Raw genomic sequence first — 57,671 nt, 5'->3', positions numbered from 1 at the left:
CTCCCAATTTGTCGCTTCCCGGCTCCTCCGTTGACATATACCAATTCTATTTCAGGGTGATAGTGCCACGCAGTGTTTGAATTTGACTTGTTTTCATCAAATTTCTGATAAGAATAGGAGTGACCAAAGTTGGGTTCGATCGACTCAAAAGTGGGCTTCTGTTTCATTGAATTTGTAGGTTTCATTATTCAAAGTTACTTTGTTGAAATTTGTCTTATATATACAAAATTACCTCAAATATGTTCAAAATTACCTTTTTAAGATTTTTTTAAGTTTAGTAAGGGTAAAATAGCACACAAATTTGAAAATGGAGTAGTGGTGGGCCAGAGATTGTTGAAGTAGTTTTGGGGTGTTGATTAAGAATAACCCTAAAATTAAAAAACATGAAAAAGGTAGTAAGATCAATCGCAGTAGTGGCCCTAATGTTTGTTGCAGCAACAGGCTTGGCCAAAGAACCAAAACTTAGTGTGAATCCTTCACAGGAAAAAAGCCTAAATTTTGAGATGGACACCACATCAGAAGAAACGTTTGTACGAGTCGTTGATATGAACGGCGTAATTATATATAAAGAAAAGGTAGAAACGGTGAACAGCTATTCAAAAAAGTTCAATTTGAAAAATCTTCCAGAAGGTAGCTATTTCTTAGAAGTAGAAGACGCTTTGAAAGAAACCACTTTTGAATTTACAGTTGACGATTCAACGATAAGAATCGACAAACGAAAAGAAAACGCGAAGCCTGTTTTTAGAAAAAAGGAGGGAAAGGTTTACCTAAATCTTCTGAATCTAGAAAAAGAAGTGGTAAAAATCAAAGTTTTAGATAGCGAAAACCGCATTGTCTTCCAGGAAACTATTGCAGATGAAATGTTAGTTGAGAAAGTATTCAATTTTGAAGATGCTTTTGAAGATAACTATGTAGTTGTTGTTCAAAACAAAAAAGATACCTATTACGAAGATATCACTGTAAAATAAAGTTGATTTAAGTTGGTTTATATTTTGCCTCCAAAGCTTATCCTTTGGGGGTTTTTTTGTTAAAATCGCAAATACCAATACGCCCAAAACATCAATAAGAATTGCAGCGGAATTCGAGCTACCAATACCCATTTAGCGATACCCATGGAAGCTTTTTTATTGAATAGCATATGAAAGTGGGCTGGTAAAAAAAAGGTTAGCATAGCAATAACTATGTAAATCGCCATGTTTTTCGTGGCCGTAAAGCATAGCGCGATACCAATAATAATTTCCGCAATACCACTTATAATTACCAACAATTTATGGCCCGGCAGATATCCTGGTAAAATTCGCATATACATTTTGGGACGAACAAAATGCATAATACCGGCGATTACGTAAGTCAAAGCCATTAGGTACAAGTGCCATGGATATTTCACGAACTAAAGGAATTTTTTATACCGTTCTTTTTTGTATTCAGGTACCGATTCGTTGCTCATAAAAAGCTGAAGTGTTGCCTTTGACTTTTCTTTTGCATACATCAATTCGTAAAACTGTTGAACGGTAAGCGTGTTTTTCGATTGTTGCTCAAGTGCTACCGGATCTCCTTTTTGAACTTCACCTTCTTCTAAAATTCGCACGTAAGTACCCGGGTGCTTACGCTCTATGAATTGTCGCAGTATCTCCTGAGTGCCAAAGCGCACCCCTAATTTATAGCAAGGCTCCCTAGGTTGAGAGATCTGAACCAAAGCCGTTCCAATGCGATATACGTCACCAATTCGTATTTGCGATTCATCTAAACCTGCAACGGTTAGGTTTTCTCCGAACATGCCCCAATCCCATTCCAAATCAGGATAAAGTGCTTTCCAATAGTCGTATTGATCTGCGCTAAATAAATAACAAGCTTTGTTAAGCCCTGCGTGATGCACGCGATCAATAACGGTATCTTTTGAAACATCGGTCTTTCCTAGAAATAATGCTTCTACAACAGGATATTTAAAAATACCCGTCAGTTCCGAGTTGCCACTCCATACAATACGAGTTGGAACTCCAATATTGGTTGAGATAATTTGCATTCTCTAAAGATAAAAAAACCACCGCGGAAAAAAGCGGTGGTTTATGTAATAACTTACCATTTGATGGAAAGTTATTGGGGGAATTTCAACAAATTCTTTTAGACCTTAGCTGAAATTATGACAGTCATATGTAAGGTTAAGTAAATATGTATACACTAATTAGATGTGGCAAAATTGTATTTAACACCGTACTACTACTTTCTATTTTTACGATTTTCGTATAATGCATATCCTGTTACCAGGAGTAGTATCGGTAGTATCAGAAGGTCATATCTGACGATTTGAGACAAAAGGGATTCGGTCATTATTTGAATCTGGAGTTCCCATAAGATAAAAATGGTCCAAATCCCTACTAACAAAATCCAAAAAAATCTATCACCAACTTCCATCTTCTCTTTTTTGGTACACAAATATCTCAATAATAGCATAGACTGCCCTAATAAAACGGACACGTAAACGTCCTGATTTCGGAATTTAATACGACTTTTAAGATTTTTTGGATATTTACAATCTCTTATCAGGAATCAGAACTAATCGGTATACTAAAGAAAGTGATTGATACCCAAGTTTGGTTAAGCTGCGTTCTTCTCTTTGAATTTTGTCGGGGTAGTTCGTGTTACTTTTTTAAAAGCTGCATAAAAGGCACTTTTGCTATGAAAGCCAACTTCGTAACCAATTCCCTCAATACTTAAAGTAATATGTGGTTCTTTAAGTAAATCGATAGCTTTTTCAATGCGAAATTGATTTACATAACTATTAAAGTTTTGATGCTGCACTGTGTTAATAGCCTTGGAAATTTGTTTGGTGTGTACTTGCAAGGCCTGTGCCACATCAACTATGGTTAACTCGCTCTTTGCAAAACTTTCTGAGGTTTTCATGTGCTGGTCGATCCGTTGAAAAAGGGCGATCAGATTTCCATCTTGTGGTTTTAATGACGAGAGCTTTTCTTCTCTTCTTTGAATGCTGTAATAGCCATTTTCAGAAAGAATAGATAGCACATTACGCTGTATTAAACCGTAAAAGAATATCCAATATACCGTAACAAAATCAATGGTTAAAATATAGATTTTTGAAAATAAATTTTCAGGTGTAAGATAGTATTGAAAGAAATATACAGCATATGCTGCCAAACTAAAAATCAAAAAATAACGGGCCCAAGTAAGATCCTTTAAAGTTGTTCTTGAAAAATGATTATTTACCGCAGTTTTATGGCGATGAATCAGTCTGAGGTTCCAGAAGGCAATACACCAACTATAGCATATTCCCAAAATTAAATAGGTCTTGTACCATAGGCTTTGGTCTATGTTTAGTTTGATTTCGTAAGGTTGGAAAAAGATAAATAAATTTACAAAAAGTGCTATGACCCCTGGATATAGTACCCAATAGGGTGTTTTCTGATCTGAAAACATGGAAACCCGGTAGGTATAGATAAAAAAAAGCGGATAGATTAACCAAAAGAAATTAAATGGAAGGCGAAACAATTGTGGGTAGAACTCGAATACATTTAATTGGAGCAGGGTGAAATGTACCTTAGCTAGTGAAAAGAGCAACACAAGCAGTCCGAGGAACAAAGTACTTCTATATTTTCTTTTACTTAAAAAAATGAGAAGTACACCTAAAAAGATACCCTGCAAAAAGCTCACCAAATGCAAGACAGAGAATATGTTGTAATCCAATTCCATTTTCCTCAAAAATCAATATAAGCTACGAATTAATAAGAGAAATCAGATCTTTGGAACGTTAAATTCTTCTATTTTGGTCAATGCGGTTATTACTATAAATTCGATTTTATTCCGAATGCAGCTGGCTTATGCTCAATAACAATAAATTTCAATAAAGTCTCACCGATATTTTCAAAGTCACATATGATTTCGTTCTCTTCGTATAGCCATATGGGGGTATCACCTTTTTTAAGTCGTATAAGGTCTATTTCACCATTCGACTTTCTTGAAATTGCCAATCCGTTTGTCATACAGGTCAGACTATAGTTGCTTTTGCGCCTTCCAAAGGGGATACGTTCTTTAGGTAGCAAGCTAAGATCCCAAAGCCTGATACTATCATTTTCAAAAAGAAAGTTGCCCAAAGTGTTCACAAAAATTCCTTTTTTAAGCTCATTGATTTTTTCGTCTTCCCAAGTATTAAAATTTGTTTTTTCGTTGATCTCTGTTATATCCATAATATACTTGTAATCAGGTTAATATTTTATATAAGGAGAACTTTTCAAATGTTTGGTCAATCTTGGCACAAAGGTTTGCTAAATATCAAAATAGCGAGAGAAATTTGACATAGGAGGAGTACGGATTTCGTAAATCAGAACCCTATTTAACTACGAAAACGATGTAGTCTGTCTTATTTAAACAAGTTCAAATTGCGCAAACATGATCATTTCATAAATTGACAGAAATACGCCAATGCTGCAAAAGTAAAAGTGTATTGCAGTATGAACTTTGCCATAGGTTGAGAATTTAGCTTTCGAGCAAAAAAGAAAATGATTTTTTACAAAAGAAGTATACTATAGAAAACAGGCAACTTAATGAGCCTAGGGCACAAGTATTTCTTTGTATTTAATCGGTGTAGTACCGGTCACTTTTTTAAAGGCTGCATAGAATGCACTTTTACTATTAAAACCTACTTCAGTTCCTATGCCCTCCACACTGTATTTATTTTGGTCTGAACTTTTTAGAAACTCAATTGCCTTTTTAATTCGAAATTGATTGATATAGGTATTGAAGTTTTGTTTTCTGGCGGAGTTGATAGCAGTGGAAAGACGCCTAGGGTGAATTTTTAAGGTTTCCGATAAATCGATGATCGTAAGATTAGATGCGACATATGCCTTTGAAGTGATAACATGTTCATCAATTTGGTCAGCGAGCCTCTGCATGGCCATATCGGAAGCACCCGTTGTGCTAGCTTGGTGTGTCAGTTTTATATTTAAACCAATATCTGCATGTTGATTGTTTAAAACAGCAATGACGTTGCGCTGCGAAATACCGTGGAAAACGGTCCAATAAATGGTGAATAAATCAAAAGTGGAAAAGAGTATTTTAAAGTAAATATTGGTTGGTGCTATATAATATAAAATATGTATCAGCAACGAACTTACTAAACTATATATGAGAAAAATGCGAGCCCAATGTAATTCCTTTGCTTCAATTTGAGAAAAAGAATTTGATACCTCCGTTCGGTGCTGGTATAGCAACTTTAAATTCCAGAGGGCTATAATCCATGAATAGTAAATACCAATATAGGTAAAGAAAAAATCGTGCAAAGGATCGGCACTGATCGTCAGCTTAGTTGCAAAGGGCAGGAAAAAGATATATACCTGAATCAGTACGACCATAATTCCTGGCAGAAGTGTCCAGTAGGGGGGTCTGCGATTCGCAAAAACAGAAACCTGATGTGTATATATCAAGAAGAGGGGAAAAATCAACCATGAAAAATTGAAGGGTAGTAACAGCAATTCGGAATAATCGCCTTGTAAAACTAAGCTCCTGCTGATATAATGAACCAATTTCAAAGAGAAGAACAAGACAAATAGGCCTAGAAAAAAACAACTTTTGCGCTTGCTTTTGTTTAAAACCATTAGTAGAACACCGAAAACAACCCCTTGAACTAGGGCTATGGCGTCTAAGAAGATTTGAAAATCAACCAGCATTCAATTAGCGCATTAAATTAATAACTATTGTAAATTAGCTGGGGGAATTTTAGAGACCCTTTTTAGTCAGAAAGAAACATAAGCAGGTATTACGTTTTTTTCCTTTTAACAAAACAGTAGGTAGTTTGTGAAATTAAATAGAATATGAGGTGTCATGATACAAGGTATCCAAAATATCCGATTTAACTTTTATTTTTTGTAGAAAATTCTTTCTAAATGAGTAGGTTGTAGAAAATATAAAACCCTAGTATGTTACCAATGTAACTTACTAGGGCCACTATAAAAGCTTTGGTATTCTTAGTCTTCTTTCTCCATCTTTTTGGTTAAAAAGAAACCTGATAACAGACCAATTCCTGCCATAAAGAAAATAGTACCGGGGTAGGCTACGCCTTCGTAAACACCCATATTCTCTAAAATAGCTCCAATAAAAATGGCTATACCCACACCAATTAACAACAGAGCCAAATTAAGAAGAAGAATTTTTCCTATTGATGGGCCTTTGCTTTTTTTGGCGTTAAAAAAAATAGTTGCTTCAGCACCCTTTTCTATAAGTGCCATTCGCTCCTTATTTCTAGTTGTGAAATAAAGATAGACGATTGCGAAAACGAATAAGAAAAAGCTGATGGGTATTAATATTGCCTCTGCCATGTGATTGTTTTTTAATTGATTAATAAACTCATTTGGTCAGTTTGACGCCAATTTTCTAAAAGAGGTTACACGAATTTTGATTTTTGTGAAAATTCGTGTAACCAGAATTGTAATTTGCACGTCATATGTGGTAGAATGAGCCAAAAAGAAGACCAACACTATATTGATGCCATTATCAATGGCGATACCAGAGCATTTTCTGTTTTGGTTGAAAGGTATAAGCATATGGTCTTTACTTTGGCGGCAAAAGTTTTAAAAAATCACGAGGAGGCCGAAGAAGTTGCACAAGATGTTTTTATTAAGGCATACACGGCCTTAGCAAGTTTCAAGGGTGAATCAAAGTTTTCAACCTGGTTGTATAAAATTGCGTATTATCGCAGCTTAGATTACCTAAAGAAACACAAACGAACTGTAAACACGGGTTCGATTGATTCCGATACGGAGTACCATTTAACCAGCATGGAAGATGCTTTAGATGGGCTTGAGGACAAAGAACGAAAACAAACCATTAAAGCTGCTATTAATGAATTGCCCCATGATGATGCGGTAGTGATAACGCTTCACTATTTTGAAGAGCTGTCTTTAAAGGAAATAGCTGATATAATGAATATAGAGCCAAATACGGTTAAAGTGCGCTTATTTAGAAGTAGGAAGCGCTTAGCGGTATTGCTCAAAAATAAATTAGAACCGGAAATTCTGGCTAACTATGGAAGAAAATAAAGAATTAGACGATTTTATCAGAAAGTCGATTAAAGAAGCGGGCTTGGAAAAACCCGCTGTCGATTTTACAGATGCCGTTTTGTCAAAGATTAGGGTTGCCAATCAAAATGATAGTCTTTTGGTTGCCAAACCTTTATTATCCAAGACTACTTGGTTTTTAACCTTTGCGGCAGTAGCGGCTATCTTCGGTTATGTGCTTTTTAGTGACTCAACTACTGAGAGTACTTGGTTGGCGGCCGTAAAGTTAAATAAATTGACATCCTTCAATCTCTCACTAAATTTTCCGGAATTGTCATTTTCAGCCGCATTTATTTATGGTTCTATTGCGATTGCGCTATTTGTGTGGCTGCAGGTTTTCATATTAAAGCAAAGATTAGATAAAAGATATGTGGCCAGCTAATGCTGCAGTCAGCATACGAAGGTTTTAAAATTGCTTAGGTGTGATGCATTGGAAGACCTAAAGCTTCGTTTTTTTATAAGTGATTTTGTTTGCGATCAATGTGGCTTACCCATCACCTTAATTGTTAGAAAAACCTGATTTTAGGTATTTTTTATGGTGATCGCTGCAAAAAAATATGCTTACTTTTAGGGGATGGCCTTACTGACTTTTCTTCTTTTCACAGGTTTCGTAGCCTTTTACGCCACTTGGAATTTACGCCGTGATAAACTGAATTCCCGCGACGGTTATTTCTTAGGTGGAAGGTCATTAACCGGAATTGTGATCGCCGGATCGATGCTGCTGACCAATATTTCAACAGAACATCTGGTGGGCATGAATGGTTCATCCTATAGGAATGGAGCTATCATTGTTGCCTGGGAGGTTACTTCTGCTTTGGCCTTGGTAATAGCAGCGCTGTATTTTGTTCCTCGATACTTGAAAATGGGATTGACGACCATTCCCGAATTTCTAGAAAAACGTTTTGACGGGCTCACCAGAACCTTGGTTGCCTTATTGCTAATTATCTCGTTTGTGGCGACTTTGCTTCCCATAGTTTTGTACACTGGCGCTTTGAACATCGAAGCCATTTTCGAAATCTCTGATCTGTTGCATATAACGCAAAAGGAAGGAATTTGGGTTACGATACTCACTGTGGGGGTTATTGGAGCGGTTTACGCAATTTTTGGTGGCCTAAAAATGGTAGCCTATACAGACACGATAAATGGCTTCGGTCTACTAGTGGCCGGATTGCTGGTTCCTATATTGGCGTTGCTGAGTATAGGAGACGGCAATCCTTGGCAGGGTTTGCAAACAGTCTTTGAAGATAGTCCTGAGAAATTTAATGTGATTAGCAGAGAATCGGGAGTAGGGGAAGGGTCGCGTTCTGCCATTCTACCTTTCGAGGTTTTGTTCACCGGATTGATGGTCAATCAAATCTATTTCTGGACCATGCATCAGTCGATTATTCAAAGGGTTTTAGGAGCAGTGAATTTAAAGGAAGCCCAAAAGGGGTTGCTGTTTACCGGCTTATTGAAAATACTTGTTCCGCTGATTATTGTCTTACCGGGCCTTATTGGTTTTTACTATTTTGGGGAAAGTCTTTATGATAATCCTGACAGCGTATATCCGCTTTTGGTTAAGAAAGTGTTGCCACTTTGGTTAACAGGTTTCTTTGTTGCTGTGATGATGGGAGCCATTTTAAGTACATTTAACAGTGCCCTGAATAGCGCGGCCACGGTATTTAGTTTGGGTATTTTTAAAAGATACATTTCGAAGGATGCTGGGGAAAGGAAGTTAGTTAAAATAGGCAAATTGACCTCAGCTGTTCTTGCCGTTTTTGCCATTGGCATTGCCCCTTTTGTAGCGAACGCACCTGACGGTTTGTATCAACTTTTGCAACAACTCAATGGTATCTTTTTCATTCCAATTGCAAGCGTGGTTATTGCGGGTTTTCTTTTCCCCAGAGTATCAGCGGCTGGGGCCAAAGTGGGGTTGGTTTTCGGTCTGTTTTTCTATGTAATTATGTACTATGTACTTGAAGTGAATTTGCACTTTGTGCATATTTGGGGTATCGAATTTGTATTAAATATGCTGATTATGCATCTGGCTTCATTCCTATTGCCGAAAGGCGAACCCTTTATAATGCAAGATGCTGGTGTTCTGAATCTTACACCCTGGAAATATGCGAAACCCTTTAGTCTTTTCTTGGTGATAATTACGGTAATTTTGTACCTTGTATTAGGGAATGTTTAATTTCAATATTTTTTCCCTACTGGTTAATCCATAGCTATATTAAGAAATGCCTATTTAATATTTCAACCTTATCAACACAGCAAATGGAAGAAAAAACATTTAGAGATTACGACGCACCTAACGTATCAGTGGCAGTAAAAGAGCACTATCGAAAGATGCGCAAAAATCAGACTTTGGATTATGTGCAACGCATGCACAAAAAATATTTGAAATTTGATAAGCCGATGGATCTGTGGGAAGCAATGCGTCATCTGAATCGTCTTGTCGATGTCAGCGATCCTGATTTAGATCTTCCGAATGTACAGCATTTAATTCAAAGTGCTGAAGCGATTCGTGCCGAAGGCAGGCCTGATTGGATGCAATTAACAGGACTCATTCATGATTTGGGAAAGGTTATGTTTCTATGGGGCGAAGACGAAGACGGTACTAGTCAAGCCGAACAATGGGGCATGGTAGGTGATGTTTTTGTCGTAGGTTGCGCGCTGCCAGATTCTTGTGTGTATCCAGAGTTTAACATATTGAATCCTGATATGCAGCATGAAACCTATAGCTCAACGACGGGGATATATGAAAAAGGTTGTGGTATTGACAATGTTGATCTAGCTTGGGGACATGATGAATATTTATACCAGGTTCTTAATAACCACAAGACAAATACACTACCTGAAGAAGCCATGGTTATGATTCGCTATCATTCTTTTTATCCATGGCATACTGGAGGCAGTTATACCGAATTGCTTAATGAGAAGGATCACGAATACTTAAAACTTATACGTGATTTCAATACCTATGATCTTTATACAAAAAGTCAAAAAGTGTACGATTTAGATGAGGTTTTGGATTACTATCAACCGATTGCCGAAAAGTATTTGGGTAAAGGACCTATTTACTGGTAGGGTTTTATAGTAACACCTTTCCTCCCATCTCTGCAGCTTTGTAAATTCCCTCGAGAACATGCATGTCTTTGCGACCCTCCACGCCTGAAATATGTTCTGGTAGTTCACGCCCTTCAAGAATTACTTGGGCGATACCATCCATTTGAGTAGCCTGTTGGTTGATTACCGGAAATCTAAACTCCCCTTCAGAAGACCTTCCTCTAAAGGGTCCATAACTTACAGCGGGACTCAATTCAAAAAAGCCATCATCTGCAGCGGCGAAGAAGCGGTCAACACCACAACGGTTTGTACTTGTAGAACTTGCTACCGCCCCGCTAGGAAATTCCAATTGCCAAGTAATCGATTCTTCAACTTCTTTGTAAAGATGAGGTCTAGTGACGGGGCCAAATTGTGCGGTGACCGAAATAGGCTCCTCACCCAAAGTATAGCGGCTTGCTTGAACACAATAAACTCCAAGGTTCATCAAAGGCCCTCCTCCCGATAGCGCTTTCTTCAAATGCCAATCATTTGGATTGCCATCAATGTTATAACCGAGTGATACTTCTATAAGTCGTACCGCCCCGAATACTTTATCTTGACCAAGTCGCATAATCTCCAAATGATTGGGTTCATAGTGCAAACGATAGCCCACGGCGAATTGTACCCCAGCTGCTTTAGATGCATCAATCATTTCTTGACAGTCTTTTTCGGTAATGGCCATGGGTTTTTCTACGATAATATGCTTCCCCGCTTGCGCAGCTCGAATAGTATACTCTTTGTGCATCCCATTAGGCAAGACTACATACACCAAATCAATCTTGGGGTTGTGCTGTATAGAATCGAAGTTTTCGTAATTATAGATATTTTCATCAGGAATGGAATAGCGTCTTTTCCATTCAACGGCCTTTGAAGGTGTGCCAGTAATGATTCCTGCAAGATGACAATACTTTGAATGAACGAAGCTTCTTGCTAAAATGTTAGCATAGCGCCCAAGACCGCAAAGGGCGATATTTAATTTTTTTCCTTGGTAGATTTTCTTTTTTGCCGAGCGCGGGATTTCAAATGCACTAAAATTGGGCAAAAGTACTGCAGACCCAGCACCCAAACTTAAGTTTTTCACAAAGGAACGTCTTGACTGCTTTTCCATATTTTTGATTTAAACCTTGTTTTAGAATGCTAGTTCAAATTAAGGGAAGTATTTAGATTGTTCTATATTTTAGGATGATTTTAACGTATTCATTACCAGTATTATGCATTATGAAAATCTGGAAAGACGTATATTCGTTTTAAGGGTAAATTTTATAGTATGCTACAAGTTGACTTAAAAAAGATTGCAGGTTTCATTTTGTTTTTTCTTTTGGTTGTGGGTGGCTCCCATGGCCAAGATGCCGCACGTTATGAAGTTAAAGAGCATAGGAATTTATCATATCTCAAGGATTTCTCATTAGAGATAGATACACTGCAAAGGTTAAATTTAGCCTTACCCAAAGCAGAAGATAATTTCCCCCTATTGGTTTGGATCGGCGGTGGCGCTTGGTCTTATGTGGATAGAAATGTTGAGATGGATTTGGCGAGGAAATTTGCTCAAGAAGGCATTGGATTTGCAAGTATAGGGCATAGGTTGAGTCCTGCGAAATGGCGAGATTCCACTCTGAGTAGCGGTGTGCGTCATCCTGCGCATGTCAAAGATATTGCATCATCGGTCAAATGGCTTTTTGACAACGCTTCCAAATATGGATATGACAAAGAAAAGATTTTTGTTGGAGGTTATTCCTCTGGGGCCCATCTCGCGGCATTGTTATGTTTAGACGATTCGTATCTGAACGAAAAAGGGCTTTCAACATCTAATATTAGGGGGGTCATTCCTATTTCAGGCACCTATGATATCGTTAACTATCATGAAGTTTTTAGAACTGGAGAGCGACCGGAACTTGCTGAATTACATGTTCAAGCGGTTTTCGGTGATACGAAAGAAGATTTCATTAAGGCTTCTCCGACTAGCTATTTGCAAAACTTAGGTGTTCCTATGCTTTTGATCTCAGATAATGCGCTGGATCGTTATACAAGGCTATTTGAAAAACGACTTAAGGAAACGGACTTCGACAATTACAGTATTATTTATGTTTCAGAGTTAAATCACGGACAGCTATGGAATAATCTTTCGTTTGATGATTTCAGTACGTATAGGGTAGCAATTATAGAGTTTATAAAAGCCAAAAGCGGAAAGACTCCTTGAAAATTGAGATCCATAAATAAAACGCCGCTCAACTAATTGAGCGGCGTTTTTAACTATTTTAAGCATTTAACATCACTTCACCATCTCGTAACTGCGTTTAATGAAGTTGGTCAATTCCTCACCTTTTAGTAAACCTTTAGAAAGGCGAGCCAAATCAAGAGACTGATTGATCAAACGTTCTTTCTTTTTCGCTGTCTTGGTATTTAAAATTTCACTTACCAATTCATGATTGGTGTTTACGATAAGATTGTACATTTCTGGCATGTTGCCCATACCAAACATTCCACCTCCACCAGTTTGCTGCATCTCCTTCATACGACGCATAAATTCAGGTTCGGTAATAATGAAGGGAGAAGCTTCGCTATCCATAGCTTCAAGCTGCACCGTGTAGCTCTTGTTTTCGATTGTAGCTTCCAAATCTGCCTTGAGTTTCTCTTTCTCCTCATCTGACAGTTTAGATATTTGCGTGTCATCCTTTTTAATAAGGTTATCTAAATGATCTGCGTCTACACGAGCGAAAGAAATCTTTTCTTTTGAGGTTTCTAATTTTTGCATTAAGTGACCGATGATGGGTGAGTCCATCAAAAGTACTTCGAAGCCTTTGGCTTTGGCAGCCTCAATGTAGCTGTGCTGTGCCTCTTTGTCAGATGCGTAAAGGATTACTAATTTGTCATCTTTATCAGTCTGCGCATCCTTTATTTTATCTTGCAGCTCTTCAAAAGTGTAATAGCTACCATCTACAGTAGGATATAAGGCAAACTTGTCGGCTTTTTCAAAGAACTTATCCTCGGAAAGCATTCCGTACTCAATCACAATTTTAATATCATTCCATTTGGCTTCGAAATCTTCACGATTGTTTTTGAAAAGCGAATTTAACTTGTCTGCCACCTTTCGGGTGATATAAGAAGAAATCTTTTTTACGGCGCCATCTGCTTGCAAATAAGAACGTGAAACATTTAAGGGAATATCAGGAGAATCAATAACTCCGCGTAGCATCGTTAGAAACTCAGGAACAATTCCCTCTACATTGTCGGTTACAAAAACTTGGTTCTGATAAAGCTGAATTCGATCTTTGTGTTGACTGAGGTCTTGGGTCAATTTCGGAAAGTAAAGAATGCCTGTGAGGTTAAACGGATAATCTACATTCAAATGAATATGAAATAGAGGCTCTTCGAACTGCATGGGGTACAACTCACGATAAAACCCTTTGTAATCCTCCTCCTTTAAGTCGGCCGGTTGCTTTGTCCATGCTGGGTTGGGATTATTGACAATATTGTCAACTTCTTGCGTTGGGGCGGGGTCCTCTTCCTTCGCACCTTCAGGTTTAGGCAAGGTTTCCGTTTTCATGCCAAACTTAATTGGAATAGGCATGAATTTGTTGTACTTATTCAGAAGTTCCTTAATGCGATTCTCCTCCAAGAATTCAGTAGAATCATCAGCGATATGCAAAATAATTTCAGAACCTCGGTCTTCCTTTTTGCCCTTTTTTAAGGTGAAATTTGGTGACCCGTCGCATGACCAATGGGCAGCTGGCTCATCTTTATAACTCTTAGTAATGATCTCTACCTTGTCGGCTACCATAAATGCCGAATAAAATCCTAATCCGAAGTGACCAATGATTCCGGTGTCTTTTGCACCGTCTTCGTATTTGTTCAAGAACTCCTCGGCACCAGAGAAGGCAACCTGATTGATGTAATTCTTGACTTCTGCTTCGGTCATACCGATACCCTGATCGATAATATGAAGCTTCTTACCATCTTTATCAACCTTGATTTCAATTATGGGGTTGCCATAGTCAATTTTGGCTTCTCCGATTGAAGTCAGGTGTTTTAGTTTGGTCGTAGCGTCTGTTGCATTAGAAATCAATTCACGCAAGAATATTTCGTGGTCGCTGTAAAGAAATTTTTTGATCAGCGGAAAAATATTTTCTACCGATACATTTATTTTGCCTTTTGCCATAAAAAATGAATTTTATTTTTTCCCTGCCGTCGTCTTTGCTTCGCATGTGCCTTGGCAGAAATCTTTTAAATAGTACTGTTTAAAGTTATTCCCGCAGAAGCGGAAAGCTTAGAATTTATGTTGTTTGTCGTCTAACCTTGTCAAAAAAAATACCAGAAAGCGAAGAAATGACAAACTGACACACAAAAAAGAACAAATGAGTAGTTGTGAAAGATTTAACATATTTTTTGTTTAATATATTTTTTAAATAGTTAAACAATATGTATTTTTGGAAAAGTTGTTAGTTAAAATAATTGCTATGAAAAAGAATTTTTTTGATTGACGATTATTTATTGGTTAGGTTGTTTGGAAAACGTGCTCTCCCCTAGAGCACGTTTCCCTGTATTAGAGGCACTATAATTGGTGTTTACAACATAAAAGAACAGCTGATGCTGTACGGTACTACTTTTCAAATATTGAAATATGGCGACAAAAACAAAGGCAAAAAGAATCACAGATGATTCCATTATTTCCATGTACATGAATTATGTTTTAGAGCATGAACAGGTGCCTAAATCGGTATACAAGTTTTGCAAAGCACATGGCATAAATGAAGAGAAATTTTATGAAAATTTTGGTTCGGTAGGGGGTATTCAAAAAGCGATTTGGACTAAATTTTATGATACTACTGAAGCCCTGATGATAAAAAACCAGGCTTACAATTCTTTTTCAAATAAGGATAAAATACTAACTTTTTTCTATTCCTTTTTTGAATTACTAACCCTGAACAGAAGTTATGTGCTATTCGCTCTACAAAGTGACGCTAACATGCTGAAGAATATGGAACAATTGAAGGGACTGCGAAAACAAGTTAAGGCGTTCGCTTCTGAACTCATAGCCGACGGCAACGCCGTAAAACCCTTAAGGATAACAAAACATAATCCGCACTTATTCTCAGAAGGTGCATGGCTGCAATTTCTGTTTATCCTTAAGTTTTGGATAGACGACAATTCACCTGGCTTTGAAAAAACGGACCTGGCCATAGAAAAATCTATCAATACCATTTTTGATGTTTTCGACAACACCCCATTGAACAATGTAATCGACTTCGGTAAGTTTCTTTTCAAAGAAAAATTTGTGTAGTTCTTAACTATATAGTTTATGAAGACCTTAGACAAAATTCCAACTGGAAAGATTGAGAGGGCCACTAAGCTCCTTCAAACAGGAGTAAAAATAGGAGGCAATTATGTCAGGTATTATGGAAAAAAAATGATAGATCCTGGGTTGACAAAAGATCAGCTCAATGAAGATAATGCAGAAGATATTTATGATGGTTTAAAAACTTTAAAAGGAAGTGCTTTAAAAGTCGCTCAGATGTTGAGTATGGAGAAGAATTTACTTCCCAAGGCTTATGTAGACAAATTTTCACTTTCTCAGTTTTCTGTCCCCCCACTTTCGGCACCTTTGGTGCGCAAAACCTTTAAAAAGTACTTTGGAAAGTATCCTGAAGAAATCTACGACACCTTTACTAGCAGTTCGATCAATGCAGCGAGCATCGGCCAGGTTCATAAGGCAACGAAAGACGGTAAAGATTTAGCGGTTAAAATTCAATATCCTGGTGTGGCTGAGAGCATAGGTAGCGACCTAGCACTAGTAAAGCCAATTGCCTTAAAAATGTTTAACGTTAAGGGAAAAGATTCAGACAAATATTTCAAAGAGGTAGAAGATAAGTTGGTTGAGGAAACTGACTATTTGCTAGAATTAAAGCAAAGCAAGGAAATCACGCAATCTTGTTCGGTACTTGGAGGCCTGGAATTTCCTGAGTATTACGAAAATTTATCAAGCGAGCGCATCATTACAATGGATTGGATGTACGGCACTCATTTGAGCGAATTCACGAAAACTTCTTTTTCGCCCGAATTGGGAGACAAAATCGGTCAAACCCTATGGGACTTTTATATGTATCAAATTCATGTTCTCAGAAAAGTTCACGCAGACCCGCATCCGGGTAACTTCTTGGTTAGTGAAAAGGGAAACCTAATAGCTATTGACTTTGGTTGTATAAAAGAAGTGCCCGATGAGTTTTATGTACCGTATTTTGAACTTGCTAAAACAGAAGTCATTGAGAATGACGAAAGCTTTACGGAGCGAATGTACTTACTTGAAATTTTAAATTCAAGTGATTCTCCTAAAGAAATTGTTTTCTTTAAGTCAATGTTCAAGGAAATGCTTACCCTCTTTACTGCACCTATGAACGCTGAGGAATTTGATTTTGGCTCGGATGAATTTTGGAATAGCATACGTGATCTTGGTGAAAAGTTTTCAAAAGATACCGAAATACGAAAGATGAATGGCAACAGAGGTTCTAAACATTTTCTCTATATGAACCGAACCTTTTTCGGCCTATTCAATTTACTTTATGACCTTAGAGCAAAAGTGCAGGTTAACCATTTTGAAAAATACTTGAACTAGAAACTGCTGAGCAACTTCCTTGCTTTTATTTACATTCATTATCTTACCAAATGTTTGCTCAATGTTTGTCAATTATTACCTTGCATGGTATTGCATTTGACGAAACTAATCAGAAATAGAAATTCAGAACACAATGTACAATTCAAAAATAGTGGGACTGGGCTACTACGTTCCTGAAAACGTAGTAACAAATGATGACTTATCTAAAGTGATGGAAACAAGTGATGCTTGGATTCAGGAGCGAACGGGAATCAAAGAGCGCAGACATGTAACCAAAGATGATGGCAACTCCACAACTTCGATGGGAGTGAAAGCTGCCAAAATTGCCATCGATCGGGCAGGAATCAATAAAGACGATATTGATTTTATAATTTTTGCGACCCTCAGCCCCGATTATTACTTTCCTGGCCCTGGGGTTTTGGTTCAGCGCGATTTAGGTATTAAAACCGTTGGTGCATTAGATGTGCGAAACCAATGTTCTGGTTTTGTATATGCGGTATCGGTTGCCGACCAATACATCAAGAGCGGTATGTATAAAAATATTTTGGTCATAGGCTCGGAGATTCATTCTAAGGGATTAGACATGACCACACGTGGTAGAGGAGTCTCAGTGATTTTTGGAGATGGAGCAGGAGCTGCCATTTTGACCAGGGAGGAGGATAATACAAAGGGAATTCTATCGTCTCATTTGCATTCAGAAGGTGAGCATGCCGAGGAACTCTCTTTGATTGCTCCAGGTATGGGTAGTCGTTGGGTTAATGAAATTATAGCTGATAATAATCCTAATGATGAGTCGTACTTACCTCATATGAATGGCCAATTTGTATTTAAGAATGCGGTAGTGCGCTTTAGTGAAGTAATTATTGAGGGCCTTGAGGCTAACAATTTGCCTCCGACGGCTATCGACATGTTAATACCGCATCAGGCTAATTTGCGCATATCACAGTTTATTCAGAAAAAATTTGGTCTTTCAGACAACCAAGTCTTCAACAACATCATGAGCTACGGCAATACTACGGCGGCTTCAATACCCATTGCGCTGACCGAAGCTTGGGAACAACAAAAAATAAAGGAAGGTGATTTGGTAGTTTTAGCTGCATTTGGTAGTGGCTTCACTTGGGGAAGTATTATTATGCGGTGGTAAACAGTGCTGCTTCGAGATAAAACAAAACCCCGACCAAAGGCCGGGGTTTCTGTCATCGAGTCAACTATACTAAACACTAACCATTAACTATAAACATATAGTATCATCAACAACTAAATTCTTACTATTTTCTATTGCTCTTATTCACTGTAAAGACACTTATAACTTAAAATAATTACAGTCTAATAGAACTTTAACACTATTTCATAACAAATGAAAAAAACACTTGTTTTTGGTGCATCCCTAAAATCGAATCGTTATAGTAACTTGGTCGTCAATCGGCTCTTGGACCATAACATAGAAACTGAAGCTTTTGGTTTAAAAGCTGGCAAAATCAGGGGCCTGCAAGTTAAGACAAACTTAAACGATTTTCAAAACATACACACTATAACACTTTATATAGGCGCAGCACGACAAACTGAATATTATGGGGGTTTTCTGAAAATTAATCCTAAGCGGGTAATATTTAATCCCGGAACTGAAAATCAAGAATTGTATAAAATACTTAAAGACAACGAGATAGAAGTTGAAATAGCTTGTACTTTGGTTCTTTTGTCTACTGGTCAATACTAATTGGTAAAACGTTATAGTGACGAATTTTCTTATACAACTTTAACATAATCAAAAAACTTTTATCTAGGTTTTTAGTCCTTTTATCGATGTGATAGCCTATGCTATCGCTGGCTTTTTTTGGCGTATTATCCATAATCCGAAGAAGGTTAAAAGTCCGTTTAGTGGTAAAAGTTCATATCCAAAAACGTACCCTCCTAAACGCTCAGGTGGAATTTTTCCTAAGAAAATAATGATCAAAACCGAAGCGAGGGCAACTATCCAGACATACTTGTCTTTTAGTTGATGTTTGGTGAAAATTCCAAAGGCAAATAATCCTAAAAGCGGACCGTAGGTATACGAAGCCACCGTGAGCAAACCATCTATTACATTACTATTTAGCACATACTTGAAAATAATAACAACAAGAATCAGCATGAGACTCATTCCAATATGAGTGATTTTTCTTATTCTTTTTCTATTTTCTTTTGGTTTCTTTTCAATACCTAAAAAGTCAACACAGAAAGAAGTTGTCAAGGAGGTTAAGGCGCTATCAGCGCTGCTGTAAGCGGCTGCAATAAGACCTAACATAAAAGTTATGGCAACCGTTATACCGAGACCGCTGTTTAAAGCTATTTCTGGAAAGAGCAAATCTGATTTTGGTTTGCCATCCATCAAGGGCATGCTTATCTCAAAACGTTCGGCGTAAATATAGAGTAAGGCCCCTAATAGCATAAATACAAAAGTTACTATAACTAATACTACGCTAAAGCTGACCATATTTTTTTGGGCGTCTTTTAAAGTTTTGCAGGTAAGATTCTTCTGCATCATGTCTTGGTCAAGCCCGGTCATACAAATCGTTACGAACATTCCCCCGAAAAACGATTTCAGTAAATGTTGTTTCTCAAAGAAATCGTTTGCGAAAATGACGCGATTGTATTGCTTGAATTCATCGGAAACAAGAAAATCTCCAAAGCTCCACTCCAGTTTCTCAAGGATAAAGTAAATCGATAGTCCTACTGAGATTAACATAAATAAGGTTTGCAAGGTATCTGTCCAGACTATTGTTTTGATTCCTCCTCGAAAAGTATATACCCAGATCAATAAAATGGAAAGGATGACAGTAAGCTCAAAAGGCACATTCCAAGATTCAAAAACAAACTGTTGCAGTACAATTGCAACCAGAAAGAGCCTAAATGCTGCACCTAAAACCCTTGATATGAAAAAAGATACCGCACCCACTTTATAGCTCATCCATCCGAAACGTTCATCTAAATACTCATAGATCGAGGTAACATTTTGTTTGTAGTATATAGGTAAAAGAATATAAGCTGTGATCAAATACCCTAAAAAGAAACCAAATACCACTTGCAGGTAACTAAACTCAGAGGCTTCAATCCATCCAGGAACTGAAATAAAGGTAACCCCAGATAGCGAAGCTCCCACCATTCCGAAGGCTACCAAATACCAAGGAGAGGATTTTCCGGCTTTAAAAAAATCAAGATTTGAATCGTTTTTTCCGGTAAAATAGGAGATTAAAAGAAGTACTAGAAAGTAGCCGCCTATTAAAAGGAGAATATTGGTGGGTGTCATTCAAATCAATTTCAGTGAAAATTACAAAAACTTATCCAGCTTCAGAAAATGCCCTTTTCGAATCCCATTTTTGCAACAACAACTTTTTTTAGTGTAACAGTTTGATTTTTAGCTAGTCATTCTAATATATAGTATATTAAGTAACCTAAATAAAGCAACATGAAAAAGTTTCTGAACTCCTCCAGTATTTCCAACTTTTTTTATGTTCCCCTATTTTTTGCTGTGTTGATGACATCGTGCAAAAACCAAAACGACCATTACCCAGTAGTTACCGACAACGCCATCGCCTTTGCTTATCCTATGACCGCAATAACTTTGGATGGAGATTTGTCTGAATGGCCTGATAACATGGCGCGATATCCCATTAGCAATGCTGAATTAGGAGATGCACCAGAAAATAGGGAAGATTTTCTAGCTGATTTTAGAATTGGTTATAATGCTCAACTCAACGAAGTTTATGTTGCCATGAACATTTCAGATGAGTCAGTTGTTGTGGAAACCGCTGAAAATTCTTTTTGGAATAATCAAGATGGACTTGAACTATACCTAAATCAAGGTGGTTTACAATCTAGCGCCCTCATTACTCAATATAGCGAATACGGCAATGATCGAAATGCATATGGTGCCGGTGAAAATTGGGATAATGTTGAAATGAAAAAAAAGAAAACGAAAAGTGGTAAGACCGTAGAATGGAAAATCAACCTAGACGAAAAAATCAAATCGGGTATGTCTTTAGGGTTTGATTTGGTTGCCCTCGATAAAGATAATGGGGATAGTTTTACCTGGGTTTCGTGGGCAAAAGGCACACAGAAATTAGCTAACCCAGATAGGCTTGGCAATGTGCTTTTCGTCAATCCTGGAACAGATATTGCACTCGTAAAAGGGAAAGTTGACACTTCAGAACTACATTTAGATGCCATACCTCTAACTGTTCGTCTTACCCGGGTTGATAACAAAGAAATGAAGGTGCAGACTGCTGTTGATTCTTTGGGTAATTATTCGGCGCCTTTACCGGTGGGCGATTACGAAATTGAAATACCCACAAAAGTTGTCGAAAACGAATATCGGTACTTTCGCTTGGCGCCCAGTGCGTCTCTTACTGTTTTGTTGAGAAAAAATGGTCATGAACCCTTGCCAAATCTAGTTCCCAGAATTCTACCCGAGCCTGATTTGATTCCGGCGAACGGATTGCTACATGAATTTGGACCAGAACAGGAAAACCAAGTAGATGAAATCATAAACGCATACCGGAAACATTATAATATTCCGGGTGTTTCTTTGGCGCTTATAAAAGAGGGAAAAGTCGCTTATCATAAAACCTACGGTGTAAAAAACGTAATTACGCAAGAAGCCGTTGATGATAAAACGTTATTTGAGGCCGCTTCCATAACCAAACCGGTTTTTGCTTTTGCCGTATTAAAACTGGCAGATCAAGGAGTAATAGATCTTGATAAACCATTGCAAGAATACCTACCATTTGAACAACTTGAAAAATATCCGGAATATAAAAAAATGACTGCGAGACACGTATTAATTCATCGCACTGGGCTTCCAAACTGGGGTATTGAAATGATAAACATCCCTGGCGAAAAATATGGTTACTCCGGTGAGGGGTTTGAATACTTAAAACGTGTTGTTGTTGCAATCACCAAAAAACCCATCGAACAAATATTGGATGAGGAATTAATTGCGCCCAACGAACTCTACCATATGGAATTCAGTGATAGCGAATCTTTACGCAAAGTGGTGTCAGACGGGCATATTGGCAACAATCCTTCCAATTGGGATATTCCTCAAGAAGCCGGAATGGCCTTTAGTATGCATACTGAGGCGAAAGCCTTTGCAAAATATGCCTTGGCTATTTTAGAAAGAAAGGGTTTAAAACCAAGTACGTATAAAGAGTTTTTAACGATTCATACAGAATCAAACAAAGAATATTGGAATGTATCAGACAAACCCGAAGGAGCCGGTCTAGGTATTTTTATTCGGAAAACCGATTATGGCGATACTTTCTATCATGGGGGTAACAACGGTGACTTTAAATGTCAGTTCGAGGTTTACGATAAATTGAAAATGGGTTACATTATCTACACCAACTCAGATACAGGAAGTGAACTTACCACGGATGCATGGCAGATTTTTGTGGAAGGAAAAAAGAAAGCTGACAAACCCTGATCTAAAGATTGTAAAACTTTGAATTTAACATCCATAAAATTGTAAATTTGCTTTTATGGATTTTTCTTCAAAACTTTTAGAAAACGCAGTCTACGAAATGTCGCAATTGCCTGGCATCGGTAAGCGTACAGCACTGCGTTTGGTTTTACATTTACTGAAGCAACCCAACGAGCAAACAGAGCGATTATCAAAAGCATTGGAGATGCTTCGAACTACCGTAAAATTTTGCTCGAGTTGCCATAATATATCTGATATTGAATTGTGCGAGATCTGTGCTAATCCGAAACGTGATGAAAGCATAGTTTGTGTCGTGGAAGATATCAGAGATGTAATGGCTATTGAAAATACAGGGCAATTCAAAGGATTGTATCACGTTTTGGGGGGTAAAATTTCCCCAATGGAAGGAGTCGGACCTCAAGATTTGACCATTCGCTCTTTGGTTAGTAAAGCTAAAGAAGGAAAAATAAAGGAGCTTATTTTTGCGTTAAGCTCAACGATGGAGGGTGACACTACCAATTTCTATATTTACAAGCAACTAGAGGGACTAGCCATCAGTACTTCGACTATAGCGCGGGGTATTGCCGTAGGAGACGAATTAGAGTACGCAGATGAGGTCACCCTAGGACGGAGTATTTTAAATAGAATTCCTTTTGAAGGATCCTTGAAAGCCAACTAAAGAGTTGTTAAAAAATGCAATAAATTTAATGATCAGATGATTATTTTAATATTTTTGCAAAAAATAAGAGTAAAACAGCAGTCTAAATAGCAATATGTCAAAGTTTGAACTGAAATTACCACGAATGGGAGAGAGTGTTGCAGAGGCAACATTGACAACTTGGTTAAAGGAAGTAGGAGAAGCCATTGAGATGGATGAGGCTATATTTGAGATTGCCACCGATAAGGTAGATTCTGAAGTTCCAAGTGAAGTTGAGGGCGTTTTAATTGAAAAATTGTTTGATGTTGATGATATCATTAAAGTAGGCCAAACAGTTGCTATAATTGAAACCGAAGGTGAGGCTGAGGCTACAAAGATCACAAAAGCCGCAGCGGTACCAGAGGAAACTTTGGCCGCTGTTGAAGAAACTGTACAAGTTGCCAAGGAGACCGTTGCTACGCCGCGTCAAGACTATAGCGCAACGGAGCGTTTTTATTCTCCTTTGGTGAAGAATATTGCGAAGCACGAGCGCATTTCAATAGCCACACTAGATACTATTCCGGGAACTGGTAAAGAAGGTAGAGTTACAAAAAATGACATATTGGCTTTTGTTGCCAATGGGCACGATGCTACTTCAGCACCAGTTGCGAAAGCCATTGCGTCACCGATTGAATCTGAACCTATACAGGTAGCTACCGAAGAACCAACGGCCCATACTAAATCTGCTACAACCTCTAATCAGGTTACTAGAGTTCAGGCCACCGGAGGTGATGAGGTTATCGAAATGACTAGAATGGGTAAACTCATTGCCAAGCATATGGTTGATAGCGTGTCTACCTCAGCACATGTTCAGAGTTTTATAGAGGTTGATGTAACCAATGTTGTGAATTGGCGCAATAAGACAAAAGACGCTTTCGAGAAAAGCGAGGGAGAGAAGCTTACGTTTACTCCAATTTTTATGGAGGCTGTGGCCAAAGCCTTGAAAAAATATCCAATGATGAACATTTCTTTGGATGGAGATACAGTCATTAAGAAAAAAAACATCAATATTGGAATGGCAGCGGCGCTGCCTGATGGAAATCTTATTGTTCCCGTCATCAAAAATGCAGACCAACTGAATCTGGTGGGAATGGCGAAAGTGGTAAACGACCTAGCCTCACGATCAAGGGAGAACAAATTAAAACCAGACGAAATTCAAGACGGAACCTATACGGTTACCAATGTGGGTACATTCGGAAGTGTTTTTGGTACTCCTATTATCAATCAACCCCAAGTGGGTATCTTGGCTCTCGGAGCAATTCGAAAAATACCAGCGGTCATTGAAACCAGTGAAGGTGATTTTATTGGAATTAGAAGTAAGATGTATATTTCACATAGCTATGACCATCGTGTGGTTAATGGGGCTTTGGGTAGTATGTTTGCAAAAGCCGTTGCCGATTACCTCGAAGCTTGGGATATTAATCGCGAGCTGTAATTTTCAATCTTCTTTTGCTATCTTTAGAGCACTATTTAAAGCTCTATGATACGCGCGATATTCCTTGTTTTTATTTTCTTAGCTATAACGTCTTGTCGCTCAGATCTGGGCAAGGAGACCGTTGCCTTTGAAAGCTATGAATTCAAAGATACCTCTGGTATATTGCCATATAGGGTGCTTTTGCCTGAAAATTATGATACGACCAGAAGCTATCCATTGGTTTTGGTATTGCACGGCGCTGGTGAGCGAGGAAACGACAATAAAGCGCAACTCACTCACGGTGCGAATTTATTCTTAAAGAAGGAAATACGCGATAAGTTTGATGCTATAGTTGTATTTCCGCAATGTCCTGAAGAAAGTTATTGGAGCAATGTTAAACGAGAGCGAGTATTGACCTCCTTTAACTTTACATTTTCAGCTGATGGTGAACCTACGCAAGCCATGCAAATGCTTCAGGCATTGATACCCGAACTGAAGCATAAATTTAAAATTGACGAAAACAGCATGTATGTGGGAGGATTGTCTATGGGTGGAATGGGCACTTTAGAACTGGTGCGAAGAAATCCCAATATGTTTGCCGCTGCTTTTGCTATTTGTGGTGGGGCTCACCCTGATACCGCTCCACAATTGACAAATACCAAATGGTGGTTTTTTCACGGTGATGCCGATGTGGTGGTTGATTATCAGCATTCTGTCAATATGGTTAATGCGCTCCAACAGCAAGGTGTCGAGGCCAAATTTACCACCTACGAAGGTGTCAACCACAACAGCTGGGAGAATGCCTTTGCAGAACCCGATTTGTTACCTTGGCTTTTTTCTCATTCCAAATGACCAACGATTATGATGCTATTTCCGCTTTGCATTACGCGTCGTATAGACCTTCGTTGCATGTTGAAATTCTAAGAAGATATTTAAGTAGTACCCAGTACAACGCCGGACTTGATATTGGCTGCGGAACGGGGCAATCGGCAATAGCACTTGCCGAATTTTGCCAAAGCGTTATCGCCATTGACCCAAGCCCTGAGATGATTAGCAGGGCAATCGCCCACTCCAAGGTCAATTATACGCTCTTCGATAAAAAACATTTTGCATGCCAAGATAATACTTTCGATATCATAACACTGGCAGGTTCGTTGTGGTATGCCAAATCACAACAATTATTAGATGAAATCGTTCGCGTTGGCAGCGAGAACTGTATGGTAATAGTTTATGACTTTGAATTGCTTTTAGATGATATTCTAACTAAAATAGGTTTTGATACCCGAGGCGATTCTCTCCTCACTTACAGTCATACCGAAGATTTTTCAGGTTTAGATACGCATCAAATTACCAAGATTGACAAATCATCTGAGAGAGTTCAAATACAAATTGCAACTAAAGACTTAACGCATCTCCTATTATCAGTGAAAGAGCAATATACTTCCATGGTTGATTTGTATGGTTCTAACGCTTTGTATGACACGATAAAGAGCATGCTGAGCGCGCTGTCTGACTCGGGAAGCTTTACAATTCAAGCCAATACCTTTGCTACTGTATACCGATTGAACTAGATCGGTTTTGCTTTTGAATAGCTGCATCTATTTTTCTTTTCAAACGGCTTGCATCCAAGTTTCTTTCATCCATTAGCTGTACCCAACCTTCGTTAAATTCGGCTATGGCTTCTGAATTTGCACTGTACGATAGTAGCGATTGCCGAGTTGAAGCGCAGGAGACCAACACAACAGAAATAAGGAACGCTAAGAAATAGTTCATAATTGGCTTACTGTTCTTGTAATTTAGGTAAACTTAAAACAAAATAACCATCCTTCTAATTATCTTTGTAGCAAACAAACACAGAAGATGGAATTAAAGCTGACTCGGCCAATTTGTTTTTTTGATTTAGAAACCACAGGTGTCAATGTCGCAAAAGATCGTATTGTTGAAATATCGATTTTGAAAATATACCCTAACGGAAATAAGGAAAGTAAAACATGGTTGGTAAACCCAGAAATGCCTATCCCGCCTGATTCTTCAGCTATTCACGGTATTACTGATGTCAAGGTGGCCAATGAGCCTACCTTTAAAGCATTATCGAAGGAGGTGTATGCCATGATAAAGGATAGTGATCTAGGGGGATTTAATTCCGACCGTTTTGATATTCCGTTACTCGCTGAAGAAATGCTGCGTGCCAATGTTGATTTTGACATGAAAAATACGGTGGCAGTTGACGTACAGACTATTTTTCACAAGATGGAAAAGAGAACGCTGGCTGCCGCGTATAAATTTTACTGTGATAAGGAATTGACTGATGCCCATAGTGCTGAGGCTGATACGATGGCGACATATGAGGTGCTACTTTCGCAATTGGACCGTTACCCAAATTTGGAAAATAACATTAAAAAATTGGCGGAGTTTTCTTCCCATAAGCGCACTGTTGATTTTGCCGGCTTTATTGTTTGGGATGAAGATGATGATGAAATGTTTTCCTTCGGCAAGCACAAAGGTAAGAAGGTACATGATGTGTTGGAGAGCGAACCAGGTTATTTCAGTTGGATATTGAATGCCGATTTTCCGCTCTATACCAAGAAAGTATTAACGCAAATCAAGCTTAGCAAATTAAATAACAAGTTAGGTTAATGCGATCCATTCTGTTCTCCCTATTTATTAGTTTTCAGTTGCAAGCGCAGGAAGTGCTTTTTGAAGGTCATGTATACGACCATAAAACCAAACAGCCCATTCCCTACGTGAATCTTAGTTTTTTGAATACCTTAAAAGGTACCTCAACAGACGAGCAGGGTCACTTTTTTTTAGATTTACCCATAAATTTACTTGACCGACAGGTACATATTTCATCTTTGGGCTATAACGATACCATCGTAAATGCAAGGGTATTATATACTTCCAAAAAAATTGATATGGTCGAAGAATCATTCAAATTAGATGAGGTGGTGGTCATCGAAAACTTTGGAAATTCCGATGTCTTAAATCCGATACAAAGTTATAGTCTAACTAGCGGCTTTTCTTCGTCTTTAACTCCATGGGTTTTAGCAACCTACTTTCCGAATATCGGCGCTCAAAAGAAGTATATAGACAAGCTCACCGTATTTTTAAGTAAAAACAAAAACTTTAAGCGCTCATCGGCCAAATTTAGGGTACGTATTTATGATGTAGATTCAGAAACAAAAAGGCCCAACAGAGACTTATTGCGTAAAAGTATAGTACTGGAGCACAGCGTTGACAAAGATTACGTTTCTCTCGATCTTGCAGCGCTTGCTATGGAATTACCTCGAGATGGTGTCTATATTGGCCTAGAATGGTTGTTCGTACCCAGTAATTGGTATGTTAAAAAGGAAATTAACCCTTTGACGAATGCAAAGACGCTAGAAGATCGATTTGCACCTACCTTTAGTGGCGTATATACCCAAAATCAAAACTATAAAGTCATGGTTTATGGTATGGGAGAATGGACTGACTTTCAAGTACGGTCAAAAAATAACACCCAAAACTTCATTCCAGCGGTAAGTTTGAAGTTGAAAAAGCAGTAGCCATTGAACGAAATTGGTAACATAGATTAGTTAAGAAAGAGAATATAAAGTATGGTGTATCGCCCAGATAATTTTGACTGCCTGAAGGCTTTTGGGTAGTAAGTTAGGCACTGAGTTTCGACTCCTGCTAAGGGCATTGTTGTAACGCTAGATATGGTAAACTTAATATTTGAACTTGAAATTTGATAGGATGAAAATTATTTGCATAGGCCGTAATTATACAGATCATATAGAAGAGCTTGAAAATGAGCGCCCCGACGAACCTGTTGTTTTTATTAAGCCTGATTCGGCAGTACTTCCTAAACAACAAGCGTTTTATATTCCTGAATTTTCAAACGAGATACACTATGAAGTTGAGGTTTTGGTAAGGATTGAAAAAGTGGGCAAGCATATCGATAAAAAGTTTGCGCACAAGTATTATAGCGAAATAGGATTGGGAATCGATTTCACGGCACGTGATTTACAAACAGAATTAAAGGGTAAAGGACTCCCATGGGAGAAGGCAAAAGGGTTTGACGGTGCTGCTGTTGTAGGAAAATGGCTAAATGTCTCAAGTTTTAATGATTTAAATGATTTAAGTTTTTCACTTTTTAAAAATGGGGTGGAGGTCCAGAAGGGCAATACCAGTCTAATGTTGTGGAAGATTGATGCGCTGATTTCCTACGTTTCCAAATTTTTTATGCTAAAAAAAGGAGATATTATTTTTACGGGAACCCCCGCTGGGGTTGGTAAAATAGAGGTAAATGACTATCTTTCGGGCGTATTGGAGGGTCAAGAATTATTTACCGTTAAAATCAAGTAATGATATACAGTTTAGACAAGATCAATGAGATGGCTGATGGAGATGAAGATTTCATCAATTCTGTGATCTCGGTTTTTTTAGAAGAAGTTCCGCAAGACTTAGAAGGTCTTGAACATGCCTTGAATACAAGCAATTACGAGCAGGTATATCAGTTGGCCCACAAAATAAAACCTAACGTTGATTTGTTAGGTATGGAACAAACCCGCGCTGCAGCCTTGGAAATCGAAACTTTGGGCAAGAGTGAAGCGAACATGTCTGAGATTCAAAATATTTTTCCAAGTTTGAAGAAAGACATTGACCAAGTAGTTTCGGAACTCAGAAAGGATTTCAATCTGTAATTTACTATTACATTATCATGTTAGCAGAAATCATTACGATTGGCGATGAGATTCTCATTGGCCAAATTGTCGACACTAATTCCGCTTTCATAGCTAAGGAACTTAATAAAATTGGAGTTTCCATTTATCAAATTACTTCTGTTCAAGACGAACGCAAGCACATTTTGAAGGCACTCGATGAGGCCAAAGGTCGAGCTCAAGTTATTATAGTTACTGGTGGTTTAGGGCCAACCAAAGATGATATCACAAAACATACCTTTTGCGAATACTTTGATGATACCTTGGTTAGAAATCCAGATGTTTTGATGCATATCGAAACGCTTTTCAAAAAGTACATTACAACCACTAAAATCTCTGAAATCAATAGAGATCAGTCTTTAATTCCCTCCAAGGCTATTGCATTACACAATGCATATGGTACGGCACCCGGAATGTGGATGAAAGAAGGTGATACGGTTTTTGTATCGCTCCCAGGCGTTCCTTTTGAGATGAAGAATCTGATTAAAAATGCCGTCATTCCGAAGCTAATGGACGAATTCGAGCGCCCGTATATTCTGCATAGGACGTTGGTCACTTATGGACTTGGGGAAAGCGCTATCGCTGAAAAAATTGAGGATTGGGAGAACAATTTACCTTCGTTTATCAAGTTGGCGTATCTGCCAAATTTGGGAAAAGTACGTTTGCGGCTTACGGCCAAAGGAACGGATAAGGATTTATTGGCGCGCAAGGTAGAAGAAGAGATGCAAAAACTTCACCCACTGATTGGAGCTATTATTTACGGTATTGAAGATGAAGAAACGCTTGAAGAGGTTGTTGCAAAATTAATTACTTCAAAAGGGTTTACTCTAGCCACTGCCGAAAGCTTTACGGGCGGTAAAGTCGCCCAGCGGATAACGGCAATACCCGGTGCATCTTCTTATTTTAAAGGGAGTGTGGTGAGTTATGCTACAGAAACAAAAATAGAAGTATTAAAAGTACCTCGTGACCTAATTGAAAAACATTCTGTGGTAAGCAAGGAGGTAGCCTTAGCGATGGCTGAAAATGTTCAAGAATTACTAAAAACAGACTTTGCAATTGCCACAACCGGCAATGCTGGGCCAACTAAAGGTGACTCAGAAGCCGATGTGGGTACGGTCTACATCGCTATCGCCACTCCAAAAGGGGTTTTTGCGCATGAATTTATGATGGGTAACCATCGCGAAAGAGTTGTGCAAAAGTCTGTGAATAAAGCTTTTGAGCTACTTCAAAAAGAAATTTTAAAATTCTGAATTAGAATTTTGTTCGAACCGTAAAAAAGATATAAATTTGCATCCTGTTTAAAAAAATCAGCGCAATGTCAAAAGTTTGTGAAATTACGGGGAAAAAGGCGATGTTCGGAAACAATGTTTCCTTCTCGATCAACAAAACGAGAAGAAGATTTAACGTAAACCTTTCTAAGAAGCGTTTTTATATTCCGGAGGAAGACCGTTGGATAACTTTAAAAGTTTCCGCTAAGGCCTTAAAGTCAATCAATAAAAAGGGTATTTCGGCTGTTTTGAAAGAGGCGAAAGCACAGGGGATGTTGAAATAATCCAAAAAAATTAGATTACAATGGCAAAAAAGGGAAATAGAATTCAGGTAATTTTAGAGTGTACTGAGCATAAAGAGTCTGGCCAGCCAGGAACTTCACGTTACATCACTACCAAGAATAAGAAGAACACTCCAGAAAGGATGGAAATCAAAAAATTCAATCCGATCTTAAAGAGAATGACCGTTCACAAAGAGATAAAATAATTTCCGCCCTAGCGGAAATGGCAAAAAATAGATGTAGTCATGGCAAAGAAAACCGTAGCAAGTTTACAAACAAGTTCAAAAAGATTAACGAAGGCTATCAAAATGGTAAAATCTCCAAAAAGTGGGGCTTATACCTTTGTTGAATCCGTTATGGCACCGGAAAGGGTGAACGATTGGATTGCTAAGAAATAATAGACGCCAGTATTGGTGGTAAAGCCTCTTTCGAAAGAAAGGGGCTTTTTTTTGTCATGTAACCAAATCAAAAACGTTGGTCTGTCAAGATTTATCTATACGTTTTCCTAGCCCTTTTACGAATTACAGATAACAAAATTACCCTCAAGTTCTCTATCTTTGAAAAAAGGCGATTAAAACACTATGAGTTTATTTAAAAACATATTTTCCTCTAAGAAAAAGGAAACCTTAGATAAAGGATTGGAGAAAACAAAAACGAGTTTTTTCTCGAAGATGACTAAGGCCGTCGCGGGTAAGTCAAAAGTAGATGATGACGTTCTTGATAATTTGGAGGAAGTGCTGGTTTCCTCTGATGTAGGGGTAGACACCACCTTAAAAATTATCGAGCGTATAGAAGCAAGAGCCGCAAAAGACAAATATGTAGGTACCGATGAGCTAAACGCTATTTTGCGAGAGGAGATTGCCGGGCTACTTTCCGAAACCCATCTTGGCGAAGATGTCGATTTCAGTATTCCAAAAGACACTAAACCCTATGTCATTATGGTCGTTGGGGTTAATGGAGTAGGTAAAACCACAACCATAGGAAAGTTGGCATACCAGTTTAAACAACAAGGACTAAAAGTTGTCTTGGGGGCTGGTGATACGTTTCGCGCAGCTGCCATCGACCAATTACAAGTTTGGGCCGATCGTGTTGATGTTCCTATTGTAAAGCAAAAAATGGGAAGTGATCCGGCGTCGGTCGCTTTTGATACTTTGAGTTCTGCTGTTAACCAAGATGCTGACGTGGTTATTATCGATACGGCTGGAAGGCTTCACAACAAAGTCAACTTGATGAACGAACTTTCCAAAATTAAGAGGGTCATGCAAAAGGTCGTCGAAGATACCCCACATGATGTTCTTTTGGTATTAGATGGTTCTACCGGCCAAAATGCTTTTGAGCAGGCTAAGCAATTCACTAAGGCTACTGAAGTAACTTCATTGGCGGTTACAAAATTAGACGGTACGGCCAAGGGCGGGGTTGTTATTGGTATTTCAGATCAGTTTCAAATTCCTGTAAAGTATATTGGTGTTGGGGAAGGTATTGAAGATCTTCAAGTCTTTAATAAACACGAGTTTGTAGATTCGTTTTTTAGTGTATAGCTTCAACTCAACAAAACTATAGATCAGCTATTGCATCAGCACAAAATTCCCTTGACCTGTCAGCAGTACAAGACAAAGACAATGTGGTGCCTATGAATCAAACGAACATTGATCTTTGGAAAGGAAATTAGAAGAAGAATAACTAAGCTATCTTACAATCTATGAAAAATTTGATTTTGATTCTCGTACTGCTCTTTGCTTTCGCCTGCAAAGAACAACCTCAAGTTGAAAAAGAAGATGTCGTTTTATGGCAGCCTTACAATGATTCGGCAGAGGTGGCAGCCAACGCAGACCATAAATCTGAACGTATGCGGTTCAAATTCATTCAATCGAAAGTGTTGAACAAAAATGAAGTCTTTTTACCCTTGTATGATGAAGTTTCGAAACTATCTGATTCGGAATATGAAGCGTTGAAACCGCTTATTTTAGAACAGAATATATACACCTTACAAGACCATATAGCGAACGCAAAGTTGACCTATGAAAAGCTAGTACGCTTCTATTTATATCGTATTTATAAATACGAGTTGAACAATGCAACAACTTTGAACACAGTAATCGCATTAAATGAGAAAGTAGTTGACGAAGCACGCAAAAAAGACAAAGCCATAGCAGAAGGATTGGATATCAAACATCCTATTTACGGAATGCCTATTGTACTTAAAGACAACATCAATACTTCAGGTATGCATACCACTGCAGGTGCCATTGCTTTGATAGACAACGAAGTAGAGGATGCGTTCATCGTAGAGCGTCTAAAAGAAAACGGTGCTTTGATTTTAGGTAAGGTAAATCTAAGTGAGTGGGCTAATTTTTTATGCAATTGTCCCAACGGTCAAAGTGCTGTTGGTGGTCAGACCTTGAATCCATATAGAAGGCTTGTTTTCGACACCGGTGGTTCTAGTGCCGGTAGTGGAGCGGCGACAGCGGCCAACTATGCAGTAGCGGCAGTTGGTACCGAAACCTCTGGTTCAATATTATCACCTAGTGGTCAAAATTCAGTTGTTGGGCTGAAACCCACAATCGGCCTGTTGAGCAGAACAGGTATCGTTCCTATTTCAAGCACATTAGATACTCCGGGTCCTATGACCAAAAATGTAATCGACAATGCGATTTTACTATCCGCCATGACGGGAAAAGATACTCTTGATGCAAAATCAATCGAAGAGCGATTCCCCGGAATTATTTCCGCAGGCATACATCCAACAGCGTTTACTGATATGCGACTTGGGGCAATGAAACCCTTACTTGAAAGTGATTCCATCTACAGAACTACAATCGAAAAATTAAAGCAATTAGGAGCTGAAATAATAGAATTCACTCCTGCCGAAGTTACTATGGATGGTTTCTTGAGCATCTTGAATATCGATATGCGCAATGACCTTCCAGAATATTTGCGAACACAGATAAAAAGTAAAAATACCGTAAAGATTAAATCAGTTTCCGATGCAGTTGCTTTCAATAATGCTGACTCCTTGCTTCGAGTGCCTTATGGTCAAGTGCGGTTTGAGGGTATATTGGCAGATACTACAACCACCGAGGAATTGGAAAAAATCAAATCTACTTTAGAAAAAAATGGGAGGCACTTTTTTGATATGGCTTTAGACAAGCACCAGCTAGATGCAGTGCTGTCAATTAACAATTACCATGCGGGTTATGCTGCTGTTGCCAAATATCCTGCCCTAGCGGTTCCGATGGGGTATAAAGCCTCTGGTGAACCGATTAGTTTAACTTTTATCGCCAAGCCATTCAAAGAAGCAGCGCTACTTCGGTTGGGTGCTGCATTTGAAAAAGCTACCCAGGCTAGGGTAATACCCCAAGCGTATAAAAACTAATTGATTCTCAAAAATGCGTTTTATCAAAGTATTTTTTAAAGGACTACTAGTGCTGTTGGCGCTGCTATTACTGGTATATATTTTAGGCCCCAAGGTGGAGCAACCTGATTTGAGACCTGAACTTCCAGAAATCACCGAAAATCTACGCTTACTTGACAAAAGCATCAAGCAGAAAGAGGCAGCCGTCGCCAAAATAAGACCCGATAACGAAGCGCGAATACTTTGGTATGATTCAATTCCTAGAAAAACAGAATATGCTTTTGTATACCTACATGGATGGTCTGCTAGCCAAGAGGAAGGTGCACCGCTTCATGAACAATTAGGCAGGAGATATGGGGCGAATGTCTATCTACCTCGTTTGGCGGGGCATGGTCTTCAAGAAGATGAGGCAATGCTTAATTTAACCGCCACAGCCTTGTTCGATTCGGCTAAAGAGGCTTTGGCCGTTGCCAAACGGCTGGGTGAGAAAGTGATTGTATTGGGCACTTCTACCGGAGGAACACTTGCACTGTACTTAGCGCATTGGCATGTTGAAATCGAAGGACTTCTTCTCTATTCTCCAAATATTGAACTGCGAGATGGGTCTGCCAAATTATTGTCAGGGCCATGGGGTATTCAGTTAGCCAAAGCGGTTACTGGAACTGACTACCACCAATTTGAAGCAGATGCTATCAAGCAAAACTATTGGACGACTAAATACCGTTTGGAGGCATTGACACAGTTGCAAGCGCTCATGGATGAAACGATGCGGCCTGAAGTTTTTGCCAAAGTAAAGCAACCTACATTCCTAGGTTATTACTACAAAAACGAGGAAGAACAAGACGATGTGGTGTCCGTGCCAGCCTTGCTGGAAATGTATGACCAATTGGGCGTTGATGCGAATCTAAAACGAAAGGTAGCCTTTCCTAACGTTAACGACCATGTTATGACTTCTCATATCACTTCAAAAGATTTTGAGTCGGTGAAACAAGAAACGATTCGGTTTTTGGAAGAAGTTTTGTTGTTGCAATCCGTTGATAGTAACAAGGCGGACAAATCTAATTAATCAGTGCGTTGACTTTTGCCCAAAGGGCATTGTCAAAGCTTGACAATGCAAAGTTGCTATCGTCAGCAGCATCTCCCATACGTACTATTACTAATTTTTTACTGGGGACAACGTATATTTTCTGATCGTTTTTTCCTAGGGCGGAATACATATCAACAGGAGCATTAGGCACCAATGGGCCATTAAATTTGAGTTGGGTCTGAGGTAAGCCGTACGAGTCTTTGCCGTTTAGCCACCACAGATAACCATAAGATAAATTGATATCTTGAGAGCTATTTGTGGCTTCTTCTAAGAAAGCCTCTGAAATGATTTGCTCGTTTTTCCATTTCCCATTAGCGTAAATAAGTAGGCCAAATCGAGCCATACTTCGGGTGTTGCTCCAATAAACACTTAAATCCTCCCCCGATTCAAGCCATGTGCCTGTCATTCCGATTTTATCTCTGAGCCTCGAATTGAAATATTCAGACCAGCTTTGATTGCTGGCTGCCGCCACAACATCTTGCAATTTTACATAGACGTTATGATAAGCCCACCTTGTTCCGGCGTCAGCAACATATTGTAAGTTGCTTGGTGAAACAGCATCCCCTAAACTATCATCGAGCCCCGAATCCATTGCAAGCAGATGTTTATTGGTAATTAGATCCTCCTTCTCGGAAGAAACACTGGTCCAGGCTGCTCCTAAGTAATCAGAAACCTTGTCATTAATGTTCAGAAAACCCTCATCCTGCGCAATGCCAACAGTGGTTGAGGTCAAGGTTTTACCTGCGCTAGCCCAATACCATGGGCTTGTGGCTAAATGTTCGTTAAAATATGCTTCAATTACGATTTTACCCTCATGCATTATGATAAAACTCCTGGTGTTATTCTCTTCTAAAAAGTCAAGTAACGGTTGTTCTGCGGCTTCATCCCAGTCCAATTCGGTCATGGTTGCTTGTTCCCATGTATCTGAATCAATGGGAGGGAAGTAAACGGCCGTGTCGTTCTCCTCTACTTCGGGTACATCATCCATTTCTTCAATTTGATCTTCGTCAGTGAGGTTGTCGTCATTAGTTTCTTTCGAGCAACTCGTAAAACCGAAAACTAATAATGCTAGTATAAAAGTGATTGGGGTATTCATGAGTTAAAGTTTAAGTGTTGGACTGCAGTAAGTTGCAAGGGTTTAACGCAAAAATTGAATAATTCGTGTATAAATCGCTTGGTTCATTCGTCTTGTTGTATTTTTGCAACCCAGAAAATAGTTATGCGTACGAAAACCCTTAAAAAGAACAAGATTAACGTTGTCACCCTTGGCTGTTCGAAGAATGTGTATGATTCTGAGGTTTTGATGGGGCAACTGCGTGCCAACGACAAAGAGGTAGTTCATGAAGAGGAAGGCAATGTAGTAGTCATCAATACTTGCGGATTTATAGCCAATGCAAAGGAAGAGAGCGTAAACACAATTCTTGAATACGTTCAAAAAAAAGAGGAGGGAAAGGTAGATAAGGTTTTCGTAACCGGTTGTCTTAGCGAACGTTACAAACCCGATTTACAAAAAGAAATTCCGAACGTAGACGAGTATTTCGGCACCAGTGAATTACCAAATTTATTGAAAGCATTAGGTGCTGATTACAAACATGAGTTGATTGGCGAACGCCTTACCACAACACCCAAGAATTATGCCTACCTAAAGATAGCAGAAGGTTGTGACCGACCCTGTTCTTTTTGCGCAATTCCTATTATGAGGGGGAAGCATCGAAGTAAAAGAATTGAAGATCTGGTTACTGAAGCTGAAAAATTAGCTACTAAAGGTGTTAAAGAATTGATTTTGATCGCTCAAGATCTAACCTACTACGGACTCGATCTGTACAGAAAGCGAAACCTTGCCGAATTGCTTGAGGCTTTGGTGCAGGTAGAGGGTATTGAATGGATTCGTTTGCATTATGCCTTTCCAACGGGCTTCCCCATGGATGTTTTGGAAGTGATGAAACGCGAACCTAAAGTCTGTAAGTATTTGGATATTCCTTTGCAGCATATTGCCGATGCTATCTTAAAAAGTATGCGGCGTGGAACTACACAGGCCAAGACCACAAAGTTATTACAAGATTTTCGAGCATCTGTTCCTGAAATGACTATTCGTACCACCCTGATTGTTGGATATCCAGGTGAAACTGAAGAAGATTTTCAAACACTGAAGAAGTGGGTGGAGGAAATGCGCTTTGAACGTTTGGGTTGTTTTACTTATAGCCATGAAGAGAACACCCATGCCTATAATTTGGAAGATGATGTACCTGAGGTGGTCAAACAGCAACGTGCGAATGAAATAATGGAATTACAATCGCAAATCTCTTGGGAGTTGAATCAACAAAAAATCGGTCAAATCTTCCGATGTATTATCGATCGAAAAGAGGGCAACTATTTTATTGGTAGAACAGAATTCGACTCTCCTGACGTTGATAACGAGGTGTTAGTCGATGCCAGCCAACACTATCTGAAACAAGGTGAATTTGTAAATTTAAAGGTGACCGCGGCGGCAGATTTTGACTTGTACGCTGTGCCCGCAGTTTCGCAATAAAACGTCAAAAAGAAATTATTCTGTTGGGTACTATTGGTTTATCACATTGCGATCATTTCTTCCCGACAATGAGGTCCTCGTTCGGGTCTAAGCCGTACTTGCAGTGCGCATATTCTTTGAAAATATCGATTTGTTCTGTTTTAAAACCTACAGATTGAAGTCTGGTGGTATAGTCTTGACCATAAATGCGAACGTGATCCGACTGTCCGAATACAAGCTCCCTTTCTTTTGGATCTGTTATGGTAAAATCTTCGAAAGTGGTTTCCATAGTCTGAGATATTGGAACTTGTAAAATTGCTCGGCCTCCCACCTTTAAAACTCGGAACAGTTCTTTCATTGCATCGGTGTCATTGGGTATATGTTCGAGCATATGATTGCATATAATCAAATCAAAATAATTCGAATCAAATGGAATATCTAATACATTAATGTTTTGAACATATTTAGGATAGAAATATCCTTCAACAAACAAATCTCCGCAGATATAGGTTTCATAGCCAATATTCAAAAGTGCTTTAGATAAACCTATTTCCGGCGCCAAATGCAGTATTTTCAAATCTTTCGAGCTATCAAATATCGCCAGTTTATCTTTTAAGTATAGGTAAATCATTCGATCTCGCTCACGAGAATTGCATTTGTAACACCCCCCCTTTCTTCGCCCACCACCAATGACTTTTTTTTCTTTGAAAACTGGAATATCCATGCCAATAGGAGCCAAGTCTCTTGCCTTAAAACCGCAAATCGGACATTGGTATTTGTTGCCGAAATGCAATGTTGTTTTAATTAGCTGTTTAACCACGGGTGGAATATATTTTCTTAGCATTTTCTTTGAATTTTTTGCGTCACAAATCCTTGCGCCAATTCACTTTCTAAATCGACTGCTCAAACAAGGGCTTCAGCATACATATGATTGGTGAATGGCCTAAGTTAAATCAATTTACCATAAAAAGGGCATTGGCAAAGAACAGTTTGCCATTTTCCCAAAAACCTCTGAACAAAGGGTTGTCTACCATATAGATAACGCTTCCGTCACCGTGGTGTTCCACGCCAAAAATTAGCGTCTTGGCAATCTTTTTCTGGGCCTTGCTCCCTGCAAAACCTGAAACGGGTGTGTTTTGATTTTCCTCTAAATAGACCACATTGCCATTGGTAAGATATTCATAGGAATCATCTCCTAGTTTTAGGGTAAAATAACTGTTCTCGTAGCCATAAGCCAGGGGGTGTGTGTTATCGACCTTGGTTTTGAAAATAGCTCCGGTGATAGCGCTTTTGATGCGTTCCCGTTCTGAACCGTCAAAAGGGCGCGTAGATTTGGTGCTATCTTTTTCTTGTATCTTGTTTTTGATGGAGAAACCTTCCTCGCCAGACAGCGACTTTATAGCACCGTTCATAGCAATGAGTTTACCCCCATTACGTACCCATGCTTTAAGATCTTTTAGAATATCTTTGTTGATAAAGTTTTGATACCCCCAACCACCTGGTAGTATGAGCACATCATATTCTGAGAAATTTACGCCACGCATATATTCCGAATCGATAACGGCTAGAGGATAGTGCAATTGTTGTTCGAAAAAGTACCATATCTCTCCAAAACGCAAGGTAGATGAGGGTTTTCCTGAAAGAACAGCCACTTTTAAGTCGTCAACCATTTGTACAGAATTCGAACCAAAATCTTTTCCACTCTCCACAAAACCCGTTTGTGTGGGGACTAATATTTTATGATGTTTCTCCGATGCTGAACGTAGTGCGTTTACAAAACCAGGGTGATTTTTGTTGTCAGCTTTCGTAATGATCAGACTGCCGCGTTTGTGGTTTTTACCATTGAGAGAGAAGGGCTTGTGTGCATATCGAACACGTATTTTCTCTCGTAGCAATTCTGCCAAAAAACGAGCATCATCCATACTATTCCAGTCCGTGATGTAGGCGTAAGTATCTGCATTCACTATCGCATCTGGCATTGAAATCTCAGTCGGTCCGCTAGCTTCCGAGCTTACTTTTGCCTCCGAGGCAACGGCTTCTAACCCATATGCATAGGGAAGAGACCATGCCGTAATATCGTAAGTAACAGAATCGCTAAGTTTTGCGCGTGGCTCAAATAAAACCTTTACTAAAGTACCTTTGGGCTGGTCGGTATGGATTACCAAACTGTTTTCATTGGTGGGCAGATTTTGAGTCCGTCCTGAGGTATATGAAAATCCCTTGGCACTACCTGGTCTACCCCAATTGTATTCGATTTTGTGCTGGGCCAATAGTTTGGTAAGTGCATGTATCTTGTCATCATCTCCATTGAGCACATAGCTTTTGTATTTAAAATTTTTGTTTTTATAAAACTTCTTGAACTCGTCGTTCAACTTTATCGCATTTTTTGAAGCTACTTCTACAGTTGAAAGCCCTGTAGTGTGATGATGAGCGATTCGATCTTTTAGGGTAAGGGTATCACCAATACGGGTCTTGATGCCTAAGCCAGCACGTCCACTTCCGCCTTGTTCATAGGTCATTCCAACGCCACCGTTCATGGTAGGATAGGTATCTCCATAGCTGGGATATAACAGATCAAAAACTTCCTTAGTAAAATAAAACCAACCGTTGGCATCGAAATACTTGGCATGGTTTTTACCAATACGTTCTTGAAAATCTCTTTGAAAATCAGTGATAACCTCATGATACGGTTCCGCAGCGGGTGCAAAGTAGTAGGGGTTGTCAACACCTTGCTCATGAAAATCGACATGAACGTGCGGCAACCATTTATTGAACTGTTTTAAACGTTGTTGACTTTCTACTTGTGTCAACCAGGCCCAGTCTCTATTCAAATCAAACATATAGTGATTGGAACGGCCATTCAACCAACCTTCATGATGTTCTTTGCTATTTGGGTCGTTGCTATATGGTGTATTCTTATTTTGATTGTACCAGTTTACATATCTATCTCTACCGTCAGGATTGATACAGGGGTCAACAAGCACCACCGTATTTTCAAGATAAGCTTGTTTACTGGTCAGTAAATCGAATATCGTTTGCATGGAGGCTTCGGTGCTTACACTCTCATTACCATGCACATTGTAGCTCAACCAAACAATAGCTGCTGAAGGGTCACCTTCCCCAACGGTATTTTTCAAATGTTCCTTTCGAATGTTTTCCAAATCACGCATATTATCTGCAGAACTTATAGATGCCAGAATAAGAGGTCTAAGCTCGTTTGTTTTGCCGTATTCTTGTAATTGCATGCGATCGCTAGCGACTGATGCCAAATACTCGTAGTAATCTACAACTTGGTGATGGCGCGTAAAGCGAGTACCAAGCTCATATCCTAAAAACTCAGAAGGAGATTTTAACCCTTGGGCAAAAGTGAACGTTGAACATAATATTGCTAAGAGGAATAGTAATTTTTTCATGAACTATAGATTGCTATTGAGAAGAGAGAAAGATAAGGAATATTGGTTGCAACAACCGTCAAAATTCTTTGATTTGCATGGTTTTTGGGGTGACATACAAAAAGTAATTAACGTATTTTTAGGAACTGTAAAATCAAGGAACTTTATATTTACAGGGAATTTTTAGCTGTTATATGGATATTGACTGTTTGCCATTTAAGAATACGGGTTATTTCTCGTCACTGATCTGTGATTATTTAGATCAAAAAAAGGAACTAAAACCATTCTACAATCGCTTTCCGACTTTAGAAAACTTCAAGGGCCAAATTGAGGAAAAGGCCAAAAATTTTCCTGAAGCGCATCGTGAGATTTTGTACGACTCTCTTCAAAACCAATATAGTAATATTAAGGCTCGGAAGAAGACTCAAGAACATATAAAACAGCTTAAAGAACCCATAACTTTTACCGTTGTCACGGGGCATCAACTAAACCTGTTTACTGGGCCGCTGTATTTTTTATACAAAATTATTTCTACGATAAACCTTACGGAACAACTCAAGAAAAAATATCCGAAATATAATTTTGTTCCCATCTACTGGATGGCAACGGAAGACCATGATTTTGACGAAATCAATTATTTTAATTTCAAGGGGAAAAAATTACAGTGGAATAGGGAAGCTACGGGAGCGGTTGGCCAATTAAATACAGACGGACTTGAGGACGTGTTTGAGACATTTTCAAATGCAATGAGAAGCTCCAAAAATGAGGAAGACTTAAAGGGTTTATTCAAAAGGGCGTATTTGGAGCATCAAACGCTTACAGAAGCTACACGCTTCCTGGCTAATGAACTTTTCGGCGAATCAGGCCTGGTTATTATCGATGGAGATGATGCTGACTTAAAGCGATTACAAATTCCATACGTAAAACAAGATATTTTTGAGCAAACTTCTTTTCAAAAAGTGTCGCAATCTGCCGAAAGATTGGCTTCGGTTTCGGAGAACTACACTATTCAAGTGAATCCTCGCGAAATCAATTATTTCTATTTAATCGAAGGCGTTCGCGAACGAATTATAGCAAAAGGGAATGGATTCTCTGTTGTTGATTCCCAAATATCTTGGAGCAAAAGTGAACTAGAAAAAGAAATCGATGATTTCCCAGAGCGCTTTTCACCCAATGTTATTACCAGACCCCTGTACCAAGAAGTCATATTGCCCAACCTTTGCTATATTGGAGGAGGGGGAGAGATTGCCTACTGGTTGGAACTGAAATCTAGTTTTGAAGCTATGCAGGTTCCTTTTCCAGTACTTCTGCTACGAAATTCTGTTTTGACTATCACAAGAAAACAGGCGGGAAAGCTTGAAAAGATGGATATTCTTGTTGAAGACCTCTTTTTAAAACAACATAGTTTTATCAATAAGAAGATACGTAGTATTTCAAATATTGATATCAATTTTTCTCCTCAAAAACTGTTTTTGGAAGAACACTTCAAATCACTCTATGAAGTTGCCGAGCAAACAGATGCCTCTTTTTTAGGAGCGGTAAAAGCACAAGAGGTGAAGCAGAAGAAAGGACTTGTAAATTTAGAAAAGCGTCTTTTAAAGGCGCAAAAACGCAAGTTAAAAGACCATGTGGTACGAATGACCGAAATTCAAAGTGAATTGTTTCCAGGGCAATCGCTACAAGAGCGTAATGTGAATTTTTCAGAATTGTACTTGGAGTTGGGAGAAGACCTGATTCCCATGTTAAAGAAGGCTCTGAATCCTTTGGAATTAAAATTCACCATTATTAAAACGGCTTAAGAGTTCCCCGCTAAACTATTATTTAACTTAAAATTGTGGTACTGTGAAAAAGGTATTAGTAGCTTTTTGCGTTTTGTCGATATTGATATTTGGATGCGTTGATAACATAGCCCATCAATCTTCCGATGCGAAGCAGGGTTGGCAATTGGTATTTAGGAATACCAAAGGTGGAAAAGTTGTATTTGGTAGTAAAGAAAGGCTTATAGAGGCCGTACGCGCTGGATATTCGGTTCGTGTAGGCTGGGGCGGTAGGCGGCAAACAGATACTACGAAATCTGTTGAACATGTAGCAGAGGCGCAATTTTTAACTATAGCAAACAGTAAGGAGGTATTTGCTCAAATTCAACCGATTATCGGTCAACACCCGGGTTTGGAAAAAGATACCATAGATATTGTTTTTAGAGAAAATCTGCAATGGATTTTGATGGTGGGTACCAACGGATTCTCCGATCGTTTGACAACAGAACGTTTTCAAGATAGTATTAGAGGGCATAGGTCATTGCCCACTGAAGTGAGTTGGTTTGTTAATTATCCATTCGATCATAAAAGCAAAAAGCAAACACCACTCTGGGCGATGTAAAGGCGGTGCCTGAAACCAAGGTCGATGCATACTGTAACACCCTTACCACTAAAGTTTACCGGTTAAAAGTATTGAAATCAAGGTACCAAAAACTCGCCCACCCATTCACCTTCTTTTTTGGAAAACTGTACGCGTAGATGATTGGGGCGTTTCAGTTTTAAGTATTCAATGCGAAATGGTTCAATCTCCAGAATACAAAAATAATTTTCGTCATTGAGATAGTCTACCTTGTCGGGATTTGAAATACTGCTGCCCGGAGCATGCGCTGTTGTATAATCTTTTCGAGAATTGGGCTGCACAGCGTTCCAATATTTTTTTAAAATAGGTGCATCGCTAATACTATTGGCTAGCCCTTCTACTTTAACTTGTAACAGTTGTTTCGGATCGTAAAACAACATACTGACCTTGTTATTTTCCTTGATATGAATGAGTTTTTTGGAGCGTTTGTCTGTAAAAAAAGTGAGTTTTAAATCTTCTGAAACTTTGCGCAAAACCACCGTGCGAAGTCTTGGCATGGTCTCGAGACCGACAGTTGCCAAGGTGCCATAGCGAAAGGAGTGTCCTTTTTTATGAACTCCTTGCTGCAATTCCCTTTTTAATTCTGAAAAAAAACGATCCGTCATTTTGCCGTTACTTAAGTATAAAGTTAATGAAAATGGGAGATTACAGGGCTTTGATACAGATATTAACATTCGAGATAAAAAAAAGTCAAAATTTAGGTAGGGTTTTTTAAGGTACAGCTGTTATATAACAAAATTGCTATGATTATTTACTTGAGTTAGTTAAATAATCAATCAGTTTAATGTGTTTAGGTTGGTTTTTGATTTTGATGAAAAGCTCGGGGTGGTTCCCGAGCTTTTACTTTTTAATTCTTATTGTTGAAGGATGACATCTTTAAATCTCCCCTTTCATTCTTAATTTCCCCATATTATTTTAACAAAGTTTAACGCATTGTTTACGCAAGGTGTTGAAGTGTATTACGTCTAAATCAGTATATGAAACTATTCAGTTTTATAGTTTGTTAGTTTGGTTGAATGATTTTCCGGCTGGTTACCGGAAAAAATCACAAAGCTCGGAGCAACTGCTCCGAGCTTTTGTTTTAAACTAACTCAACTTACTCGAACTTTTTAATTAATTACCCATGGACCGTTGAATGTTCTTGAAGGTGAAGATAAATATTCCATAATCTCATCACCGGCCTCATTTACCAAGTACCATCTACCGCTACTTCCGCCAAATTCTATAAAGCTGGCAGCCCCAACTTTTTCGAATAAGGTACCGCTTGCATTGGCAGTGTTGTCAAACCAGGTAGTTGCTGCTAGCGGATTTTCCCAAGAACCACCACTATTCGTTGAATACAAGGAGTATTCATCACCAGGTTTTGCGAAAAAAGCAAAGGTACTAGCCCCTACACGTGCTCCAGCCTCAAAACCGCGACCCGCAAATTGGAAATTGCCGCTGTCGCCAAATGAACTGTTTACTAGAAAAATAGAATCACCTGCGTCTCCCCCTGTCGTATAGCTTCCAATAGGTGTCGTTGGAGCATCACCATTGGTAGCGTTGGCCGCGGCTGATTTAGAGTATGCCAGTCTTGAACTAAGAAGGCCAGTTTTATCAAAAAGATAAATCCTACTATCACTTAGTTGTATTGCTGCTCCTACGTTGTCTAAAGGAACGGTACCTAAGGGTGAATTCGCTTCCTTAATATCAAATATGGCCTTTACCTGACCACTATTGCCGTTGTACCAGGCGTATTTGGTGCCTTCTTTATTGAAGACAAGAATGTTGCTATCTGCAACATGCGCCATTGCACCTATTCCACCGCCATCGGCGTCATTTTTGAAAATATCGACTAAAGATTGCAGACCTTGAGGAGGTAAGACTCCCTTCAAAACACAATTTACAACATCATATTCCGTAGCTAGTCTAGTGCCGACAATTTGATCTGGCCGTTCGACGCTGCGCACCACGTAAGAAAGTGGTAAACCTGCCCTAACATCGGTGCTTTCTGCCAATTTGTTGGCAATATCAGCAATATTGGTTTCACCGGCCAGTTGAAAAGTACCGGCTGCGTCACCGCCGTAGGCGACAACTTTTATTTTTAGATCATTGAGCTCTTCCATAGCACTTACTCCAAGTTCTCCTTCAACCTTGTTCTTAAAAGCGCCATAAGCTACATTTAGTTTGGCAGACATTTCTTGTCTGCTTGAAGTAGACTCTACAAGCATATAGAAAATTCGACCGTAGGTTACCGAAGAGATAAAGGTAGCGGCGTTATCTTCTTGAACATAAGTAGCCAAATCCTTTGGCGTTACACTTGGGTCAAAAACCTCGTCGAGACTAGTAGGAAGATCAAAGCTCATTGTATAATAGGATTGATTCAATTTTACGAGAGTTCTATTAAAAGTTTTCTCGGTGCTAAAAGACATATCTGCTGAAACCTTAGTAGTGAAGGTTTGTACATCAAGACCCATTTCAATTGCCAATTGACTTTCAGATTCTATTTGAACAATATCGAGTTGAAAGTTTGCCGGTACTACTGAACCTGCACCTGAAATAATTGAATTCATTCCATCTTGAATAGAACTTTTCTTTACTTCATCAACCATAAAGCTCGAGTTGAGGTTGCCATTATTTAGGTTATAAGAGATGGTTCCTCCTGCCCGTTTTACAACGATGGGCGAAGGTGTCGCATTACGCAGGGTTTTACCCTGTAGCAAGGCCCCTGGGTAAATGACATCCGAACTGGTATCGAATAATGGAAACTGACCATTTCCGTCTAGCACACTTAAGGTTTTTGTGGTGCATACCCATCGCTTTTCAACGGTCTCTCCCTCTTCCTCTTCTTCGTAGTCTTCATTTTTTGGTTCTGACTCGCTTAGCACCTCCTCTGTACGCGATTGCGGGAATGATTCAAAATCAGCACCTAAGGCTATTATTTCTTCAAAGGTTTCGCCAGTTACAGGCGGTTCTATTATTTCCCCGTCATTGTCATCCTTACTACATGCCAGTCCAAAGATTAGGAAAATGAAAATAATCAGTTTGTCGAAAAATCTGTTTTGCGTTTTCATGATACTATTGTTTTGTGGTTAAAATTTACTTTTCATTTTGTGTGACTTGCCCGTTAACGGTCTGCAGCCCTTAATCGGGCAAGAACACAAAACTGTTTCGTCAACCTAATGACACCACAAACCTAGGGCAGTGATTTCGGGAAGTAAAAAAAAGAGGGTGGACAAGAGGTGGACACCTCAAAAATAGCATGGGGACAAGTAGTGGACAGGCTTGAAACGCCCTGTTTCTATAGGCTTAACACCATATCTTGTAAAGAGTCTTCTGTAGCGATACCGAGTTTTTTTCGCAGGCGATACCGCGCTTTTTTGATACCTTCTGAGGAAATATTCAAAATACTGGCAATTTCTTTGGAGGATAAATTCATCTTTAAAAGAGCCAAAAGGCGAAGTTCATTTGATGTGATTTCAGGATATTTTTGTTTGATGTTGCTACTAAAATCTTTGTGTACCTGTTCAAAGTATTGAATGAAATTTTCCCAATTGCGGTCGTCTTGCTGGTCAAAATTAATGGTCCGTATTAAATCTTTGTAACCCTTGTCATTGGATTCAAGTTTAAGGGCGGCGGCTTTTTGCTTAACCGTTTCCAAGACTTCGTTTTTACGAGCTAAATTCAAGGCATGGGTGGTAAGCTCCTTCTTTTTAAAAGCGAGTTCAGCATCTACTTTTTCTCTTTCCAATTTGTTGCGTTTCATTTTCTGACGTAAGGCGTAAATAGCTATGACCGAAAATAGTAAGCCAACTGCCATTAATAAACGTTGAAGGTTGCTTATTGAAGCTTGTTGCTCTAGCACCTTGATTTCCTGCTCTTGAAGTGAAATTTGCTGCTCTTTTTTTTCAGTTTCGTAAATAGTACGTAGTTCTTCAATCTGTTGAGATTTTGTAGCATCGTAAATGGAGTCACTTATGGCCTTGAAGGCGACATGATCTTCATAGGCTTTATCGAAACGTCTTAGTTTTGCAAATGCCAAGGAACGCTGATAATGTCCGATCCTTAGATTCTCTTGAACATTAATGCTATCTGCCAAAACAATTGACTTATTGAAATAAGAAATTGCCTTTGTAGGCTCGTTCATTTCGCTATACGCCATTCCCAAATCATTGAACGCCTCAACCACCTTGTTGGTAGATTTGGTTTGCTGAACGATTTTGAGTCCCTCCTCAATAAGGAGAATTGCCTTTTCATATTGTCCTTTCTTAACATGGGTTTTCCCTAAATTACCTAGGGCAGTAGCTTCGATATCGAGCACCCCAAGCTGGCGAGACAATGCCAAACTCTGTTCTAAATATGCAATTGCTTGGTCAAATTCCTTTTTATAATGGTAGGTATTTCCAATATCATTTAAAGCCTGTGCCTCGTAATACTTATCATTGTTTTCTTTATAGATTTGCAGTGCTTCCTGATTGAATTCTATTGATTTGTCATAATTACCTAAGTAAAACTCAATAGCTGCGAGATGATTTAATGCATCGGCTTTACGTATGGGCTTGTCAATTTTTTCTAAAATCTTAAGGGCTTTGAGGGTTTCAGCGAGAGCGATGTTATGATTTCCCTTGTATATATTAATAGTACCTATTAGGTCGTAGGTCACTGCCAGTCCGGTAGAGTCAATGAATTTGTTGGTGTAAATTTCTATATTGTCTTGTAATATTTTAAGAGCTTGGTTATAATTACCTAGTGTATAGTCTATGATCGCTAAGCCATGCTTTACATCGGTCTGTCCTTCAAGATTATCGAGATGTTCAAATTCTTTTAGCGATTGGTTGTAATAATACTTGGCCGAATCGATTTCATCATGATTGCTATAGTAGGCCCCTATATGATACAAAGCCATAGCCATGCCTTTCTTATAGTTGATCTCTTCAGCAACTTCATACTCCTCTTGGGCATATTTTAAGGCCGCAACAGGGTCATTGTAGAGCAGTGTGTTATAAAGAGCCGCTAAGGTATTGACCTTGAGCGAATCCTTTTTCTGATTTTTATAGACTTTTAAAAGACTATCTAGTTTTTGATTTTGCTGGGCACAGAGCGGGGGAGATATGACACAAACAAACAAAAACCATAAGAATATTTTGGCTTTCATAGGGGTCTGGTATGATTCTAAAGATAGTTTTTTTAACCTATATCAAAAAGTAAATATATCTGTATATTAAAGATTTACTACCAAATCTTGTAGCGAATCTTCGGTAGTAAGATCTAACTTCTTGCGAAGGCGATACCTGGCTTTTTTGATTCCATCACCAGAAATATTGAGGATATTGGCAATTTCTTTAGAAGACAAGTTCATCTTTAATAGCGCCAAAAGGCGTAATTCGTTTGACGTAACATCAGGGTATTTGGTTTTCACCTTACTATTAAAATCTTTATGCACTTCTTCAAAATAACGTGAAAAGTTTTCCCAATTATTATCGTCTTGTAAATCGAAATTGATAGAACGTATCAATTGGTTGTACCCTGAGCCGGCATTTTCCTTTTCCTTCAGTTCTTCTGCTTTAGACTTTAGGTTTTCAAGAGTTTCATTCTTTCGTGCAAGGTTTAAGGCATGGGTGGTCAATTCTTTTCTTTTGAATTCCAGTTCAGCATCTACTTTTTCTTTTTCGATTTTATTGCGCTTCATTTTTTGACGTAGACCATAGAAGCCCAACAGTGAAAATAACAATCCCCCGCCCAACAACAGTTTTTGCTGGGCACTTATTTTTTTCTGCTGCTCCAAGACCGTGATTTCTCTTTCTTGCAGCGCGATTTGCTGTTCTTTTTTTTCCGTGTCGTAAATGGTACGGAGTTCCTCTATCTGTTGTGATTTTTTAAACGTAAAAATACTATCATTAATGAATTGATGTTTTTTCTGGTCAACGTAAGCGTTCTGATAATCCTTTAGTTCGGCATAGACTTCCGCTCTGTTCAGGTAAGACTCAGATAAGATTTCTGCGGCGCCAATTGAATCTGCTAGGGCGACAGACTTATTGAAATAAGAAAGCGCCACATCTCTATCACCTTTTTTCATAAGGGTGTGTCCCAATTGTTTAAGATTCAAGGCAAGATCATCTTTAGTTCCAAATTCCTTATTAATGGGTAAGCCTTCTTCAAGGATTGAAAGTGCTTTTTCATAATTATTTTTGTGCTTATAGGCTTTGCCAAGATTAACCAAAACGTAACCTCGCATTATAGGAACCTCTTTTTCTTTTGCTATAGCTAGGGTTTTCATATAATTTTCGATAGCAGCGTCATAATTTCCAAGTTCCAAATGCACATTGCCAATATCGGAATACGTATGTCCCATATGAACCACATCATCTATGTTATTGTAGATATGTAAGGCTCGGTTAAAGTATTTCAGGGCTTCTTCATAATTTTCCAAACCCATTTCAGCATATCCAACTCGAACTGCAGCAGTTGCAGTGTGAATTTTAAGTTGAAGGGTATTTGATTTTGAACTTAAACTATCAAATAGTTTCAAAGATTCAATGGAGTATTTGACACCAAGGTTGTAGTCTCCCTTAGTAATATAAGCTAATGATTTGTTCCCGAGCCTATTGGCTAGGTTGTCCCAATGTTTATTTTCTCTAGAATACTCTATTCCTGTATTATAATATTCGATTGCTTTTTGGTAGTTGCCAGCGGTGTACTCTACAACCCCTAGAGCATTTGTCATTTTAACGATATATTCTTTGTGTTTAATCCGCTTAAAAACTGAAAGTGCTTCATTGATATAGTATCTGGCAGAATCGTTTTTTCCTATGGTTTGATAATAACCGGCACCCAAATAGTAATTGGCGAAGCCTTCACCATCAGAAAAATCTAGTTTTTTAGAAAGAGTAAGACTTTGCTCAATATATTTTTTTGCCTTCCCAGGATCTGAATAAAGCTCTTCTAAAAATAATTCTTCTAGGGTCGCAACCTTTAAAGTGTCTTCCTCGTGTGTTTTAAGAACATTTAGTAAACTGTCCAGTTTTTGATTTTGCTGAGCATAGCCCGGGGGAGATATGACACAAACAAACAAAAACCAAAAGATGCTTTTAGGTTTCATAAAGGCTTGGTTTGTCTTAAAGATACTGTTTCTTTAGGTGATTACGGCTGCATATAATACTGGAATTTTATATGGATCGTGCGTAGTTGACAAAATATTGATTGTGCTTTTCTTATAGAACGTTGTATTATATAGCTCTTCTATTTTCTAGCATTTCAATACTTGTTAAAAACCTCTTGTAAATATCTAGAAAGAAAAGTTCATCAAATTTTCGATTTTGCTATTTTTGCCCATGCAAAACAAAGTCCTGATTCTAGACTTCGGTTCTCAATATACCCAACTTATTGGTAGACGCGTTCGAGAGCTGAATATTTTCTCTGAAATAAAACCTTTTAATAACCCGCCAAAAGACCTTTCTGAGTACAAAGCAGTGATACTTTCGGGTTCACCGTATTCGGTACGGGCTGATGATGCCCCTCACCCTGAATTATCTGAGATACGTGGAAAGAAACCTTTATTGGGCGTTTGCTATGGCGCTCAATATCTGGCCCATTTTAATGGTGGCAATGTTGAAAAGTCAAATACGCGGGAATATGGTCGTGCGAACCTCTCACATGTGGAAACTGGCAGCCCATTTCTAGCCAATGTGCATACTGGAAGTCAAGTTTGGATGAGCCATGCCGATACGATAAAGAAACTTCCAGAAAACACCGAGCTTTTGGCGAGCACCCATGATGTGGAAAATGCCGCCTTTAAATTTGCAGGGGAAGAAACCTACGGAATTCAATTTCATCCTGAAGTATATCATTCCACCGATGGAAAACAAGTGCTGGAGAACTTCTTGGTCAATATAGCCGGAATAGAACAAACTTGGACATCAGATGCTTTTGTAGAAACTACGGTCGCTGAGCTCAAAGATAAGCTTGGTGATGAAAAAGTAATCTTGGGCTTATCAGGGGGAGTAGATTCATCTGTAGCGGCGGTTCTGCTGCACAAGGCCATTGGAAAAAACCTGCACTGTATTTTCGTAAATAACGGTTTATTGCGTAAAAACGAGTTCGATAGCGTATTGAAACAATACGAGGGCATGGGCCTCAATGTAAAAGGGGTAGATGCTTCGGCACGCTTTTTGGATGAGTTGGATGGGGAAAGTGATCCTGAAACAAAAAGAAAAATTATCGGTCGTGTATTTATCGAAGTATTCGACGATGAGTCACATTTGGTTGAAAATGCAAAATGGCTGGCGCAGGGTACGATTTATCCTGATGTGATTGAATCGGTTTCAGCTACGGGCGGCCCATCGGCGACCATAAAGAGTCATCATAATGTGGGTGGATTGCCCGATTATATGAAATTGAAAGTGGTAGAGCCTTTGAAGATGTTGTTTAAAGATGAAGTGCGTAGAGTAGGGGCCAGTATGGGATTGGACAAAGAGTTATTAGGAAGACACCCTTTTCCTGGTCCGGGATTGGCGATTCGAATACTCGGTGACATCACAAGAGATAAGGTAACTATTTTACAGGAAGTAGACCACATTTTTATTAATGGATTGCGTGAATGGGGTTTGTACGATAAAGTTTGGCAAGCAGGCGCTATGTTATTGCCAGTCAATAGTGTAGGTGTTATGGGTGATGAACGCACTTATGAAAAATGTGTAGCTTTACGTGCTGTTGAAAGTACAGATGGAATGACCGCTGATTGGGTGAATTTACCCTATGAGTTTTTGCAAAAAACATCAAATGATATCATCAACAAAGTCCCTGGAGTGAATCGTGTCGTATATGATATAAGCTCTAAACCGCCAGCGACGATAGAATGGGAATGATAATAAATTTATGAGTTTTTAGTTAAGAAGTATAAGTGGAATGCTTAACTACTGACCAAAAAGTATAACCATTACAACATATGAATCAAGTTTTTAAACCTATACTGCTACTCCTTTTGTTCGCCTTAGTCGGATGTAAAGCAATGGCTCAAAAATTTGCCACCCACGCCGTTAAGAGTGGAGAAACTTTGGAGAGTATTGCCAAGCAATACAAGGTTACACCTTATAACATCTTAAAATACAACAAGGAAATCAAAGAAGGGCAGCAGCTGAGACCTAGTAGCATTTTGGTGATACCTTTAGAGGATACAACTACAACAATCGAGAATACTCCTACTAAATCGAGTATTCCTGTGACAGGCGAACCTAAAACAAATCAAGAGGAACCCATTGGATTTACTTCCCATAAGGTAAGAAAGCGAGAAACCTTGTATGGTATTGCGAAGCGGTATAATATTACTGAGGAAGACATCAAGCGGTATAATCGTGATTTGTATTCAGCACAGCTGAAAAAGAGGATGGTTCTAAGAATTCCCAAATACAATAGGGTTCGAGCTGATGAGAACGGTCTCAATGCCGATGATTATGAGACCTACACCGTTGCTGCGAAAGAGACACGGTGGAGTATAGCGCATAAATACGGAATCACCATTGACAGTATGGAAACGTTAAACCCGACACTGGCAAAAAACACAAGTTATTTAGCCGAAGGGGCCGAACTGATGATGCCCAAAAAAGCGGGGTCTAGCGTTCAGAATCAGGTAACGGAACTTTTTATTTCCTATACCGTGCCAGCAAAAATGAACTTTTATCGTTTGGAAAAGGAATTTGGTGTCAAATCTGACGAAATCGTCCGGTTAAATCCTGAAATTTCAGAAAGAGGCGGCTTAAAAGAGGGCATGGTTATTCGCATTCCGGAGCGTAAAGTTGCTACCGGCGAAGTCAATACTGACAACTATATTTTCTACGTGGTTAAACCAAAGCAGACCGAATTTTCCTTGACCCGTAAACTAGGAATCTCCTATAGAGATTTGTTGGCACTAAACCCTGATTTACAGAATGGATTGAAAGCGGGGATGATATTAAAACTTCCTAAGGAACAGACCGGCGATTTTGAAGTTAGAAATGCGTTGGTACTTGATAAAATCAATTTGTTAGATAGTATCAATGTTGTTATTGCTCCTAAGTTACTGTTCATACTACCCTTCCGCATAGATAAAATGGATGCCAACAACAAAGCCAACACGCGTCAGATGATACAGAAACGAACAGATGCGAAGTTGAGTTTAGGTTTGTATTCTGGGGCATTGGTAGCACTCGATTCACTTGCAGAATTAGGAATTTCAGTGGATGTAAAAACGGTCGACAATCAATTGAGCCCTTTGAAAACCAAATCAATTCTTTTGGGGGAAGATTTAGCCCGATATAGCGCCGTAGTCGGACCTCTAGATGTACCCTCCTTACAAGAAGTTGCCGTTAGGGCTTCGAGCCATAGTGTTCCTGTAATTGCTCCAATTCCGGTAGATACTCAATTGAGTATGAGCAATGTTTTCTTTTCCTATACCTCTGATCAGCTACTTCGAAGGCGTATGTTGGCACATTTGAAATCTAAAGTAGAAGAACAGAATATTGTCATTATTGCCGATAGTACAAATGCAGTAGTTCGCGATTCTATATTGGCACACTTTCCTGAAGCCAAGGTGGTTGAGGTTGTTGAGGAAGAAAAGAACATTGGTATAGATCGCGAAAAGGTAGCGAAACTCTTGTCTGAAGAACAAGAAAACTGGGTTATTGTTGAAACAGATAATTTTCGATTGGCGGCTAGTGTAACTTCAATTCTAAATTCGTTTCACAATTCAGTGTTGGATCCTGAATTAAGTAATAAGAAGGTATTCGTTCGCATGTTCACTACGAATAAAAATAAAGCTTTTGAAAATGACGTGATTTCGGGTACCCATCTGTCTAACCTGAATTTCACCTATCCTTCTGTGTATAGAGAGATTGGTAATGATGCTTTTGTGAAACGTTACCGGAAAAGATTTGGCGATACCCCAGATCGTTTTGCCGTTCGCGGATTTGATATCACCTATGATCTGGTATTGAAATTAGCATTTAAAAATAATTTGATGGAAGTTTCCAAATTGATAGGAGAGACAGAGTATACAGGAAATAAATTCTCGTATGAGAAAGATTATGCTTCTGGATATTATAATCAGGCTTCTTATATAATGTCTTATGAAGACATGCGAATCAAAGAAATCAAATAATATGCTAACTTCAACAGTTACGTATACTGGAAAATTGCGTACTTCATGTGAACACCAACGTTCAGGAGATACTTTCATCACAGATGCTCCTGTTGATAACAACGGATTGGGGGAGGCGTTCTCTCCTACAGATACTGTAGCAACCGGATTGGCAAGTTGTGTTTTAACCATGATGGGGATTAAAGCCAGAGGTCTTGATGTAAATCTGTTAAATTCTACCGCTGAAGTCAATAAATATATGGCTACTGAACCGAGGCGTATTGCTAAAATAGAAATCGATTTGAGCCTTCCCGCAGCTATTTCTGAAAAGAATCGAAAGATATTGGAACATACCGCTAACACTTGCCCGGTACATTTTAGTTTGCATCCTGATATCGAAAAAGCAATTACATTCAATTGGGTGTTATAAAATACATAGTGTGTTTCGGGCTTATAGCGCTGATGAGTTTTCAGTCGCCTCAAGACTATGATACAATTTCATGGAGTGCGGAGAGAAGACTTTCTTGGGATGATTTTCAGGGAAAAGCGCCTCTAAACGCAAGAGCTGCCGCAATCACCGCAAGTGGAATTAGCTATCGCTTTTCTACCTCAGGCACCAAGGATAACATGGAGGTTGATTTTCAGATCGACACCTTTTTTTATCCAACTAAATCTTGGTATCAACCCGAATTAAGCGATGAAGTTATTTTAAGTCATGAGCAACTGCATTTTGATATTTCGGAACTTTATGCGCGTAAGATGAAAGCGCGTTTGGCCGAGGAAACGTTTACGTATAGTAATGTAAAAGCCAAAGTAAAATCTATTTATCGCGATATTTTGAAAGAGCTGAATGACTTTCAAAATCAATATGATGATGAAACCAATTTTTCAAGAAATCGAGAGCAGCAATTAATTTGGAATGAAAAAATGAAAAACGCTCTTAAAATCAATTAATTTTTGCAGTTAAGAGTGCGGTTTAGTTTGGGAGTACATAAAAACGAATTGAATCGCTCTAAGATGACAGTGCCAAGTTGCCTTCAGCAATAAAAATTAAACATCGCAAATAGTAACCCCTTCCTTAAGCGCCGCAATAGGGTCTTCCCAAGTAGGAATGAACTCTTGGGCAACATAACCTTTGTATCCGGTTGCTACGATAGCTTTCATTATAGCGGGATAATACAGTTCTTGGGTTTCGTTAATTTCGTGACGCCCTGGGTTACCGCCAGTATGGTAGTGCCCAAAGTATTGGTGATAATCTTGAATATTCCGAATCACATCTCCTTCCATAATCTGCATGTGATAAATATCATAGAGTAGTTTGAAATTATCTGATCCTATCGCTTTGCAAAGCTCCACTCCCCATAGGGTATGATCACACATATAGTCTTTGTGGTCTACTTTAGAGTTCAATAATTCCATTTGAATAATCACCCCGTGTTTTTCTGCTGTCGGCATTATTTGTTTCAATCCCTCGGCACAATTCTTTAAACCAATAGTATCATCCATTCCATTGCGGTTGCCGCTAAAGCAGATAAGATTGTTGTATCCGGCTTCCGCCACCAACGGAATCACTCTGAGATAATCGGCAATTAATTCTTCATGCAGTTTGGGGTCGTTCCATCCTTCTAAAATTCCTTTGCCTGCACCCCAGCACATTGATGCATGAATGTTGTATTTCTTCATCAAAGGCCAATCTTCAGGGCCGGTTAAGTCCATTGCCTTAACCCCTAATTCATTTAGGTTTTTTAAAAAATCTTCCATGGGAATTTTACTATAACACCATCTACAAGCACTATGATTAATATTGCCTTTGAGTTCATTGGTAACCCTAAGTTCTTTAGACGACATTGCAGCACTGGTTTTGGAGGCCAAAAGCCCGACGGAGGCCGCTGCTGATGTACCTATGAAGTTTCTTCTTTTCATTTTGATAAAGTATTATTACATCAATGTAAAAAACGGAATAATGAATTATTCGTAATAGGAAATTATATCATTAATACATTTACCTTTAAAGATATATTATTTTGATCAAAGTATGGATATCAGTCCTGATAAAGACAAGCTTATTGAACTGGCACATTATCGAATGCCTTATGGAAAATTCAAGGGGCGTTATTTGGTAGATTTACCAGAACCGTATTTAACCTGGTTCAATCAAAAGGGTTTCCCTGAGGGAAAGCTGGGATTTTTGTTAAAATCAATGCATGAAATCAAAGTAAACGGGCTCGAACCACTCATTCGTCGAATACAAAAAGATTTCCCGAGGCAATCTTTATAAAATGTAACAACAATTTGTATCTTTATGCCCCGTAACAAACAATCCCAAAATGTCGCAGACAAAGTATATTTTCGTTACGGGAGGGGTAACTTCTTCTCTAGGTAAAGGAATCATAGCAGCATCTCTAGCCAAGCTCTTGCAAGCAAGAGGATACAAAACCACCATTCAAAAATTAGACCCGTACATCAATGTAGACCCAGGTACTTTGAATCCGTATGAACATGGCGAATGTTATGTTACCGATGATGGTGCGGAAACGGATTTAGATTTGGGGCATTACGAGCGTTTTTTAAATGTAAAGACTTCACAGGCCAACAATGTAACCACGGGCCGTATTTATCAAAGTGTAATTGAGAAAGAACGACGCGGTGAGTTTTTAGGTAAGACCGTTCAGGTGGTTCCTCATATCACTAATGAAATTAAAGAACGTGTTCAATTACTGGGCAATAGTGGCGAGTATGATATTGTTATTACTGAAATCGGCGGTACGGTTGGTGATATTGAATCTTTGCCATATATAGAAGCCGTACGTCAATTGTTGTGGGAATTAGGTGACAACAACGGCATCGTAATCCACCTGACTCTGGTTCCGTTCTTATCTGCTGCCGGAGAATTGAAAACCAAACCTACTCAACACTCGGTCAAGACGTTGATGGAAAGTGGAATCAAAGCTGATATTCTGGTCTGTAGAACAGAGCATCAAATTTCAAATGAAATAAAAGAGAAATTGGCGCTGTTCTGTAATGTGAAACGCGAAGCGGTTATACAATCAATTGATGCCTCTACCATTTATGATGTACCGGTAATGATGCAAGAAGAAGGATTGGATACGGTTGCACTGCAAAAATTGGATTTATCAGACGATAATCCGCCTGATCTTACGCAGTGGAATCAGTTTTTACAGCAGCACAAAAATCCGAAGAATGAGGTAACTATTGGCTTGATTGGAAAATATGTTGAATTACAAGATTCTTATAAGTCTATCTTG

The 57,671-nt window shown here is 38.8% G+C and carries 54 protein-coding genes (2 of these 54 cut by a window edge); 35 read left to right on the top strand and 19 right to left on the bottom strand.

The window, feature by feature from the left end:
* Positions 1-167: the 5' portion of an AraC family transcriptional regulator gene (locus ABJN95_RS06395; protein ID WP_348369414.1), read on the bottom strand. It extends 709 nt beyond the left edge of the window; the window shows 167 of its 876 coding nt (coding positions 1-167); the start codon lies at positions 165-167; its stop codon lies off the left edge, out of view.
* Between the two features lie 216 nt (positions 168-383).
* On the opposite strand from ABJN95_RS06395, the gene ABJN95_RS06390 reads away from it, so the two are divergent.
* Positions 384-968, top strand: a complete 585-nt coding sequence (locus ABJN95_RS06390) for a T9SS type A sorting domain-containing protein (RefSeq protein ID WP_348369412.1) — start codon at positions 384-386, stop codon at positions 966-968.
* 59 nt (positions 969-1,027) lie between these two features.
* On the opposite strand, the gene ABJN95_RS06385 is transcribed toward ABJN95_RS06390, so the two are convergent.
* The 6 genes from ABJN95_RS06385 to ABJN95_RS06360 form a co-directional block, all read right to left on the bottom strand.
* A complete protein-coding gene (locus ABJN95_RS06385; RefSeq protein WP_348369410.1) occupies positions 1,028-1,303 on the bottom strand; it encodes a hypothetical protein in 276 nt (91 codons plus the stop codon).
* Positions 1,304-1,390: 87 nt separating this feature from the next.
* A complete protein-coding gene (locus tag ABJN95_RS06380; protein WP_348369408.1) occupies positions 1,391-2,023 on the bottom strand; it encodes an MOSC domain-containing protein in 633 nt (210 codons plus the stop codon).
* A 572-nt stretch (positions 2,024-2,595) separates the two neighbouring features.
* The gene (locus ABJN95_RS06375) at positions 2,596-3,432 is read right to left on the bottom strand and encodes a helix-turn-helix domain-containing protein (protein WP_348369406.1); all 837 of its coding nucleotides are present in this window, start codon (positions 3,430-3,432) and stop codon (positions 2,596-2,598) included.
* Between the two features lie 365 nt (positions 3,433-3,797).
* Positions 3,798-4,199, bottom strand: a complete 402-nt coding sequence (locus ABJN95_RS06370; protein ID WP_348369404.1) for a hypothetical protein — start codon at positions 4,197-4,199, stop codon at positions 3,798-3,800.
* Between the two features lie 363 nt (positions 4,200-4,562).
* Positions 4,563-5,678 (bottom strand): AraC family transcriptional regulator, encoded by a 1,116-nt coding sequence (locus ABJN95_RS06365; protein WP_348369403.1) that lies wholly within the window; start codon positions 5,676-5,678, stop codon positions 4,563-4,565.
* A 297-nt stretch (positions 5,679-5,975) separates the two neighbouring features.
* The gene (locus ABJN95_RS06360) at positions 5,976-6,326 is read right to left on the bottom strand and encodes a DUF6249 domain-containing protein (RefSeq protein ID WP_348369402.1); all 351 of its coding nucleotides are present in this window, start codon (positions 6,324-6,326) and stop codon (positions 5,976-5,978) included.
* Positions 6,327-6,461: 135 nt separating this feature from the next.
* Between ABJN95_RS06360 and ABJN95_RS06355 the strand changes: the two genes are divergently transcribed.
* The 4 genes from ABJN95_RS06355 (at position 6,462) to ABJN95_RS06340 (ending at position 10,133) form a co-directional block, all read left to right on the top strand.
* Positions 6,462-7,046 (top strand): sigma-70 family RNA polymerase sigma factor, encoded by a 585-nt coding sequence (locus ABJN95_RS06355; protein WP_348369401.1) that lies wholly within the window; start codon positions 6,462-6,464, stop codon positions 7,044-7,046.
* Positions 7,033-7,446: a hypothetical protein gene (locus tag ABJN95_RS06350; RefSeq protein WP_348369399.1), complete on the top strand. Its 414-nt coding sequence runs from the start codon at positions 7,033-7,035 to the stop codon at positions 7,444-7,446. Before ABJN95_RS06355 ends, ABJN95_RS06350 begins: the two co-directional genes overlap by 14 nt.
* 192 nt (positions 7,447-7,638) lie before the next feature.
* Complete coding sequence (locus tag ABJN95_RS06345) at positions 7,639-9,237, top strand: solute:sodium symporter family transporter (protein ID WP_348369397.1); 1,599 nt, start codon at positions 7,639-7,641, stop codon at positions 9,235-9,237.
* A gap of 83 nt (positions 9,238-9,320) precedes the next feature.
* On the top strand, positions 9,321-10,133 hold the full coding sequence (locus ABJN95_RS06340; RefSeq protein ID WP_348369395.1) for an inositol oxygenase family protein: 813 nt from the start codon (positions 9,321-9,323) through the stop codon (positions 10,131-10,133).
* A gap of 4 nt (positions 10,134-10,137) precedes the next feature.
* Here ABJN95_RS06340 and ABJN95_RS06335 read toward each other — a convergent pair whose 3' ends face one another.
* On the bottom strand, positions 10,138-11,259 hold the full coding sequence (locus ABJN95_RS06335) for a Gfo/Idh/MocA family oxidoreductase (RefSeq protein WP_348369393.1): 1,122 nt from the start codon (positions 11,257-11,259) through the stop codon (positions 10,138-10,140).
* A gap of 159 nt (positions 11,260-11,418) precedes the next feature.
* Here ABJN95_RS06335 and ABJN95_RS06330 point away from each other — a divergent pair, with 159 nt between their 5' ends.
* Positions 11,419-12,348, top strand: a complete 930-nt coding sequence (locus tag ABJN95_RS06330; protein WP_348369391.1) for an alpha/beta hydrolase — start codon at positions 11,419-11,421, stop codon at positions 12,346-12,348.
* A 72-nt stretch (positions 12,349-12,420) separates the two neighbouring features.
* On the opposite strand, the gene htpG is transcribed toward ABJN95_RS06330, so the two are convergent.
* Complete coding sequence (gene htpG, locus ABJN95_RS06325) at positions 12,421-14,307, bottom strand: molecular chaperone HtpG (protein WP_348369389.1); 1,887 nt, start codon at positions 14,305-14,307, stop codon at positions 12,421-12,423.
* 462 nt (positions 14,308-14,769) lie between these two features.
* On the opposite strand from htpG, the gene ABJN95_RS06320 reads away from it, so the two are divergent.
* The 4 genes from ABJN95_RS06320 to ABJN95_RS06305 all read left to right on the top strand — a co-directional run bounded on the left by ABJN95_RS06320 (position 14,770) and on the right by ABJN95_RS06305 (position 18,475).
* Positions 14,770-15,429, top strand: a complete 660-nt coding sequence (locus ABJN95_RS06320; RefSeq protein WP_348369385.1) for a TetR family transcriptional regulator C-terminal domain-containing protein — start codon at positions 14,770-14,772, stop codon at positions 15,427-15,429.
* 18 nt (positions 15,430-15,447) lie between these two features.
* Positions 15,448-16,758: an AarF/UbiB family protein gene (locus ABJN95_RS06315; RefSeq protein ID WP_348369383.1), complete on the top strand. Its 1,311-nt coding sequence runs from the start codon at positions 15,448-15,450 to the stop codon at positions 16,756-16,758.
* A 133-nt stretch (positions 16,759-16,891) separates the two neighbouring features.
* Entirely contained in the window at positions 16,892-17,902 is a 1,011-nt protein-coding gene (locus tag ABJN95_RS06310; protein ID WP_348369381.1) for a beta-ketoacyl-ACP synthase III, read from the top strand.
* 213 nt (positions 17,903-18,115) lie between these two features.
* Positions 18,116-18,475 carry a CoA-binding protein gene (locus tag ABJN95_RS06305; protein WP_348369379.1) on the top strand — a complete coding sequence of 120 codons (360 nt, stop codon included), beginning with the start codon at positions 18,116-18,118 and terminating at the stop codon, positions 18,473-18,475.
* 96 nt (positions 18,476-18,571) lie between these two features.
* Here the strand turns inward: ABJN95_RS06305 and ABJN95_RS06300 are convergent, their stop codons facing one another.
* Complete coding sequence (locus tag ABJN95_RS06300) at positions 18,572-20,044, bottom strand: sodium:solute symporter (protein ID WP_348369377.1); 1,473 nt, start codon at positions 20,042-20,044, stop codon at positions 18,572-18,574.
* Positions 20,045-20,203: 159 nt separating this feature from the next.
* On the opposite strand from ABJN95_RS06300, the gene ABJN95_RS06295 reads away from it, so the two are divergent.
* The 5 genes from ABJN95_RS06295 to ABJN95_RS06275 all read left to right on the top strand — a co-directional run bounded on the left by ABJN95_RS06295 (position 20,204) and on the right by ABJN95_RS06275 (position 25,898).
* On the top strand, positions 20,204-22,219 hold the full coding sequence (locus ABJN95_RS06295; protein ID WP_348369375.1) for a serine hydrolase domain-containing protein: 2,016 nt from the start codon (positions 20,204-20,206) through the stop codon (positions 22,217-22,219).
* A gap of 55 nt (positions 22,220-22,274) precedes the next feature.
* Complete coding sequence (gene recR, locus ABJN95_RS06290; RefSeq protein WP_348369373.1) at positions 22,275-22,895, top strand: recombination mediator RecR; 621 nt, start codon at positions 22,275-22,277, stop codon at positions 22,893-22,895.
* 94 nt (positions 22,896-22,989) lie between these two features.
* Positions 22,990-24,348, top strand: a complete 1,359-nt coding sequence (locus tag ABJN95_RS06285) for a dihydrolipoamide acetyltransferase family protein (protein ID WP_348369371.1) — start codon at positions 22,990-22,992, stop codon at positions 24,346-24,348.
* 45 nt (positions 24,349-24,393) lie between these two features.
* Complete coding sequence (locus tag ABJN95_RS06280) at positions 24,394-25,179, top strand: prolyl oligopeptidase family serine peptidase (protein WP_348369369.1); 786 nt, start codon at positions 24,394-24,396, stop codon at positions 25,177-25,179.
* On the top strand, positions 25,176-25,898 hold the full coding sequence (locus ABJN95_RS06275) for a class I SAM-dependent methyltransferase (RefSeq protein ID WP_348369367.1): 723 nt from the start codon (positions 25,176-25,178) through the stop codon (positions 25,896-25,898). Before ABJN95_RS06280 ends, ABJN95_RS06275 begins: the two co-directional genes overlap by 4 nt.
* On the opposite strand, the gene ABJN95_RS06270 is transcribed toward ABJN95_RS06275, so the two are convergent.
* The gene (locus tag ABJN95_RS06270) at positions 25,876-26,100 is read right to left on the bottom strand and encodes a hypothetical protein (RefSeq protein WP_348369365.1); all 225 of its coding nucleotides are present in this window, start codon (positions 26,098-26,100) and stop codon (positions 25,876-25,878) included. The genes ABJN95_RS06275 and ABJN95_RS06270 overlap by 23 nt on opposite strands.
* 87 nt (positions 26,101-26,187) lie before the next feature.
* Here ABJN95_RS06270 and ABJN95_RS06265 point away from each other — a divergent pair, with 87 nt between their 5' ends.
* The 11 genes from ABJN95_RS06265 (at position 26,188) to ABJN95_RS06215 (ending at position 34,997) form a co-directional block, all read left to right on the top strand.
* On the top strand, positions 26,188-26,964 hold the full coding sequence (locus tag ABJN95_RS06265) for a 3'-5' exonuclease (RefSeq protein WP_348369363.1): 777 nt from the start codon (positions 26,188-26,190) through the stop codon (positions 26,962-26,964).
* Positions 26,964-27,872, top strand: a complete 909-nt coding sequence (locus tag ABJN95_RS06260; RefSeq protein ID WP_348369361.1) for a carboxypeptidase-like regulatory domain-containing protein — start codon at positions 26,964-26,966, stop codon at positions 27,870-27,872. The genes ABJN95_RS06265 and ABJN95_RS06260 overlap by 1 nt, the downstream gene beginning before the upstream one ends.
* 190 nt (positions 27,873-28,062) lie before the next feature.
* The gene (locus tag ABJN95_RS06255; protein WP_348369359.1) at positions 28,063-28,674 is read left to right on the top strand and encodes a fumarylacetoacetate hydrolase family protein; all 612 of its coding nucleotides are present in this window, start codon (positions 28,063-28,065) and stop codon (positions 28,672-28,674) included.
* Positions 28,674-29,012, top strand: a complete 339-nt coding sequence (locus ABJN95_RS06250) for an Hpt domain-containing protein (protein WP_348369357.1) — start codon at positions 28,674-28,676, stop codon at positions 29,010-29,012. The genes ABJN95_RS06255 and ABJN95_RS06250 overlap by 1 nt, the downstream gene beginning before the upstream one ends.
* 17 nt (positions 29,013-29,029) lie before the next feature.
* Complete coding sequence (locus tag ABJN95_RS06245; protein WP_348369355.1) at positions 29,030-30,280, top strand: competence/damage-inducible protein A; 1,251 nt, start codon at positions 29,030-29,032, stop codon at positions 30,278-30,280.
* A gap of 65 nt (positions 30,281-30,345) precedes the next feature.
* Entirely contained in the window at positions 30,346-30,582 is a 237-nt protein-coding gene (rpmB, locus tag ABJN95_RS06240) for a 50S ribosomal protein L28 (RefSeq protein ID WP_348369353.1), read from the top strand.
* Positions 30,583-30,602: 20 nt separating this feature from the next.
* Positions 30,603-30,785: a 50S ribosomal protein L33 gene (gene rpmG / locus ABJN95_RS06235; RefSeq protein ID WP_099574372.1), complete on the top strand. Its 183-nt coding sequence runs from the start codon at positions 30,603-30,605 to the stop codon at positions 30,783-30,785.
* Positions 30,786-30,824: 39 nt separating this feature from the next.
* Positions 30,825-30,977 (top strand): DUF4295 domain-containing protein, encoded by a 153-nt coding sequence (locus tag ABJN95_RS06230; RefSeq protein ID WP_348369351.1) that lies wholly within the window; start codon positions 30,825-30,827, stop codon positions 30,975-30,977.
* A gap of 183 nt (positions 30,978-31,160) precedes the next feature.
* Positions 31,161-32,117: a signal recognition particle-docking protein FtsY gene (gene ftsY / locus ABJN95_RS06225; protein WP_348369349.1), complete on the top strand. Its 957-nt coding sequence runs from the start codon at positions 31,161-31,163 to the stop codon at positions 32,115-32,117.
* Between the two features lie 161 nt (positions 32,118-32,278).
* A complete protein-coding gene (locus tag ABJN95_RS06220; RefSeq protein WP_348369347.1) occupies positions 32,279-33,952 on the top strand; it encodes an amidase family protein in 1,674 nt (557 codons plus the stop codon).
* Positions 33,953-33,965: 13 nt separating this feature from the next.
* Positions 33,966-34,997, top strand: coding sequence for an alpha/beta fold hydrolase (locus tag ABJN95_RS06215; RefSeq protein WP_348369346.1), 1,032 nt, complete (start codon positions 33,966-33,968; stop codon positions 34,995-34,997).
* Here ABJN95_RS06215 and ABJN95_RS06210 read toward each other — a convergent pair.
* Positions 34,990-36,114 (bottom strand): serine hydrolase, encoded by a 1,125-nt coding sequence (locus ABJN95_RS06210; protein ID WP_348369344.1) that lies wholly within the window; start codon positions 36,112-36,114, stop codon positions 34,990-34,992. The two genes, ABJN95_RS06215 and ABJN95_RS06210, sit on opposite strands and share 8 nt — an antisense overlap.
* A 123-nt stretch (positions 36,115-36,237) precedes the next feature.
* Between ABJN95_RS06210 and rimO the strand changes: the two genes are divergently transcribed.
* Complete coding sequence (gene rimO, locus ABJN95_RS06205) at positions 36,238-37,548, top strand: 30S ribosomal protein S12 methylthiotransferase RimO (RefSeq protein ID WP_348369342.1); 1,311 nt, start codon at positions 36,238-36,240, stop codon at positions 37,546-37,548.
* Between the two features lie 52 nt (positions 37,549-37,600).
* Here rimO and ABJN95_RS06200 read toward each other — a convergent pair whose 3' ends face one another.
* Together ABJN95_RS06200 and ABJN95_RS06195 are read right to left on the bottom strand one after the other, a co-directional pair.
* Positions 37,601-38,371, bottom strand: coding sequence for a methyltransferase domain-containing protein (locus tag ABJN95_RS06200; protein ID WP_348369340.1), 771 nt, complete (start codon positions 38,369-38,371; stop codon positions 37,601-37,603).
* A 109-nt stretch (positions 38,372-38,480) separates the two neighbouring features.
* Positions 38,481-40,940 (bottom strand): M14 metallopeptidase family protein, encoded by a 2,460-nt coding sequence (locus ABJN95_RS06195; RefSeq protein WP_348369338.1) that lies wholly within the window; start codon positions 40,938-40,940, stop codon positions 38,481-38,483.
* 173 nt (positions 40,941-41,113) lie between these two features.
* Here ABJN95_RS06195 and bshC point away from each other — a divergent pair, with 173 nt between their 5' ends.
* Together bshC and ABJN95_RS06185 are read left to right on the top strand one after the other, a co-directional pair.
* A complete protein-coding gene (bshC, locus tag ABJN95_RS06190; protein WP_348369336.1) occupies positions 41,114-42,718 on the top strand; it encodes a bacillithiol biosynthesis cysteine-adding enzyme BshC in 1,605 nt (534 codons plus the stop codon).
* 43 nt (positions 42,719-42,761) lie between these two features.
* On the top strand, positions 42,762-43,298 hold the full coding sequence (locus ABJN95_RS06185; protein ID WP_348369334.1) for a hypothetical protein: 537 nt from the start codon (positions 42,762-42,764) through the stop codon (positions 43,296-43,298).
* A 77-nt stretch (positions 43,299-43,375) separates the two neighbouring features.
* Here the strand turns inward: ABJN95_RS06185 and ABJN95_RS06180 are convergent, their stop codons facing one another.
* From ABJN95_RS06180 to ABJN95_RS06165, 4 genes are all read right to left on the bottom strand, one after another.
* Positions 43,376-43,921: a pyridoxamine 5'-phosphate oxidase family protein gene (locus tag ABJN95_RS06180; protein ID WP_348369332.1), complete on the bottom strand. Its 546-nt coding sequence runs from the start codon at positions 43,919-43,921 to the stop codon at positions 43,376-43,378.
* A 504-nt stretch (positions 43,922-44,425) separates the two neighbouring features.
* Entirely contained in the window at positions 44,426-46,369 is a 1,944-nt protein-coding gene (locus tag ABJN95_RS06175; protein WP_348369330.1) for a thiol-activated cytolysin family protein, read from the bottom strand.
* 227 nt (positions 46,370-46,596) lie between these two features.
* Entirely contained in the window at positions 46,597-48,450 is a 1,854-nt protein-coding gene (locus ABJN95_RS06170; protein WP_348369328.1) for a tetratricopeptide repeat protein, read from the bottom strand.
* 66 nt (positions 48,451-48,516) lie between these two features.
* A complete protein-coding gene (locus ABJN95_RS06165; RefSeq protein ID WP_348369326.1) occupies positions 48,517-50,394 on the bottom strand; it encodes a tetratricopeptide repeat protein in 1,878 nt (625 codons plus the stop codon).
* Between the two features lie 232 nt (positions 50,395-50,626).
* On the opposite strand from ABJN95_RS06165, the gene guaA reads away from it, so the two are divergent.
* The 4 genes from guaA (at position 50,627) to ABJN95_RS06145 (ending at position 55,359) form a co-directional block, all read left to right on the top strand.
* A complete protein-coding gene (gene guaA, locus ABJN95_RS06160; protein WP_348369324.1) occupies positions 50,627-52,159 on the top strand; it encodes a glutamine-hydrolyzing GMP synthase in 1,533 nt (510 codons plus the stop codon).
* 80 nt (positions 52,160-52,239) lie between these two features.
* On the top strand, positions 52,240-54,426 hold the full coding sequence (locus tag ABJN95_RS06155) for a LysM peptidoglycan-binding domain-containing protein (protein ID WP_348369322.1): 2,187 nt from the start codon (positions 52,240-52,242) through the stop codon (positions 54,424-54,426).
* Position 54,427: 1 nt separating this feature from the next.
* On the top strand, positions 54,428-54,835 hold the full coding sequence (locus tag ABJN95_RS06150; protein ID WP_348369320.1) for an OsmC family protein: 408 nt from the start codon (positions 54,428-54,430) through the stop codon (positions 54,833-54,835).
* 32 nt (positions 54,836-54,867) lie between these two features.
* Positions 54,868-55,359 carry a DUF922 domain-containing protein gene (locus ABJN95_RS06145; protein ID WP_348369318.1) on the top strand — a complete coding sequence of 164 codons (492 nt, stop codon included), beginning with the start codon at positions 54,868-54,870 and terminating at the stop codon, positions 55,357-55,359.
* Between the two features lie 96 nt (positions 55,360-55,455).
* On the opposite strand, the gene ABJN95_RS06140 is transcribed toward ABJN95_RS06145, so the two are convergent.
* On the bottom strand, positions 55,456-56,328 hold the full coding sequence (locus ABJN95_RS06140; RefSeq protein WP_348369316.1) for a TIM barrel protein: 873 nt from the start codon (positions 56,326-56,328) through the stop codon (positions 55,456-55,458).
* Positions 56,329-56,440: 112 nt separating this feature from the next.
* On the opposite strand from ABJN95_RS06140, the gene ABJN95_RS06135 reads away from it, so the two are divergent.
* On the top strand, positions 56,441-56,683 hold the full coding sequence (locus ABJN95_RS06135) for a DUF3820 family protein (protein ID WP_348369314.1): 243 nt from the start codon (positions 56,441-56,443) through the stop codon (positions 56,681-56,683).
* A 49-nt stretch (positions 56,684-56,732) separates the two neighbouring features.
* Positions 56,733-57,671, top strand: partial view of a CTP synthase gene (locus tag ABJN95_RS06130; RefSeq protein WP_348369312.1) — the 5' portion only. Its footprint extends 699 nt past the window's final position; the window shows 939 of its 1,638 coding nt (coding positions 1-939); its start codon is at positions 56,733-56,735; its stop codon lies off the right edge, out of view.

This window comes from Maribacter sp., from assembly GCF_039974175.1.
Taxonomy (GTDB): Bacteria; Bacteroidota; Bacteroidia; order Flavobacteriales; family Flavobacteriaceae; genus Maribacter_C.
This window is presented reverse-complemented; position numbering and strand designations above follow the sequence as displayed.

Excerpts from the sequence above, each read along its gene's own strand:
- ABJN95_RS06365 (WP_348369403.1), bottom strand. The coding sequence starts at position 5,678 with ATGCTGGTTGATTTTCAAATCTTCTTAGACGCCATAGCCCTAGTTCAA.
- ABJN95_RS06315 (WP_348369383.1), top strand. The coding sequence starts at position 15,448 with ATGAAGACCTTAGACAAAATTCCAACTGGAAAGATTGAGAGGGCCACT.
- guaA (WP_348369324.1), top strand. The coding sequence starts at position 50,627 with ATGCAAAACAAAGTCCTGATTCTAGACTTCGGTTCTCAATATACCCAA.
- ABJN95_RS06355 (WP_348369401.1), top strand. The coding sequence starts at position 6,462 with ATGAGCCAAAAAGAAGACCAACACTATATTGATGCCATTATCAATGGC.
- ABJN95_RS06335 (WP_348369393.1), bottom strand. The coding sequence starts at position 11,259 with ATGGAAAAGCAGTCAAGACGTTCCTTTGTGAAAAACTTAAGTTTGGGT.
- ABJN95_RS06345 (WP_348369397.1), top strand. The coding sequence starts at position 7,639 with ATGGCCTTACTGACTTTTCTTCTTTTCACAGGTTTCGTAGCCTTTTAC.
- ABJN95_RS06385 (WP_348369410.1), bottom strand. The coding sequence starts at position 1,303 with ATGCGAATTTTACCAGGATATCTGCCGGGCCATAAATTGTTGGTAATT.
- ABJN95_RS06340 (WP_348369395.1), top strand. The coding sequence starts at position 9,321 with ATGGAAGAAAAAACATTTAGAGATTACGACGCACCTAACGTATCAGTG.
- ABJN95_RS06175 (WP_348369330.1), bottom strand. The coding sequence starts at position 46,369 with ATGAAAACGCAAAACAGATTTTTCGACAAACTGATTATTTTCATTTTC.
- ABJN95_RS06260 (WP_348369361.1), top strand. The coding sequence starts at position 26,964 with ATGCGATCCATTCTGTTCTCCCTATTTATTAGTTTTCAGTTGCAAGCG.
- ABJN95_RS06155 (WP_348369322.1), top strand. The coding sequence starts at position 52,240 with ATGAATCAAGTTTTTAAACCTATACTGCTACTCCTTTTGTTCGCCTTA.
- ftsY (WP_348369349.1), top strand. The coding sequence starts at position 31,161 with ATGAGTTTATTTAAAAACATATTTTCCTCTAAGAAAAAGGAAACCTTA.
- ABJN95_RS06270 (WP_348369365.1), bottom strand. The coding sequence starts at position 26,100 with ATGAACTATTTCTTAGCGTTCCTTATTTCTGTTGTGTTGGTCTCCTGC.
- ABJN95_RS06300 (WP_348369377.1), bottom strand. The coding sequence starts at position 20,044 with ATGACACCCACCAATATTCTCCTTTTAATAGGCGGCTACTTTCTAGTA.
- ABJN95_RS06295 (WP_348369375.1), top strand. The coding sequence starts at position 20,204 with ATGAAAAAGTTTCTGAACTCCTCCAGTATTTCCAACTTTTTTTATGTT.
- ABJN95_RS06265 (WP_348369363.1), top strand. The coding sequence starts at position 26,188 with ATGGAATTAAAGCTGACTCGGCCAATTTGTTTTTTTGATTTAGAAACC.
- ABJN95_RS06165 (WP_348369326.1), bottom strand. The coding sequence starts at position 50,394 with ATGAAACCTAAAAGCATCTTTTGGTTTTTGTTTGTTTGTGTCATATCT.
- ABJN95_RS06220 (WP_348369347.1), top strand. The coding sequence starts at position 32,279 with ATGAAAAATTTGATTTTGATTCTCGTACTGCTCTTTGCTTTCGCCTGC.
- ABJN95_RS06380 (WP_348369408.1), bottom strand. The coding sequence starts at position 2,023 with ATGCAAATTATCTCAACCAATATTGGAGTTCCAACTCGTATTGTATGG.
- ABJN95_RS06195 (WP_348369338.1), bottom strand. The coding sequence starts at position 40,940 with ATGAAAAAATTACTATTCCTCTTAGCAATATTATGTTCAACGTTCACT.
- ABJN95_RS06320 (WP_348369385.1), top strand. The coding sequence starts at position 14,770 with ATGGCGACAAAAACAAAGGCAAAAAGAATCACAGATGATTCCATTATT.
- ABJN95_RS06390 (WP_348369412.1), top strand. The coding sequence starts at position 384 with ATGAAAAAGGTAGTAAGATCAATCGCAGTAGTGGCCCTAATGTTTGTT.
- ABJN95_RS06330 (WP_348369391.1), top strand. The coding sequence starts at position 11,419 with ATGCTACAAGTTGACTTAAAAAAGATTGCAGGTTTCATTTTGTTTTTT.
- ABJN95_RS06360 (WP_348369402.1), bottom strand. The coding sequence starts at position 6,326 with ATGGCAGAGGCAATATTAATACCCATCAGCTTTTTCTTATTCGTTTTC.
- ABJN95_RS06255 (WP_348369359.1), top strand. The coding sequence starts at position 28,063 with ATGAAAATTATTTGCATAGGCCGTAATTATACAGATCATATAGAAGAG.
- rpmG (WP_099574372.1), top strand. The coding sequence starts at position 30,603 with ATGGCAAAAAAGGGAAATAGAATTCAGGTAATTTTAGAGTGTACTGAG.
- ABJN95_RS06285 (WP_348369371.1), top strand. The coding sequence starts at position 22,990 with ATGTCAAAGTTTGAACTGAAATTACCACGAATGGGAGAGAGTGTTGCA.
- ABJN95_RS06350 (WP_348369399.1), top strand. The coding sequence starts at position 7,033 with ATGGAAGAAAATAAAGAATTAGACGATTTTATCAGAAAGTCGATTAAA.
- bshC (WP_348369336.1), top strand. The coding sequence starts at position 41,114 with ATGGATATTGACTGTTTGCCATTTAAGAATACGGGTTATTTCTCGTCA.
- ABJN95_RS06210 (WP_348369344.1), bottom strand. The coding sequence starts at position 36,114 with ATGAATACCCCAATCACTTTTATACTAGCATTATTAGTTTTCGGTTTT.
- ABJN95_RS06280 (WP_348369369.1), top strand. The coding sequence starts at position 24,394 with ATGATACGCGCGATATTCCTTGTTTTTATTTTCTTAGCTATAACGTCT.
- ABJN95_RS06275 (WP_348369367.1), top strand. The coding sequence starts at position 25,176 with ATGACCAACGATTATGATGCTATTTCCGCTTTGCATTACGCGTCGTAT.
- ABJN95_RS06200 (WP_348369340.1), bottom strand. The coding sequence starts at position 38,371 with ATGCTAAGAAAATATATTCCACCCGTGGTTAAACAGCTAATTAAAACA.
- rimO (WP_348369342.1), top strand. The coding sequence starts at position 36,238 with ATGCGTACGAAAACCCTTAAAAAGAACAAGATTAACGTTGTCACCCTT.
- ABJN95_RS06250 (WP_348369357.1), top strand. The coding sequence starts at position 28,674 with ATGATATACAGTTTAGACAAGATCAATGAGATGGCTGATGGAGATGAA.
- ABJN95_RS06150 (WP_348369320.1), top strand. The coding sequence starts at position 54,428 with ATGCTAACTTCAACAGTTACGTATACTGGAAAATTGCGTACTTCATGT.
- ABJN95_RS06170 (WP_348369328.1), bottom strand. The coding sequence starts at position 48,450 with ATGAAAGCCAAAATATTCTTATGGTTTTTGTTTGTTTGTGTCATATCT.
- rpmB (WP_348369353.1), top strand. The coding sequence starts at position 30,346 with ATGTCAAAAGTTTGTGAAATTACGGGGAAAAAGGCGATGTTCGGAAAC.
- ABJN95_RS06310 (WP_348369381.1), top strand. The coding sequence starts at position 16,892 with ATGTACAATTCAAAAATAGTGGGACTGGGCTACTACGTTCCTGAAAAC.
- ABJN95_RS06135 (WP_348369314.1), top strand. The coding sequence starts at position 56,441 with ATGGATATCAGTCCTGATAAAGACAAGCTTATTGAACTGGCACATTAT.
- recR (WP_348369373.1), top strand. The coding sequence starts at position 22,275 with ATGGATTTTTCTTCAAAACTTTTAGAAAACGCAGTCTACGAAATGTCG.
- htpG (WP_348369389.1), bottom strand. The coding sequence starts at position 14,307 with ATGGCAAAAGGCAAAATAAATGTATCGGTAGAAAATATTTTTCCGCTG.
- ABJN95_RS06305 (WP_348369379.1), top strand. The coding sequence starts at position 18,116 with ATGAAAAAAACACTTGTTTTTGGTGCATCCCTAAAATCGAATCGTTAT.
- ABJN95_RS06215 (WP_348369346.1), top strand. The coding sequence starts at position 33,966 with ATGCGTTTTATCAAAGTATTTTTTAAAGGACTACTAGTGCTGTTGGCG.
- ABJN95_RS06375 (WP_348369406.1), bottom strand. The coding sequence starts at position 3,432 with ATGTTTTCAGATCAGAAAACACCCTATTGGGTACTATATCCAGGGGTC.
- ABJN95_RS06245 (WP_348369355.1), top strand. The coding sequence starts at position 29,030 with ATGTTAGCAGAAATCATTACGATTGGCGATGAGATTCTCATTGGCCAA.
- ABJN95_RS06180 (WP_348369332.1), bottom strand. The coding sequence starts at position 43,921 with ATGACGGATCGTTTTTTTTCAGAATTAAAAAGGGAATTGCAGCAAGGA.
- ABJN95_RS06370 (WP_348369404.1), bottom strand. The coding sequence starts at position 4,199 with ATGGATATAACAGAGATCAACGAAAAAACAAATTTTAATACTTGGGAA.
- ABJN95_RS06230 (WP_348369351.1), top strand. The coding sequence starts at position 30,825 with ATGGCAAAGAAAACCGTAGCAAGTTTACAAACAAGTTCAAAAAGATTA.
- ABJN95_RS06140 (WP_348369316.1), bottom strand. The coding sequence starts at position 56,328 with ATGAAAAGAAGAAACTTCATAGGTACATCAGCAGCGGCCTCCGTCGGG.
- ABJN95_RS06145 (WP_348369318.1), top strand. The coding sequence starts at position 54,868 with ATGAGTTTTCAGTCGCCTCAAGACTATGATACAATTTCATGGAGTGCG.